Genomic DNA, 54,993 nt, shown 5'->3' with positions numbered 1-54,993 from the left:
GCGGAGGCGTTCGGCGCCGCCGGCGACGTCCAGCCGGAGCCGCCGCCTCTCGCGCTCGTCACCAGCCGCGCGGACCGCTCGGTGACCAGGGAGATCCCGGTCGTGCACGTCCACGGCACAGGCTCGCTGAAGGCGTACACGATGTTCCCCGACCAGGGCCCGTGCTCCTTCTTCGACGAGCTGCCCGCCAGGGTCGGCGCGTTCTTCGAGCGGCACGTGTGGCCGCACAGGAAGACGATCAGGCCCGGGGCCGAACGGGTCGCCTGGCGGGCGAAGAGCGGATACCAGCTCCGTACGGACACCGAGCGCCGCCAGCTCCGCTACTACGGCTGCGCCCGCCTGGGCATCGACGCCGACCGGCCGACGATCGCCGTGTTCGGCCACACCCCGGGACAGGACACCGAGCTGTACGACGCGACGGCGGAGTTCGCCGCGTCCGACGAGTCCGCGAACTGGCTGTTCCTCGACCCCGTCGCGAACGGTCATTCCCGGATGAAATGCGTCACCGGCGCCCTGTCCACCAACATCCTGTGGAGCGTGACGGACGTGGGCGTCACCTTCAGGGACAGCGACCTGCCCGCCTTCGGCATCCCCGTCATCCAGGCCGGCTGGTCGGAGGGCAGCGCCTGCGGCGCCACCTACCTGGCCCGCTCGCCCGCGGACCACCGCGGCCTGCTGGAGGAGGCCATCGGCAGGCACGCCAAGGGCGAGTCGTTCCTCGGCCCCGAGCAGCGCGAGCGCGCCCGCCTGTGGCTCTGGTTGCGCCGCTGCGGCTCCGACGTCCCCACCCAGCTCCTGCCGCACTGGGAGCACGGCGCGGAGGACTACGCCCGCGCCCTCGCCGTCAACCTCCGGTACGTCGAGCGCGACGGCGACCCCCTCTACCGTGCCGTCGCCCGCATGTGGGACCGGCGCGAGCCCGTGCTCACCCGATTCGACTTCCACGACCCGGCAGCGCTGGCCACCACCATCACCCCCGAGAGGAGCATCCGATGACCAGCAGCACAGGATCCGACACCGACACCGACCTCGACCCGGTGATCCTGCCCGCGATACCACCCGTGCACCTGCTCAGCGGGCAGGTCCCCTCGCTTCAGGTGACCGACCGGCTGCACAGGGGCAGCCACATCGTCGGCAGATTCGAGACCTCGGGGCTGGCCGGTTTCAAGGTGGCCGCGCAGGGACGCCCGCTGCGGGTGTTGCTGACGCTGTCGGCCGACGACCGGTCGGTGAGCGGCTGGCACACCGGAAAACCCGTGCCAGGCGGCCCTCTCACGCGGCTCGTGCAGATCCGCTCCCAGGGGCGGCTGCGCCAGTGCGTCCTGCTGAAAGGCCGGCGGTCGCACGCCAAGGTGGCCTTCGACCTCGCGGCCGAGGAGATCCCCGACGACGGCCTCGTCTGCATCGAGGCGCTCGACATCATGGAGGGCGACGGCGTCGGCGAGGAGGTGCGCCGCATCGTGTCCGGGCGCGTCGCCCCCGACGGGGTGGCCGGCGTGCGCCTCGACAAGGTCGTGCTGGACGAGCCGCCGGAGGTGGACTTCGACCCGGACACGCTCGACGGCTCCCGCTGCGAGCTGTCGACGCTGATCAGCGCCGGCGGGCTGGCCAACCTCAACCGGCAGGGCGTACGCGTCCTGCGGTCGGGCATGTTCGTCGTCAACCCCGTGCTGAAGGACACCTTCGGCGCGACCGGCCGCGTCACGCTGCGGCTCGGCACCAAGGCGGAGCCGGCCAGCCTCATCCCCGCGTCGTGGCGGCGGGTGAACAGCGAGCTGCGCTGGCTGCGGCACGCCACCAAGAAGCTGCTCGGCACGGCGGCGCCCAGGGTGGAGCGGGTGCTCAGCGTCAGGGACGGCGAGCCGGTCGAGTTCGAGCAGCGGCCCTGCGGCAACGTGACGGAGCTGGAGCTGGCCAGCCCGACGACCTCACCGCTGCTGGTCTTCGTCGCCTCCGGCCGCGGCGTGCTGGCGACCCTGGAATCAGGCACCTCGCACTGACCGGATCGACGGAAAATTTGCGATCATCCGTGAAAACGCCACGCAGAGGGCAGTCTTTATGGATGACCGAGCGCGGATTGCGAATCGAAGCCACACGATACGTGCACTGCACGGTCATACGCGCCGGCGGTGAGCTCGACCACGAGGGCAGGGTCAGGTTCAGCGCCTGCATCACGTCCGTGTGGGACTGGTCGCAGGGGCCTGTGCTCGTGCTCGACCTGCACGACCTGGACTTCTACGACTCGTCGGTCATCGGGGTGCTCGCGATGGCCATGCAGCGGATGGAGGAGGAGCGCAGCGGTGGCCGGATCATCCTCGTCCAGCCGGACCAGCACCTGCTGTCGGTGCTGCGGCTGACGGACCTGCTGTCGCACGTGGAACTGGCCGACAGCGTCGATGAGGTCGTGGCGGAGCTGATGGTGCAGGCGCAGGACGGGTCGCCGGGGCGGGCTTCGCCGAACGTGATCACCAGAGGCGGCGAGCAGGATGATCGCTGCTGAGCGGCTCCGCGCGGACGGCGGAGCCCGCCTCACCCGCGTCACGTTCAGAGCCCGTACGCCTCCAGGAGCCGCAACCACACCTCGCTGACCGTCGGGAAGGACGGCACCGCGTGCCACAGCCGGTCGAGCGGCACCTCGGCGGTGACGGCGATCGTGGCGGCATGCAGCAACTCGGCCGCCCCCGGACCGACGAACGTGACGCCGAGCAGCACTCTCCTGTCCTCGTCGACGACGGCCCTGGCCCGGCCGCGGTAGCCGTCGCCCAGGAGATAGGCACCGGTGACCGAGCCCATGTCGTAGTCGACGACGCGCACCCGGAAGCCGTCCGCTCGGGCCACGGCCTCGGTGCGGCCGACCGCGCAGACCTGCGGATCGGTGAACACCACCTGCGGCGCTCCGTAGCCGTCCGCCAGGTCGCGCATCGCGGGCAGCTCCTCACCGCGGGCCCGCGCGGCTATCACGTCGCCGCAGACCCTGGCCTGGTACTTGCCCATGTGCGTGAGCAGCGTGCGCCCGTTGACGTCGCCCACGGCGTACAGCCAGCCATCGGAGACCCCGGTCGCCCGCATGCTGTCGTCGACCTCGATCGGGACGTTGTCGGGCAGGCCCACCGTGCCGAGCCCCACATCGCGGACGGCGGGCCGGCGTCCCGTGGCCACCAGCAGCTCGTCCGCCTCCAGCACGGGCCCCTCGGGCAGGTGCACCGTCACCTTCCCGCCCGGCTCAGGCCGCTCGACCCGGCTGACCTGGGTGCCGGTGCGCACGGTGATGCCCGCGTCCGCGAACGACCGGGCGAGCAGCTCACCGGCGAACGGCTCCATCCTGCCCAGCAGTCCGCCGCCGCGTACCAGCAGGGTGGTCTGCCGGGTGCCCAGGCCGTGCATGGCCTGCGCCATCTCGCAGGCCACGACCCCGCCGCCGAGCACCACGAGCCGCTCGGGGATCACGCTGGCCGCGGTCACCTCGTGGCTGGTCCACGCGTTCGCCTCGGCCAGCCCCGGCACGGGAGGCACGGCCGGAGTGCTGCCCGTCGCCACCACGACGGCCTGGTGGGCCGTCAGCAGCCGCTCGCCCCCGTCCGCCAAGGTGACGCGCACCCGCCTCGGACCGTCGAGCCTGCCGCGCCCGCGGACGAACTCGGCCGGCACGCCCTCGATCCACCCCACCTGGCCGGAGTCGTCGAAATGGCCGACGGCCTCGTCACGACGGGCCAGCACCGCCGCCACGTCGATGGGCCCGAGCTCCAGGCCGGGCACCCGCGCCACCTCGCCCGCCAGATCGACCGGCCGCAGCAGCGCCTTGCTCGGCACGCACGCCCAGTAGGAGCACTCCCCGCCCGCCAGCCGCTCCTCGACGATCGCGGCCGTCAGACCGCCGCGCACGGCCCGGTCCACGACGTTCTCACCGGCGGGACCGGCGCCGATCACGATGACGTCGAACTCGTCAGCCATCTTGCCTCCCAAGCATTCGCACGGACGTGAGAAAACTCTTTCACGTCCGTGCGCCTATTACCGGGAACCCCCCGGCCCGTCGCCGGGGTGAGAGGCCAGCGGGTTGGGCAGCGTGGTCCACCGGTCGCCGGGCGGCGCGTCGTCGAGCTGGGCGAGCAGGTGGGCCTTCACCGTGATGTGCGTACCGAACACGGCGTCGCGGTCGGCGCGCGTGTCCGGCGTGCCGGGCAGCTCGTCGAACGCCTCGCGCGCGGCGGCGGCCACGACGTCCCACAACGTCGCCTCCGCAGCGCGGTCACGTCGTCCGAGCAGCGCGACCAGGCTGCCGAACGTGGTGCCGACGAGCGAGCCGAGCAGCTTGCCGTGCAGCACGTCCGGGTCGTCGGTGAGCAGCCTGGGGCTGACGGGCGGGGTCTCGATCCCGTTGCGGGCGAGCCGGGCGGGGCTGATCCTCACGTCGGCCAGGTCCCGGTAGATCAGCCGGTACGGCAGGCCGTCACGGTCGAGCGCGACCAGCAGGTTCTGGCCGTGCGCCTCCAGCGCCACACCCAGGGCGAGCAGGCCGAGCACGTCCTCCAGCGCCAGGCGGGCGAACGCCGCCAGCCACGCGGCGGGGTCGCGGACCATCTCGCGGGTGATCGCCGCCACGGGCAGCACGGTCTCCGCGCCGGCGCGCGGTGTGGGCTCCCGCAGCATGGCCGACACGTCAGCGCTGTGCTCGCCGTCGATCCTCGCGGCGGCCCCCGCCAGGTAGCCGGCGACGGCGGGACGGCCGCCCCGCCGTCCTGACAGGGTGGCGAGCAGGCGCGACAGCGGGACGCAGTCGCGGACGGAACCGGGGGAGATGTCCCTGACGCTGGAGGTCATCCGGGTGCTGAACGCCGTCTTCACGTGCGGGCCGCCGTCCACGGGGGCGAGCGTGCGTACGGACGTCAACGGCCGGGCCGGGATCGCCCCCGTGGCGTACGGGCGCAGGCCCAGGCCGGGCAGGACATGGCGGGTCTGCCAGGGGTGCAGGGGGAGCAGCAGCCGGTCGCCGTCCATGAGCGCGGCCGGCCATGGCCCCGTCACCAGGCACGCGGCGGCGGGCAGCGCGACCAGGTCGAGGGCGACGGTGGCGCGGTGCTCCGGCATGTACGCGAGCTGCTCGGCCACGGAGACGCCGGGGCGGTTGCGGCAACCCGGATGGTAAGGATGCCCGTCGACCACGCTCTGCTCGTAGTCCTCCGGGGTGTTCAGGCCGTCGGGGCCGGCCCGGGCGGTGGCGGCCCGGGACAGGGCCAGCGAGGCGACGCTGTTGTCCAGGTCGTGGACCAGCCGGGTGGTGCCGGGAAGGGCGAGCGCGGCCAGGAGTTCGGCGGGGTGCGTGTACGGCCGGCCGTCCAGCCAGAGGGCCGGCTCGCCTTCGAGGTCGTACGGCAGCCGCGCCCGCCCCCGCAACCGCCGCCCGTCCACCAGTGCCACGCACACCTGCCCGCCCTGGCGCTCGTCCGGTTCCCCAAGGCCCGGTCGTGCGAGGCCGGGCAGGGGTTCGTACAGCAGGCTGCGCCACAGGCGGCCCAGCACGGCGGCTCGGGCGCCCGGCAGGGCGGCGGCGTAGCCCGCGGAGAGCTCCGGACGCACGAGAGCCAGCTCCGCCTCGAACGCGGCCTCCGCCTTCCGCGCGTTTCGCGTCATGTCCTCCTGGCTACCCCGCGCCAGGTTCCGCCCCGGTGGGCACGTCGAGGAGCCCGAGGCTGTCCTGCTCGCCCCTGCGTGTGATGACCTCGTTGATGGCCCGGGCGAGCCCTTGTCTGCTGTAGGCGCCCTCGGGCAGCTCGTTGAGGTGGGTGAGCAGGTCGGCGGGCAGGTTCACGTGCTGGGACACCGCCGAGTACACCTCCCGCATCGCCACCCGGTCCCGGCCGCGGAACGCCTCATCGATGGCCTGCTGCAGTTCGTCGCGCACGGCGTGGTCAGTCATCGGTGTCATCTCCTGTAGGTCCGGCGAGCAGATCCTCCGCCTGTTCCATCACCATCTCGACCGAGACGTCGCACACCCACGACCGGTCGTGGGGGCAGCGCTCCGCGGCCGGGTCCACGCCGCTCGCGCCGCATTGCGGGCAGGCCGTGGTCCAGGAGATCAGCGGGCGGTGCCGGGTCCTGCTCAGCGGCCCGGCGTTGATGAGGTTGCCGCACCAGTAGACGCCGACGGTGGGCGTGCCGACGGCGGCGGCCAGGTGGCGCGGGCCCGTGTCGTTGGACACCAGCAGGTCGCAGCGCTCGTACAGCGCGGCCAGCCCGCCGATGCCGAGCGCGCCGACGACGGCGACGGCGGGCCGCCGCATCGCCTCGACCACGCCCAGCACCAGGTCCTCCTCCTCGCGGGTGCCCGTCACCACGACCGGCCTGCCCAGCCGGTCGGCGACCTCGGCGAAGCGCTCCACGGGCCAGCGCCGCCGCGGGTCGCGCGCGCCCGGATGCACGGCCACCAGCCCGGGCGGCGGCTCGCCGAGCAGCTCCGTCGCCTCGGCGCGGTCGGCCGCGGTGAGCGCCAGCCGCGGCTCCAGCCCGCCTGCGACCCCGCCGACCAGCGCGGCGACCTGCAGGAAGCGCAGCGTCTCGTGGTGGTAGTCGGTGTACGGCACCCAGCGGTCCAGCCGTTCGGCGCCGGGGGCGCGCATCCCCGCGGTCACCCTGGCGTCCAGCCGGCGCACGAACGGGTTGGAGTAGCGGCCGCCGCCGTGGATCTGCACCGCCAGGTCGAACCGGCGCCTGCGCAGCCGCTCGCACAACTTGTCGGGCGCGGCGTGCCCTGGCTCGGCCGTGGACACGCCCGAGATGGGCGGCAGCGCCACCACGTCGTCCACGGGCCCCGGCCGGCCCGCCAGGAACGCGGCGTGCCACGGCATGCCCAGCAGCGTCAGGTGCGCGCCGGGGTAGGCCCGCTTGAGCGCCTCCAGCGCCGGCACGGCCAGCAGGAAGTCGCCGAGGGCGTTGGCCCGCAGCACCGCGATCCGTTCCACCCCGCCGACCAGCGCCGTCATGGCGCCTCCCGTACGGAGGCTGCCGGGCGCGTGGTGCGAAGGGTGTGCATAGCCGCCTGGCTACCCCGAGACGTTAGGCCCGTAACACCCGGCCAAATACTCCATCGCGGGTTTGACCTGGCCTTTTGCTGGTATGCGCCTCTCATGGGCACAGAGCGGGTCATCAGCGCCGCGGTGGTCGGCGACGTCATGCTCGACTCGTGGCTGTACGGCTCGGCCAAGCGCCTGGCGCAGGAGGCGCCGGTGCCCGTGATGAGCCTGGAGACCACCGTGGTCGCGCCGGGCGGCGCCGGCAACACCGCCGCCAACCTGGTCGCGCTGGGCGCCCGCGTCCGGCTCGTCGGCGTCGTGGGCGACGACGAGTGCGGCGAGACCCTGGTGCGCTCGCTCCAGCTGCGCGGCGTCGGGACGGACCTGCAGACGGTGCCGGGGCGGCGTACCGCGCACAAGCGGCGACTGGTCACCGGCGGCCAGCTCACCGCGCGCTACGACGAGGAGGACCTCGACGGCATCTCCGGCCACGCGGAGCGGCGGCTGCTCGGGCGGCTGGCCGGCGCCGTGGCGGGGGCCGACGTGGTCGTCGCGTGCGACTACGGGGGCGGCGTGTTCACCCCGGCCGTGCGCCGGGCGCTCGCCGGAGCACCCTCGCTGGTGGTGGACGCGCACGCGGTGGCGGCGTGGCGGGAGTGCGCGCCGGCCGCGGTGCTCCCGAACTTCGCCGAGGTCGTACGCCTGCTCGACGACGGTGTGGAGCCCCGCGACCGGCCGGCGTACCTGGCGGCCCGGTCGGAGCGGCTGCTGGAGCTGACCGGGGCCGGGGTCGTGGTGACCACGCTGGACGGGGAGGGCACGCTGCTGCACAGGCGCGGCCTGCCGCCGTACCGGACCTACGCCAGGCCCGCGCCGCAGCACATGGCGACGGGCGCGGGCGACACCTACACCGCCGCGTTCGCGCTCTGGCTGGCGGGCGGAGCCTCGCCCGAGGACGCCGCGGAGGCGGGCCAGGCGGCGGCCGGCGTCGTCGTACGGCGCCAGGGGACGGCCGTCTGCACCCGCCACGAGCTGATGCGCGCGCTGCGCCGCCACGAGGGGACGGTCCAGACGGCGGAGAGCCTCGCCCAGCTGCTGGACGAGCACCGGCGCAGGGGCGAGCGGGTGGTGTTCACCAACGGCTGCTTCGACGTGCTGCACCGGGGGCACGTGACCTACCTGGAGGAGGCGGGGCGGCTCGGCGACGTGCTCGTGGTGGCCGTCAACAGCGACGCCGGGGTGGCCCGGCTGAAGGGCCCTGGACGCCCGGTCAACCCGTGCGAGGACCGCATGTCGGTGCTGGCGGCGCTGAACGACGTCGACTACGTGACCGAGTTCGACGAGGACACGCCGGAGCGGCTGCTCAGGATGATCCGGCCCGAGGTCTACGTCAAGGGCGGCGACTACACCCCCGAGATGCTCACGGAGGCCCCGCTGGTGCGTTCGCTGGGCGGCGAGGTGCGCGTGCTCGGGTACGTCCGCGACCGGTCGTCCACCGCGATCATCGGCCGCATGCGGGCGGTGCCCTGAGGTTTGGCGGGCTCGCCGTTCGGTAGACGGCAGCGCATGACACAGACCCTTCCGGCCGGCCCTGACCTGCGTACGGACGCCGAGCCCCGGCGGAGGCCCGAGCCCCGGCGCAGGCCGGTCAGGCGGGCCGCCGCCCGTGGCGCGATCGCGTCCATGGCGATGTCGGGCACCAGGCAGTTCACCACCGCGCTCGGGCTGGTCGCGAAGACGCCGCCGGAGTCGGTGATCGAGCGGACCGCTCCCCGGATGTTCCACGAGATCCCGGTCGAGCGCCGCCCGGCCCTGGTGGAGGCGGTGCACTGGACGTACGGGGCGGTCGGCGGGGCGGTCTTCGGCCTGTTGCCGAGCGCCGTGCGCCGCCGCAAGTGGGCGGGTCCCGTCTACGGGATGCTGGTCTGGGCCGCGTTCGAGACGGCCATCGCGCCCGCTCTCGGCCTGCCCCGCAGGAGGGGCACCGCCGTGGAGCGGATCGCGCTGATGGCCGACCACCTGTTGTACGGGACGGTGGTGGGCGCCTCACCGTGGCCGTACCAGGACACGCCTCAGAGGTGAACCGAGAGCGCCCCGGCCAGCCACGGGCGCAGGATCGGCAGCACGGTCGCCGAGTGCATGGCGGACATGTGGTCGAGCCCGTCGAGCACCTGGACGTCCCAGCCGAGGGCTTCGAGCTCGGCCCGGTGGCGGGCCAGCGTGCCGCCGATGCTGACGTGTGTGCCGCCCCACCGCTCGTCGTAGTGGATCTCGTCGGCCGAGCCGGCGAAGCAGAGCCGCGGGCAGGAGAGCCGGACGGCCCGGTCGTCGAAGGCCTGCAACCCCTCGTAGAGGGTGACGAACTGCCGGGTCTGCTCCTCGGACGTGGACACCTCGGCCGACGACCAGTCGTACGCGTCGGTCGTTTCGGCCTTCTCCGGCTTCTCGGCCTTCTCGGGCTGGGGCGCCTGCCCGGTGGCCATCTCGTACGTCGCGTTCGTCACCCGCAACATCTCCGCGTACGGTGCCCCGTACGCGGGGAAGCCGCCCATGACGAGCGCCGAGAGCCGGTCGGTCCTGATCGCCAGCTGCAACCCGCTCACCGCCAGCCAGGAGTAGCCGTAGTACGCGAAGCGCTCGGCTCCCGCGGCGTCGGCCACGGCCACCAGGTCGGCCGCGACGGCGGCGGGCGTGAGCGTGGCGGGTTTGGGGGTGGCCATGACGTGGCCCTGGTAGTCGAAGGCGATGACCTGGAAGGCGTCGCCGAGGCCGTCGATGAGCGAGCGCCCGAGCGCCGGGTCGGCGCCCCACTTCCGCATCTCGTCGGCCTGCTCGCCCTCGACGGGGCGCGGGTCGACGGGCAGCAGCAGGGCAGGGCCCGAGCCGTGCACCTCCACGTCGATGGTGCTTCCGTCGTGCAACGTCGCCTTGGGCATCGCGGGCTCCTCGCTGATTCGATACGCCGTAAAGTGTTGTCTCGGCGAGAATAGCTTATGACGTAAAGAGTCTCAACGGGTTGGGGACGGGCACGCACCTCATGTCGCCGCCGTCGGCGCCCAGCCAGCGCAGCGTGAGATTGGCCTTGGCCGGCACGTACGAAGCCGACAGCAGGTCGCGCAGCTCCCCGGGGTCGCCGTGGTCCCTGCCCGCGGCGGCGAACACGGCCCTGGCCCGCGCCCACAGCTCGGCGCGCAGCCCCGGATGGCGGGCCGCGACCGAGCCGGCGATCTCCCGCAGGTGGTTGGTCACCAGGCAGTACACCAGCCGCTCCCAGGCGTAGGAACGGCTCACCAGCGGCGCGTCCCGGAGCGCGGGATGCCGGTCCGCGACCAGCTTGACGCCCTCGTGGTCGCGGAAGACGGCCTGCGCGGGCATGCCCTGCCCGTCCACCGCGACCAGCACGTTCTGCAGGTGGCATTCGAGCACCACGCCGTGGCGCAGGTAGGCGTGCAGGAGCGGGGGCACCACGTGGTCGAGGTAGGCGCCCCACCAGGCCAGCGCCTGCTCCTCGCCCAGCCCGTCGAGCGGGTTGCCGGGAAACCCTTCGGCGATCGCCGCCGACAGCAGCGGCGTCAGCCCGGGACGAACGTGCTCGCGCAGCCCGTCGCGGACGATCACGGCCAGCCCTTCGCCGCCGTCCGAGCCCAGCCGGGCGCTGCGGTACCCCCGGTCGCGCAGCACGGCCGGGCGCGGCAGGTGACAGGGCAGGTCGTCGAAGGCCCGGTCCAGCGCGTCGGCCACCACGGGCAGGCGGCGCAGATCGCGCAGCCACAGCCGGCGGACGTCGTTCGTGATCCGCACGTCCAGGCTGAACTTGCAGAACAGGTCCGCCTCCGGCAGGTACACCGTGCGGATCGACGCGGTCGGCACGGCCACGGCCGCCGTGACCCCGAGGCGGCGCAGCCGCCCGCCGCGCAGGCCGCCCAGCAACTCCACCTGCCAGGGGTGAGCGGGCAACGCCACCAGCCTGCCGGGCCCGGGGGGCGTGAACCCGAGGAGGTCGAGGCCAGTGGTGTCGCCCTCCTCCACCAGGTCCTCGGCGGGGACGCCGAGCAGCGTCAGGGCGAAGCTCGCGTGCGCCTCCGGCGAGTACCGCAGCCACGCCTCCGGCCCCGACCCGCCGCGCGCCTTGGGCGCGGGATGGTAGCGGTGGCCCGCCACCAGGGCCTGCTCCGAGCGCAGGTACGGGTCCGCGGGCGGCACGGCGGTCCGCCTGGCGGCCAGCAGCGCGGCCGTGACGTCCCGGCTGTGCAGGATCTCGGCGGGCAGCGTGTCGTTGCCGACCCCCGTGCCGGCGCGCAACTCGGCGGAGGCCAGCGCGACCAGCTCGGCCAGCGTCAGCTCGCGCCAGCCGCCGGGCGTGCGCAGGGCGGGCCTGCCGGGGTGGCGTCCGTTCCGGACCCGCAGGACGCGGCCGGTCGCGGGGAGCAGGTACGCCCCGGGTTCCGGGCCGTCAGGCCTGGCCACCTCGCGCAGCAGGCAGTTGAGCAGCGCCGTCACCGCGAGGTCGTCGGCGTCCGCCCCTGCCTCGCCGTGCCCGGCCGACGGGAGGAGGCCGTCAGTGATTGCCATGGCGAGCTTCTCCTACCGTTCATCCAGCATCCCCCGGTCGGCCCCCGGAACCCGGGGCCTGCCCCAGGCACCTGCCCCGGCGGCGGGGTCTCACGACCGGCTATCAGCCCCGCCTCACCTATTTGGACCAATCGTTCTTGAATGTGCTAGCCTGGCGGCATGGCGAGGAGCAAGGAGTTCAACCCGGACGTCGCGTTGCAGAAGGCGCTGGACCTCTTCTGGGAGCGCGGCTACGAGGCGACGTCGATGGCCGACCTCGTCGAGCACCTGGGCGTCGCGCGGGCGAGCATCTATGCCACGTTCGGCGGCAAGCGGGAGCTCTACCTGCGGGCGCTGGAGCGCTACCTCGCGCAGCGCGACGTCGTCGGGCCGCTGGCCCAGCCGGGGCCCGCGCTGCCCGCCATCCGGGCGTTCCTCGACGCCTACGTCGCCGAATGCCTGGCCGACGAGCTGCGAAGAGGCTGCATGGTGGTGAACACGGCGGTGGAGTTCGCCGCGCGCGACGCGGCCATGTCGGCGAAGGTGGCGGCGAGCTGGGCGGAGCTGGAGACCGCGATCGCCGCGGCCCTCGTCAGGGCGCGGGCCCAGGGCGAGATCCCCGCGGAGAAGGACCCGCACGCGCTGGCCAGGTTCCTGCTCGTGCTGCTGCAGGGCGTCAGGGTGCTCGGCAGGGCCGACCCCGATCCGCACCGGCGGCTTCGTGACGCGGTCGATCAGGCGATGAACGTCATCCACATTTGAGAACGATTGGTATGGAATAATGACAGAACGTTTCGCAGGCAAGGTCGCGCTCGTCACGGGCGCGAGCGGGGTCGTCGGCCGTGCGGCCGCGCTGGCGTACGCGAGGGAGGGTGCGGCGGTGCTGCTCGCGGGCCGCGACCCCGGGCGGCTGGCCGAGGTCGTGCGGCAGATCGAGGCGGATGGGGGGCGGGCCGGGGCGTTCACGCTCGACGTCACCAGGTCCGCAGAGGTCGCCGCCATGGTGGAGGCGGCCGTCACGCGGTTCGGGCGGCTCGACGTGGCGTTCAACGCGGCCGGGATCTTCGGCACGCTGGCGCCGGTGGCCGGCTATGACGAGGACGTCTGGGACGACGTGCTGGCGGTCAATCTCAAGGGCGTGTTCCTGTCGATGAAGCACGAGATCGCGCACATGCGCGCGCACGGCGGTGGCGTCATCGTCAACGTCGCCTCCAACCTCGGCGCCCACTGGCGGTTGCCCGGGGCCGGCGCCTATGTCGCGTCGAAGGCGGCCGTGAGCCACCTGACGCGCACGGCGGCCCTCGAATACATCGCGGAGGGCGTACGCATCAACGCCCTCAGCCCAGGCCCGATCGACTCGCCCATGTCCACGCTGCCCGGCGAGACCCCCGAGGAGCGGGACATCCGCATGAAGGACGCGCTGCCGATCGGCCGGGTCGCGGCCCCCGACGAGATCGCCGCCGCGGCGCTGTGGTTGTCGTCGCCCGAGTCGTCGTTCGTCGTGGGCCACGACCACGTGATCGACGGTGGCGCCACAGCCTGACCTGCTCAGGAGGTCTGGAAGTCCGCCAGGTTCTCCTTCGTCACCACCTTCACCGGCACCGCCACCGTCTTCTGCACCGTCTCGCCCTTGGCGACCTGCACGGCGGCCTCCACCGCCTGCCGGCCGAGCAGCTTGGGCTGCTGCGCGACGGTGGCGGCCATGGTGCCGGCCTGCACGGCCTTCAGCGCGTCCGGCGTGCCGTCGAAGCCGACCACCTTGACCTGCTGCCCGGCCCTGGCCCCCAGCGCCTTGATCGCGCCCAGCGCCATCTCGTCGTTCTCCGCGAACACGCCGGTGATGCCGGGATGCGACTGGATCAGGTTGGTCATGACGTCCAGCCCCTTGGTCCTGTCGAAGTCGGCCGGCTGCTTGGCGACGACCTTGATGTTGGGGTACGCCGCGATGCCCTGCGTGAACCCCTGGCCGCGGTCGCGCGAGGCGGACGTGCCCGGCGTGCCCTGGAGCACGGCCACCTGGCCCTTCTCGCCGAGCTGCTTGGCCAGCTCCTGCGCGGCCATTTTGCCGCCCGCCACGTTGTCGGAGGCCACCGTCTGCGCCACCTCGGCGCCGTTGACGCCGCGGTCGGCCGCGACGACCGGAATGTCGACCCGCTCCGCCGCCTTCACCGCCGGGGCGGCCGCGTCGGAGTCGACCGGGTTGATGATGATCGCCTTCATGTTCTGGCTGGTGAAGTTCTGGACCTGGTTCACCTGCTGGGACGCGTCGTTCTGGGCGTCGGTGACGGTGAGCGTGGCCCCGAGCCTCTTCGCCTCGGCCTGAGCGCCGTCGCGCAGCTGGACGAAGTACGGGTTGTTCAGCGTCGACACCGACATGCCGAGCTTCAGCTCGCCCTCCTGAGTGCCGCCGCCCCCGCCCTCGCCGGCCGAGCCGCACGCGGCCAGCCCGAGCACGGCCGCGGCCACGATGATCGCGGGACTGCGCATGATGTATCCCCTCCTAGGTGGTTCCCCTGCGCCGCAGGGTGTCGACGAGGACCGCGAGCGCGATCACCACGCCGATCACGACCTGCTGCCAGAACGCCGAAACCGACAGCAGGTTCAGCCCGTTGCGCAACACGGCCAGGATGAGCGCCCCGACGAGCGTGCCGAGCGCCCTGCCCTTCCCGCCGGACAGACTCGCGCCGCCGATCACCACGGCCGCGATCGCGTCGAGCTCGTAGCCCGCCGCCGCCTGCGGCTGCGCCGAGGCCAGGCGGCTGGCCAGCACGATCCCGGCCACCGCGGCGAAAGCCCCGGACAGCGCGTATGTGATGAGCAGCTGCCGGCCCACCTTGATCCCCGACAGCCGCGCGGCCTCCTCGTTGCCGCCGATGGCGTACATGGCGCGGCCCGTATAGGTCCTGTTGAGGATCACCGCCGCGATCACGCCCATGACGACCATCACGATCAGGGGGATCGGCAGGTAGGTCCCGATCGTGCCGCCCAGCTCCGACACGGCGTCGGGCATCGCGATCGGGCTGCCCTCCGAGACGACCAGGGCCAGGCCGCGGGCGATGCCGAGCATGGCCAGCGTGGCGATGAACGGCGGAAGCTTGCCGTACGCGATGAGGGCCGCGCTGACCAGCCCGCACGCGACGCCGACCGCGAGCGACACCAGCGTGGCCAGCGGCCACGGCAGCCCGGCCGAGGTGGCGGTCCAGGCGAGGGAGATCGCCGACAGCGCCGCGACGGACCCGACGGACAGGTCGATGCCGCCCGTAACGATCACGAACGTCGACCCGAACGCCAGGATCGCCGTGACGGCGGCCTGGACGCCGACGTTGAGCAGGTTCGTCAGGCTCAGGAAGTCGGCCGACAGCAGCGACAGCGCCACGACCAGCACCACGAGCGCGACCACGGCGCCGTTCTCGGCCAGCCACGCGGCGACCGGTGAGCGGCGGGGGAGCACGTCAGCGGACATGGGAGGCCTCCATGGTCGCGAGCGCCATCACGTCGTCCTGCGTCGCCTCGGTGGCGCGCAGCTCGCCCACGAGCCGCCCCCGCGCCATGACGAGGATCCGGTCGCTCATCCCGAGCACCTCCGGCAGGTCACTGGAGATCATGAGCACCGCGTCGCCGGCGGCGGTGAGCGCGTTGACCAGCTGGTAGATCTCGACCTTGGCCCCGACGTCGACGCCGCGCGTCGGCTCGTCGAGGATGAGCACCTTCGCGTTCGCCGCCAGCCACTTGCCGATGACCACCTTCTGCTGGTTGCCACCGGAGAGCGTGCGCACCTCCTGGCTCAGCCCGGTCATCCGGATGCCGAGCTGCTCGGCCACCCTGGCGGCTGTCCTGCGCAGGCCCGGCCGGTCCACGAACCCGGCCCGCGTGGCGTCGCGCATGGTGACCAGGCCCAGGTTCTCGGCGACGTCCGCGCCCAGCACCAGGCCCTGGGCCTTGCGGTCCTCGGGGACCAGGCCGAGCCCGGCCTCCATGGCGGCGTGCACGTCGCCGGGCGGCAGCCGCCGGCCGCGTACGGACACCTGGCCCGCGTCGTAACGGTCGGCGCCGAACACCGCCCGCGCCACCTCCGTGCGGCCCGCCCCCACGAGCCCCGCCATGCCGACGACTTCGCCGGCCCGCACCTCGAACGACACGTCGTCGAACACGCCCCGCCGGGTCAGCCCGCGCACCTCCAGCAGCGGCTCCCCGCGCTCGGCCGGCCGATCCGGAGCGGAGCGCGGGTACTGCTGGTCGATGGGCCGCCCGACCATCAGGCCGACCAGCTCGTCCCGCCGGGTGTTCGCCGGAACCTCGGCCACGGACCTGCCGTCACGCAGCACGGTCACCCGGTCGCCGATGTCGGCGATCTCCTCCAGGTGGTGGGTGATGAACACGACGGCCACGCCCTCGTCACGCAGTTGCCTGACGATCGCGAACAGCCTGGCCACCTCGCTCGTGGTGAGCACCGCGGTCGGCTCGTCCATGATCAGGATGCGCGCGTCCAGCGCCAGCGCCTTGGCGATCTCCACCATCTGCATGCGCGCGATGCCCAGCCTGGCGGTCGGCGTGCGCGGGTCCACGTCCACGCCGACCCGTTCGAGCAGCGTGCGGGCCTGCTGCTCCATACTCCTGACGTCGACGAACCCGAACCTGCGCGGCGGGCGGCCGAGCGCCAGGTTCTCCGCCACCGTGAGCTGCGGGACGAGGTTGAACTCCTGGTAGATGGTCGCGATGCCGAGCCGCTGCGCGTCGCCCGCCGAGCGGATGTGCACCTGCCTGCCGTCCATGAGCACCCGGCCGCCGTCCGGATGGTAGGCCCCGGACAGGATCTTGATCAGCGTGCTCTTGCCCGCGCCGTTCTCGCCCAGCAGGACGTGCACCTCACCGGTGCGCAGGCTCAGGTCGACGCCGTCGAGCGCGACCACGCCGGGGAACGTTTTCCGCAGCCCCTCGGCCCTGAGAATCTCGTGGCTCACACAGGAGCCCTTTCCGCTCAGGAGAGCGACGAACCAAAAGGTGCACCGCAGAGCCAGGACCGGGCCACTATGTAGACATAATCGATCGCATCTGCATGAACAGGACGTCAGAGATCACCGAGATGGGAGAGTCGATATGCCCTTGCCGCCCAACCCCAGCGAAGACGCCAGCTACATGGAGCAGGTCTTCGAGCAGACTGAGACAGCGCTGAGCCGGCTGCGCCATGCCAAGCACCTGGTCGAAGAGGTCAAGGGAACGGGCGCGGCCGCCCAAGGGCTTGTCTGCGCGATGGCCGACAGCAGCGGCTCCCTGATCAAGGTCGATGTCAACCCGCGGGCACTCCGTTTCAGCGTGGAGGTACTCGGCCGTGAGGTCACCCAGGCCATCCGGCTGGCGCAGCAGGACGCCTCGCAACGCACCGATGAGATCATCGAGGAAGCGGCCGCCTCGGTGGTAATACCCCAGCCGTTGGACGAGAAGTTTGTCCGCGAACGGGTCGAGGTCGCAGCCAGCGACATTTACCGGCAGTCATGATGTTCGGATACGACGTCGATCCAAGTGACATCCGTCAAGGGGATATCGCCAAGGCCGAGGCTCAGCTCGACAGGTTCAGAGAACTGCTCGCGGACCGGGAGGAGGAGTTGGCGGAGATCGTCGGCACAGGCGAAGGCGATCGGGGGCACGTGCGCGCGACCGTGGCGTCCGATGGCCGGGTGATCGAAGTGATCCTCGATCCTCGCGCGGTCAAAGGCGGCAGCGAGGCCTTGTCGGAACAGATCCTCCTGGCGGTGCACCGGGCCCAGCAGAATGCTCAGCGACAGGTCGAAAGCCATCTCCACGAGACGCTGCAAGAGGCACTCCCCGGTACGTCTATCGACCTCACGGCCGTCTACCAGCAAGCGAGGAAAATTCTGGACTGAAGCAAGCACCTGTCCCTTGCGTCACATTAGGTGGCTATCATTTCGTTATGAGTTCGGTTGAAGCGAGCAGGACGATGCTAGAACAGCAGGCGTCGCACGTAGGTAGTTATGCCGCAGAGCACGAAGCGGCAGCACAACGGCTGCGAGAGTGCGGCGTCGAATCGTGGGGGCCTGACCCCATCTTCTCGGCTTTGAACAAGCTGTGGTCCGACTGCTGCCATTCCATGGTCGCAGCCAGAGACGCCGCGTCAGGCGTGATGTACGGCACGGGAGATGGCATCGTCCGGACGTCTCGTAACATTGAGGCTGCGGAGCATGCCAACCGGATGCCGGAGATCGGCTGATGGCCATCATGCTGCCGCCGGCGCTGCAGACGGTCAGCGACCTGTCGGGCGTGTGGTTTCCTGACGTCAACGAGGACATCATTCACGCCCATGGCGATGTCGCCCGTGCCGCCAACGCCGGCGCCGAGATGGGGGCCAGCGGGACCGACAGCACCGTGCGGAGCACGTCCGACTCATACAAGGGCGAGGGGGCCACCCAGCTCCAGAGCTACTGGCAGGGGACCGGCAACGAGACCGGCCACATGGCACAAATCTCCTCTGCGGCCAGGATCGCGCCGGTGGCGTTGGACGGCATCGCGAGCGTGGCGACGGGCACGAAAGTAGCAGTTGGCACGGTCTTGTCCGCGGCTGCAATCCGCCTGGCCTACAACTCATTGCTCGGCCCTTCTGCCGGGCTGGCGAACGTACAGACGCTGCTCGCCACCCGGAACGCTGGCATGAGGATCGTGCGAGAGGTTGCGGAAGGCATCGAGAAGCGTCTCGGTCCCGGGATGATCGAGCGGCTGAAGGGGCCCGTGGACCGCGCGGCGGAGAAGCTGCGCCTCCCCGGAGGGCCAGGTAGTCCGGCGTTCGCGGGTGTTGGCCGTGCTCCGATACCGCCTTCGAGAGTAGGGAACGCCTTCGACGAGAGCCCTGGAATCCTGCAGCGCAAGGGCGGCCGCGGCGGCGGCCGCGGCCGTACGGAGGCCAGTCAGGGACTTAGCCCGGCAGAGCAGGCGGCAGTGGAGGCGAGAAAAGCGGGAAAACCTTTTGACCGCAAGGCCTACAACAGTGCGAAGAGGAAGGGCATTAGGGAAGAAAAGTTCGAAGGCGGACGGAATGCGCAGAAGCGCGGTAGGGGCGACGGTCAAGGCAGCGACGACCAAACACCGCCCAAGAAGGAAAGCCGGAGGGAGAGGAAAAAGCGGGAGGAACAAGAGCGTAGGGAACGGGAGAACGGCGGCAACATCGCCGACCAAGGGTACAACTCCCCCACGCACAATCCTGACGGAACGAGGAGGTGGTAGCGGCAGATGCGGACGCAACCACGCTGCTGTGCTCCGGTCGAGTGCTTCCTCACGCACCTAACCGACGACATCGCTCAGCGGTCGTCGAGAACCTCGTCAGATTTCCCGACAGCGGTGTTGACCTTATCTTGCCGACGGCGGTCACGAGGAAGAGCAGGCTGACTTGGACGCCAAGAACTCAGGGCGACCTTATGCCCGCAGGCTGTTCACTCGCGCGATGCAGAAGGCGAAGAGGGAAAAGAGAATCCAGGGCGACCGGATGCGCAGAAGCGCGGACGGAAGGGAAGAAGGAGTAGATGGCTGACCAGGTCGGGTACCGAACGCAGCACTTCTCGCTGAACAACCCGCAGGGCGAGGGGCAGGAGGACGTGCCCATGTTGCTGCGCAGGCTCGCCGCCACTCTGGAGGAAATGGGCAGCATCGAGATCCGCGATCTGGTCTTTCACACCGATACCGACGACGAGGGTGATCCATGGCCCTTCATGACGGTCTACTTCGACAACGAGTCGGAGGAGCCGCCGGCCGGCTGAGCCTGGCGGCTCATGGTCGTGACGTGGGGAAGGACGCCTCGACGCGGAAGCCGCCGTCGGCGTCCTGGCCGATCTCCATGGTGCCGCCGGCCAGCTCCACGTGCCGGCACAGGTCGAGCAGGCTCATGCCGGGGTCGCTGACGGCGACCCAGGCGTCCGGCCTGCCGGGGGTGTTGCGCACGCTCAGCCGTACCGCTCCGGGCCGGTAGCTCACCTGCACCCGCGCGTCCGCGCCGGGGGCGTGCTTGCGCACGTTCGTCAGGGCCTCCCGCACCAGCAGGTACGCCGCCCGCCCCACCACGCCCGGCACCGGCGCGGGCGTGCCGGTCACCGCCAGCTCGACGGGCACCCCCGCGCAGGCCGACTCGGTGATCAGCGGCCGCAGGTCGGGCAGCGGCAACCCCAGGTCGAAGCCCTCTCCCGATGTGCGCCGCAGCAGCGCCACCATGTGGCGCAGTTCGTCCAGCGCCTCACAGCCCGTCGCCCGCAGTTCCTCGGCCGCCGTCCGCACCCGCTCGTCGGGCGCGCTCATGGCCAGCATCCCGGCCTGCAGCACCATCCGGCTCACGCGATAGGTGACCACGTCGTGCATCTCGCCCGCCAGCCGTTCGCGCTCGATCCGCTCGGCCCGTTCCGCCTGCCCGCGCCGGATCCGGGCCTGGGCGGCGGTGTACATCCCGTACATGACCGCGAGCGCGATCACCGTCTCGGTACGCAGGACGAGGGGCATCCGGTGGGGCAGCGCCAGCACGGCGAGGGCCAGGACGATCACCGGCAGCCACCGCACCACCCCGCGATCCCGGTCGCTGGCGAACGCCATCGCGCCGTACGCGGCGAACGCGGCCGTGGGCGGCCAGAGCGGCGCACCCACGGGCGGGACCGCGGCGGGCGCCGCGAACACGAGAAGCACCGGCGGGGCGAGCGCCGTGCCCGCGCTGATCCACGCGACCGTGAGCGGGGCTCTGCGCATCCAGAGCAGCGACAGCGCCGGCGCCATCAGGAGCGCCAGCGCCAGACCCTGGTAGCCGGTCGCCGCGGTCAGGCCTGCCGCGACGATGACCGCGATCGCGTCGATCGGCCGCGGGCGGACTCCGTCCACCGGCTCATCGTACGGTCGCGGGACTGGCCTGCCCACCCCTCAGCGCGCGACCGGTCACGCCCTGGTGATGCGGACCGCGTCGGCGATCACGTATCCCGTGGCGGACGTCCAGCGGCTCACGCCGACCACGTCGTAGGTGCCGGCCGCCAGCGTGTACGTCCCGAGCGCCCGCCACTGCCCGCCCCCCGAGCGCTGGTCGACGACGACCGTCCGGTTGCCGCCCGAGGCCGCCACGATGTACGGGGCCGCGCTGTTGTAGCCGGGATCGGACGGATACCACACCTCGACCCGGTAGGTCCCCGCGCTGGGGATGGCCGCCCGGAACCAGGCGGGGTCGCTGGCCGCCACCGGGTCGGCGAAGCGGTAGTCGGTGCCGTGCCGCTGCCCGGAGTAGGAGGAGGTGCCCCAGTTCGTGCTGGCGGTGAAGCCGGTGCCGGCGTTGTCGACGACGACGCTGAACGTGCCGCCGCCCGCCTCCACGACCCGGCCCGCGCTCGGCGTGCTCTCCTGGTGGGTGCGGTTGAGCGCGCTCACGTAGTAGGTGTAGGCCGACCCGCCGGCGGTCGTGTCCGTGAACGTGGTCTGCCGGGTCGTCGTGACCAGGTTCTGGGCGTCGGCGAAGAAGCACGGGTCGGCCGCGGACCGCGCCCCGTCCACCCGGTAGACCGCGTACGCGGTGCCCGAGCCCGTCCAGGCCAGCCGGACGCCGTCCGAGGCGCGCGCGGCCGAGGTGATCGACGGCGCGCCCGGCGCGCTGCCCGAGCCGCGTGCGGGCAGCAGCGCGGGCCTGGTGTAGTGAGCGTCGACGACCCGGGTGAACGCGCCGATCCTGTCGGCTTTGACGTCCTTGGCGCTGAAGAACACGTCGCCGACCACTTCGGGATGTTTCCTGTTGTCGTGCAGGTGGTCGCTCAGCTCGGCCGGGTCCTGCCAGGCGGCGGCCTCGCCGGACGCGCCCGCCCGGTAGGCGGCCTGGCCGACGACGAGCTGCACGCCGGTGCCGCGTACGACGTCCGACCACCAGGCGGTGAGCACCTCGTACGCGGCGGTGGAGAAGCCGATGTGCCAGTAGATCTGCGGCGAGATGTAGTCGACCCATCCCTGCTTGACCCATTCGCGGCTGTCGGCGTAGATCGCGTCGTAGGACTGCAGGCCCGAGGTGCGCGAGCCGAGCGGGTCGGTGCCGGCGTTGCGCCAGATGCCGAACGGGCTGATGCCGAACGAGACGTGCGGCTTGGCGGCGTGGATGCGCTGGTCGAGCTCGCGTACGAGGAGGTTGACGTTGTTGCGCCGCCAGTCGCCGATGGTGGCGAACCCGGCGCCGTACCTGTCGTACGTGGCCGCGTCGGGGATGGTCTGGCCGCTCACCGGATAGGGGTAGAAGTAGTCGTCGAGGTGCACGCCGTCCACGTCGTAGCGGGATACGGCGTCCATGATCGCGTTCTCGATGAAGGCGCGGACCTCCGGGATGCCCGGGTTGTAGTAGAGCTTGCCGCCGTAGGCGAAGCGCCAGCCGGGGTTCGTGCGCGCGGGGTGCGTGGAGACCAGCCTGCTCGGGTCGTCGTGGTTGGCGATCCGGTACGGGTTGAACCAGGCGTGGAACTCCAGGTTGCGGGCGTGTGCCTCGTTCACCATGAACGCCAGCGGGTCGTAGCCGGGGTCGCGGCCCTGGGTGCCGGTCAGCCACTGCGACCACGGTTCGTGGGGCGACGGCCAGAAGGCGTCGGCCGTCGGCCTGATCTGCACGATCACGGCGTTCATGCGCTTGCGTACGGCCAGGTCGAGCCAGGCCCGGAACTCCGTCTGCTGCGCCGACACGCTCAGCCCGGTGCGGCTCGGCCAGTCGATGTTCGCGACCGAGGAGATCCACATGGCCCTGAGCTGGCGCTTCGGGGTCGCGGGGTCGGTCGCGCAGGCGGCTGCCTGGGCCTCGGGGGTCGGAGCGGGGGCCACGATGCTGACGAGTGCGGCGGTGAGCGCCGCCAGGACGGTACGCAGGAGCGCGGTCACGAAAGGAAGTTTCAGCGCCACTCGGCGAAAGCGCAATAGTTTTCAGGGGCCCAATCTCACGAGCCTCTCGCCTCCCGGAAAGGTGGGGCGAAAAGTTTCACTTAACCGGGAAGTAATGTCAATTATCGACATTAGTCAGGAAGGTGTCGTACCGTGCCCCCGTTACCACCAACGAGGAGCACCCATGACTCTCGCCCGCACGCGATTAGCCGCCCTCGCCACCTCCCTCCTCGCCGTCCTGCTCATCGTCGCAGGTCAACCCGCCGTCGCCACGGCCGAGGAGAACCCGCTCGCCGCCGCGTTCGACCGCGCCGCCGCCGAACACGACGTGCCCCGCGACCTGCTCGTCGCCCTCGCCTACGCCGAGACCCACCTCGACGGGCACGGCGGCGAGCCCAGCGCCAGCGGCGGCTACGGCGTGATGCACCTGGTCAGCAACCCCACCAACCACTCGCTCGAACAGGCCGCCGAGCTCACCAAGCTCCCGGTCGACAAGCTGCGCGCCGACGACGAGGCCAACATCCTCGGCGGCGCCGCCGTCCTGCGAGCCCACGCCGACAAGCTCGGCCTCGACGAGGCGGCCAGGAAGGACATCGGCCGCTGGTACCAGGCCGTGGCCACGTACGGCAACGCGACCTCACCCGAACTCGCCCGCCTGTATGCCGACGCCGTCTACGAAGGGCTGGGCCTCGGCATCGACATCCGTGGCGTGCAGGTCAAGCCGCAGGAGGTCACCGCCGACCGCGGCGACCTCGCCAACGCCCGCGACCTCAACGCAAGCGCCGTGGCCAGCACCGACTACCCGCCGGCCGCCTGGGTCGCGGCCAACTCCGGCAACTACACCGCCTCCAGCCGCGAATCGAGCTACAACATCGACCGGGTGGTCATCCATGTCACCCAGGGCTCGTACGCCGGCACCATCTCCTGGTTCCAGAACCCCAGCGCCAACGTCTCCGCCCACTACGTGGTCAAGTCGTCCAGCGGCGCCATCACCCAGATGGTGCGCGACAAGGACGTCGCCTGGCACGCGGGCAACTGGACCTACAACACCCGCTCGATCGGCATCGAGCACGAAGGCTGGGTCGACGACGCGTCCTGGTTCACCGACGCCATGTACCGGGCCTCCGCCGCCTTGACGCGCCACCTCTGCGACAAGTACGGCATCCCCAAGACCCGGACCGGCATCATCGGGCACAACGAGGTGCCCGGCGCCACCCACACCGACCCGGGCAGGCACTGGAACTGGACCACGTACATGAACTACGTGACCGGTGGTGACGACCCGCCGTCGTGGACGACGACCGTCGACAACGCCACCTCCGGCCAGTTCACCGCCAGCGCCAACTGGGGCACCTCCACCTACTCCAGCCAGCGCCACGGCGCCGACTACCGCTTCGCCGACCCGGTCTCCTCCAGCGACCCGGCCTGGTACTCGGCCACCATCCCCAGCGCGGGCACATACCACGTGGAGGTCTGGTATCCGTCCGATCCCGGGTACAACAGCTCGGCGCCGTACATCGTGGCGACATCGAGCGGCAACCGGACCGTCTACGTCGACCAGAGATCCGGCGGCGGATCCTGGCGCAGCATCGGATCCTTCTCGCTCAACGCCGGCACCTACAACGTCGTGGGCGTGAGCCGGTGGACCTCGGGCACCGGCTACGTCATCGCCGACGCGGTACGGATCAGCCGGAGCTGAAAGCCGTGCGGCTCGTGCCCACTCTGGCGGGGGCACGAGCCGTACGCGGGGCCGGCCCGCTTCAACGGCGGGCCGGCCCCCACGACCCCCTTCGCCCCGCCACGACCGGTCACCCGCTACGGTCGGGAAGATCGCTGGGCCCGCTACGACCAGCGGGTGAGCGCGGCCCGATGCCCGACCTGCGCCCCGCTGTCCGGATCGACGCGAAAGGCCCCCAACAGCGTCGTGGTCTCCAAAGCGGTGGCGGTGCCCCACAACGTTGCACGCCCGTTACCCCCGGCCAGCATGGCGCAGTGGGTCGCGACGACGGCAGCGGCCACCGCCTGCACGGCCGGATAGTCGGGCACCACCCCGGTCCGCTCCCGGTAGGCGGCCACGAAGTCGCGCTCCGACACCCCGGCCGCCGCCTCGCCACCGCCACCCGGGAACCACTGCCCGACCCCGTAAATCCCGTACGGATCGCCGACCACCTCCCCGAACGCCCGCACCCCGGCCGCCACGGCGCAGATCTTCCGCGCGCCAAAGGCCCTCCCGACCACCGCGACATCCTCCTCGAAGGACCCGCAGCACAGCAGGTTCCACCACCCGCCGACGGGCAGCACGTCACCGGGCCCGGCCACGGTCACCGGGATGCCGCGCTCGTTCGCGGCCCGCTCGGCGCCTGCCGCCACCTGTCGCCCGAAACTCCCCCTGCCCGGCACGACCCACAACCGATCTTGCTCGCCCTCCTCGGCAAGTCGCCGCACGAACGGCTCCGCGTACGCGCCGGCCGGTGCCGGGATCGACACGACATGACCGGGATGCGCGGCCTGCACGTCATCACCCGCCCCGCCGTGATTCCACACCAGTAGGTCCAGCTCCGCCGCGACCCGCCCCGCCCTGCGCATGAGATGCGTGGAGTACGGCCCCAGCAGCAGATCGCACCGGCCCGCCAGCCCGCGCAACACCCGCTCCAGCACGTCGGGATCACTGCGATCGTCCTCGACGACCAGTTCCACACCGCCCGCGGCCGCCTGCCACACCTCCAGCCCCAGCCTGGCCTGCTCCCCGAACCGGGCGAACCGCCCGGTCAGTGCGAGCGGAACCCCGATGACCTGCGACGTCATCTCCCCATCATGTAACCCGAGGGTTCCCGTGAAGTGACGGGTGGCAAGCGGACATGCCTCTCCCTCAATCCATTGCGTGACCATACGATGACAACGAGCATTCGCCACGAGTAAGGGGAGAACATCCGTGGGCCGACACGAGGACCCCAACAGCCCCAAGGACACGCCGCTCGACCCCAAGCAGGGAGGTCAGGGCAGCAACGACGACGAGAACAGGACAGGCTCCGGCCAGCACGGCGACGGTCAGGGCGGCAAGAAGTAATGGACCTCGCCGCGCGGATGGAACTGCTGATCGCCGGCCTTGACCCCCTCGGGGACATCAGGGATGTTGTCAAGCAAGCGGTCCGCGCGGTGCCCCGTCACCTGTTCATCCCTGACGTCGGTCTCATCTCACCCCGCAAAACCGGCACCGCGTTCCTGATCGACCGCGACGCCGATCCCACAACCTGGTGGGACATCGTCTACTCCGACACCAGCATCGTCACCCAACTCGACGACGGCGACACCGACCTGAGCGAGATGGCGGGTGACTACACGTCCTCGGCGTCCGCTCCGAGCACGGTCGCCGACCTGCTGAACCTGCTGGAACCCTGTCCCGGCCACCGAGTGCTCGACATCGGCACCGGCACCGGCTGGACCGCTGCCCTGCTGTCTCATCTGGTCGGTGACCACGGTGAGGTGACCACGGTCGAGGTGGACTCCGCCGTCGCCGGACAGGCCGCCAAGAACCTCGCCGCCGCCGGTGCCAAGCCTCATCTGGTCGTCGGTGACGGCGCCGCCGGGTGCCCGCAGCGGGCGCCGTTCGACCGGATCCACGTCACGTGCGGCGTCCGGACCGTTCCGTACGCCTGGGTCGAACAGTCACGGCCGGGCGCGGTGATGGTGATGCCGTACTGCCCGGGGTTCGGCACCAACCACGCGTTGCGGCTCGTGACCATGCCCGACGGTACGGCGATCGGCCGCTTCCCCGGCTTCGCCTCGTACATGCTGATGCGCTCTCAACGCGGCACCCCTGACCGTCCGCCGCGCGGTCCTGAGGACAAGCACCACCTGACCACTCGCATCGACCCGCGCACGATCGCTCACGCTCCTGTCGGCGCAGATCTGGCCATCTCGGCACTGACCGGCCTGACCTCCAACGGCAGCGGCGAACCGGACGAGGACGGCGACCTGTACCGGTTGTGGGTGTCGGACCCCGCCGACCCGTACTCGTGGGCGGCGGCGGACTGGCGTCCGGACACCGCGCGGTACAAGCTCTACCAGGTAGGTGAGCGGGCTCTGTGGGACGAGGTCGTGGACGCCTATTTCCGGTGGGTGAGCTGGGGCGAGCCGGGGCGCGACCGGTTCGGCATGACGGTCACGCCCGAGGAACAACGCCTCTGGCTCGACTCCCCGGACCACGTGGTGGCACAGCGTCCCGCTTAGAAGTCGAATTCGCCGAGCTTGGCGCCGCTTCGTCGCAGCCGGGACTACACAGAGCGACGAACAACTCACTGAGCTGGGTCTCGACTGGGCCGCCTGCGACTTATGCGTTCGCGAGCTGTCGGTGATGCACTGTTAGAGACTCGACTTCAGTGGTGTCGTTGTCGATGACGAGATCGACGCGGAACCGGACTCCCATTGCCCCACCGAGGCGCAGCAGTGTCGCTATATCCGGGATGCCGCCACCGCCCTCGATGCGAGAGAGGGCGGGTTGGGACATCCCAGAGCGCTCCGCTACGACCTTCTGCGACAGGCCTCGGCGCTTACGGATCTCACGTAGCTGGTCTCCGAGCTCCAGGTCACGGCCCGCCTCCTCGTATTCGGGGTGAGGCTGCGCATCCGCGTGCATCTCGCGCAGACGCTTGGCCTTGTAGGTTTCCCAACGGCTGTGACCCATCATGCGCTCCTCTCGAACACGTGTGTGGTGGTTAGATCGTGCTCTGTCTCATACCGCTTCTTGGCAACGATCGATCGGTCGATGTCGGCGGTCTGCGTCGCGTGTCCTCTGCCCGCGGTTTTTCGCTGGGCTGATGGTCGGTGCCAGGCAGCCCAGGATTCCCTTCGGAGGCTAAAAGTCGAATTCGCCGAGCTTGGCGCCGCCTACGAAGGCGCGGAAGACGTCGCCGCGCAGGATCATGGGCGGGACGTCGGGTTGCTCGGAGTCGCGGATCGCGTATCGGTCGCCGCTCAGCTTGGCCGCGTAGAGGCAGTCGCCGCCGCTTGAGCCGGAGAGAGTAGATTTGGTCCACCGCGCGGTGTTCAGTTCGGCGTGTAGCTCGCCACTGATCTTCATGCCTTACCCACCTCACGTCCTTATCTCGCGGGCTGCTGACCGTGGGAGTTGGGGAGGGATGTGGGCCGTGCGAGGCGGCCCGCATCCTGTTCATCTCCGGTTCGGCTCGGAGCCTGGATACCCTTCGGGGTCAGAAGTCGAATTCGCCGAGCTTGGCGCCGCCGATGAAGGCGCGGAAGACGTCGCCGCGCAGGATCATGGGCGGGATGTCGGGTTGCTCGGAGTCGCGGATCGCGTATCGGTCGCCGCTCAGCTTGGCCGCGTGGACGCAATTGCCGCCCTGGGAGCTGGAGAGCGTGGATTTGGTCCATTGCACACTGGCAAGTTCGGCACGCAGTTGGTCACTGACCTTCATATTCTTGCAGCCACCTCACGTATCAGTCGTCGGCTCACGTGTACGGGATGCGCCCATTTGTGAATCACGTCATATCTTAGACCAACTCGTCGCACCGCCTCCGTGTGAGCGGTTATAGAGCCAAGTGCGGCATCTTCGAGGTGGACATGATCCGGCATGGCATCACCCTGGGCTAGAGCGAAGCCTCCGACCAAGCCCGCCGTGGCGCCTACGTCAAGCGGAACGACCTGGAGAGAAATATTGGGCCGCTCGTCCATTGCGAGCAAGTGCTCCAGCTGCTCACGCATCACATCCGTCCCACCGATAGGGCGGAGAAGCACGCATTCGTCGATCAAAGCCCAATACATCAGCGGATCCTTGCGTTCCCACACCGACTGCCGTCGTAGCCGTGTTGCGAGGGCTTCCTCCCTCCACTGATCAGTCATGCCCGGTTCGGCGGCAAAAAGAGCTTGTGCGTAGCGAGACGTCTGGAGAAGCCCCGGGATGACGAGAGGTTCCCATGAACGTATGGTGTGGGCGTTTTCCTCCACCTTAGGCCATTCCTTGAACCACTTCGGTGTGGACATGACCCTTGCGTTTGGTAGCAGGCGAAAAAGCTCCCCGTTGAGTCCCAAAGCTGCTTCAGCCGCGAGGGTGAAGCCCTTGGTCGGCCGTCTCTTGCCGCGCTCGATCAGCCCGACCAGACTTTCGCTGCATGAGAGAAGCTCCCCCAAGGCGGCTTGGGAGAGGCCGGCGGCGTTCCGTGCATTTTTCAGTACGGCACTGTACGCGGGTGTTTCCGCAGCTGAGGGCTCAGAGGGCTGGTCCACAGTCATGCCACGCCTTTCTCTGCTGATGCATCCGCACGGACAGCCGATGGTCAGGTCTGTCTGGACACGGACGGTTGCCGACTGATTACAAAATAGCGCTGCTGTGCCACCCTGGAAAGCCATGGGCCGAAGAAGTGAGCGGACCCAGACAGGTCCTCACTTTTTTGTGCGGCCCTGGAAATGGCATATCAGGTAAAGGTGGTGGATGTGTGTCCACAGGAACCGCGCCCACGAAGCGGCCAGGCATAGTCCTATGGAGAAGTGCGACGTTGCGTCGCGGGGACCGTACCTCGTGGCAGGCGCGCCAGGCGGTCGGACTGTGGCTCGCCGACGCTTCCGCCGCCGTGCGGGTCGATGCGCTCCAGATCGTCGCCGAGTTGGTGGCCAACGTCATCCAGCACGTGCCAGGAGGGCCGGGGCGCGACTGGGTGAGGCTGCGACTGGGGTTCGGCGCCGGTTCCGTACGCCTGGAGGTGATCGACCCGGGCACCCTGGCGTCGGCACCGTGCTTCGTGCCCCTCCAAGCGGGGTCCATGGAGGAGGCAGGTCGTGGGCTCGGCATCGTGGCCGGGCTCAGCTCCCGATACGGCACGTACGTCATCAGGGGTGGTCACCGCGTCGTCTGGGCCGACCTGGCGAGTGCCGGCGCCGTGCCCGAGACGTGATGGGCAGGAGATTCCAGGGCTGGACGATCATGGAAGGGGCCGGCGGCGGCTATATCGCCTTCCGCGCTGTCCTGGTGCCCCCTGGCCATGGGCTTTCCAACGTGCGGTGCGGTGCGACGCTGGCCGAACTGTACGAGCATCTGGAGCAGGAATCCCGCTCGCAGGCGATGCGCGCGAGTCGGCCGCCGGAAACCTCGCCGGTCCGTCGCGGTCGGGCAGGGATTGCCGCATCCAGTGGACGGCAATGACCTTGCGGGGGAAAGTGTTGCGTAATGTCCGGGAAATGTCCTGGCGCTGACCTGTGCCCGCAATTCTGCATTCGGTAGCTTTATAACCGCCTGAAAGGTGTAACAGCAGGGGCAACACTCGGCAAGGGGGCAATATTCACATGTCTGTGAAAAGATCTGTCACCGCGACCCTCGCGGCGGCCGTCATGGCGTTGACGATGGCGCCGGCGTCGGCGAACGCGGCGGCGGCGCGGCAGAGGTGTAATGACATCTCCGGCTCGCCTCTCTGCATCGTGGTCGGCGGGGTGAATAAGACGACATTCATCAGGACCTACTATCACAAGCGAAGCGGCCCGAAGCGTTACGTCGGGCTCTATGTCGCGCTATGCGACACGGCGGGGCGACGGGTCTTCAACGGATATGTCAGCGCCGGCCAGGTCGTGACCGGCGGAGTGACGCGCTGGGTCAGCAGCGGCGGCTGCTACATCGGCTTCATGCGGATCGGCAACGCGCAATACACCACGGGGCGGCTGATCGTGAGATAGGCAGGGCTCCTACCAGCGGATCAGCACAGCGGCGCGGTGCCCGTTACGGGCGCCGCGCCTTCGCGGCCCTACGAGCCGTAGATGACCGACAGGAAGCGCACCAGCACCGCCTCCCTGGCCGGAGCGGGCAGCGCGTCCAGGACGGCGTTGACCGTGGCCATCTCCGGCTGCCCCGCCCCCGGCCGCAGGTCCACGCCCACCGACGCGGCCAGCTCCGCGAACTCGGCGTCGTCCAGCGCCTCCAGGTCGAGCCCCGCCACCAGCTCCACCAGCCCGCCGGGCAGCACGACCGGGCCGCGCAGCCGGGCGGCCTCGGCCGACTCGGCGATGACCTTCAGCATGGCCTCCACCCCCGCCATCGTCACCCCGGTGACCGTGATGTGCAGGTTGGCCGGGATGCCGGCGTAGGAGAGCTGCGGTTGCAGGAACCAGCCCCGCGCCCGCGCCTCGTCCGCCAGCACGAACACGTCGATCCCGTCCCCGGCGAACGCCACCAGCGACGACTCGGGCTCGCCCAGCACGCGGAGCCCGGGGAGCGCGGAGATCCCCTCGCGCAGCCTGGCCGTCGCCTCCAGCGTGGCCCGGCCGAGCTCGACGTACCCCTGCATGCCGAGCGCCTGCAGTGTGGCCCACGCGCCGCCGAGCGGGCCCGCCGACCTGGAGCTCTGCACGGTCGCGTTGATGATCGTGTAGCCGGGCCAGGCGGCCGAGGCGAAGTACGCCCTGCGCCGCATCGCCGGGTCGGCGAACAGCACCACGGAGGCGCCCTTGGGGGCGTACCCGAACTTGTGCAGGTCGCAGGAGAGGGACGTGACCCCGGGCACGGACAGGTCGAACGGCGGGACCGCCGCGCCCGCCTCCCGTAACCACGGCAGCAGCCACCCGCCGACGCACGCGTCCACGTGGCACGGAACGCCCGCGCGGGCGGCCACGGCGGCGACCTCCTCGATCGGGTCGATCACTCCTTGGGGGTAGGAGGGCGCGGACGCGACCACCAGGATCGTGTCCGCGCCGATCGCGGCCTCGACGTCGCGGGCCCGCACCTTGTACGTCGCGAGGTCCACGGGCACCGGCACCACCTCGATCCCGAGGTAGTGCGCCGCCTTGTGGAAGGCCGGGTGGGCGGTGACCGGCAGCACGAGGTTGGGGCGGGAGCTCCGGGCGGCGTCGCGGGCGGCCTTGACCGCCAGCATGATCGACTCGGTGCCGCCGCTGGTGAAGATGCCGTGGCCGCCGCCGAGCAGGTCCGCGACCGCGCCGACGACCTGCCGCTCCATCTCGACCACGCTGGGGAACGCGGTCGGGTCGAGGCAGTTGACCTCCAGCATCTCGGCGTACGCCCGCGCCGCGGCCTCGCCGATCTCGGCCCGCCCGGTGTCGTAGACGTACGTGGTCACCTGGCCGCCGCGCACCGGTAAGTCGTTGACCTTGAGTTTGGCGATCTCGCTCAGCAGGTCCTCGGCCGTCCGTCCGGTCAGGGGGAGGTTCACGCGGGCTCCTTCGGGGCGAAGCTCACCGGGGGTCGCCAGGCAGGCCGAGCATGCGGTGCAGGGTCAGATGCAGGTGGGCGCGGAATCGGCGCAGCGCGGCCCGGTCGCCGGCTCCTCTGCGTCGGCCCTGGTCGTCGAGCACCCCGCCCTTGACGAAGCCGTGCACGGACCAGACGACCGTCCACATCGCGTATTCGAGGTCCACTCTCGCGTCGATCAGCCCCGACTCGGCGATGGGCCGCATGGTGGCGGCGACCGCGGCGAAGAGCGGCTGCACGTAGCGGCGCTCCAACTCGGTGATGTCGCCCGCGTCGGAGAGCCATCGGTGCATCCACAGGGCGGGCACCTCGGGGTTGTCCACGCAGAAGTCGAGGTAGTCGTCGACCAGCCGGTGGATCCCGGCGGCGGGGTCGTCGCCGGGCAGGCGGTCGAGCGCCTGCTCCAGGGCCGCCTTCTCCGCCAGGTGCGCGCGTTCCATGACGGCGAGGTAGAGCTCGCGCTTGCCGCCGACGTGGTAGTTGACGGTGGCGATGTTGAGCCCGGCCGCGTCGGCGATCTGGCGCGTCGAGGTGCCGTCGTAGCCCAGCGCGGCGAACAGCTGCGTCGCGACCTTGAGGATCAGCGCGACCTGTGCGGTCTCGGCAGGTGGCATGCTACCGAACGTAGTTCGGCTGGCACACCTCAGTCAATCACTTGATGGAGAATCTACCTGGGCCGCCGCCCCTCCACACCTTCACAGGGACATGTGCGGCACGGATCGGCTGCGCTTGCTGTCAAAACGCCAGCATATCCTGGCGTTTTGACAGACTGCCTGGTCAGGGGCCTATGGAGTGCGCGCTTCACCTGGGTGCCGGGTACGACTCCAAGGCGCGTATGACCAAAAGGTGCTCTAGGTTGCTCGCAGTGCGCCGGAGACGGACCGACCGGCAGACTCACCACAACATCGCGGCTGGCGCGGCATGCGCAGGCTTCTCTTCATGGCACGAACGGCGATAGGTGAGGAAGCGCCCTTCCCGCCGCTTCAACAACAGCGGTCGCAGCAGAAAGGTCGTCGCGAACAGTGTCCTCGTCTATCCAAGTGGACGGCGTTGGATATTCGCTTTCGTGGCGGGTCGTGCGAATACGGTCGATCGGCCGGAGGATCGCGCCCATGGACGCGCCGAACTGCGCCCGAGCGGCATGTTGGACCGCAAGATGGCCGCCGGTCGTCGTCGCACGTAGGCCCTGCATCTGCAGAAGCGCCGCCAAAGACTTACGTACCGCGTCGTGCAGGGCCGCATAGGCAAGATGTGGATCCGTGCTGGCCAGCGTCTCGGCGCTGACCAGGTGCTGGCGGGCGGTAGTGATCATCCGTTCGGCGAGTTCGGTGTCCGCGATGACCTGGGTGAGTTCGCGTCGTTGTAGCATGCCGACAATTTCTTCCCGCCCCCGTTCCCAACTCGTCATTCGTTGTCTCCACCGGGAATCGCTACGTTCGCCAGCGGGCGCTTGTGAAGCTCACGGATGAATCCGTCTTCGTTCGCTTCCCACCGGGTGGGGGTGATGACCACGGGGTTGACCTCGCGGGCAAGCCTTGAACCCGCGCGTCTCGTGGCGTCGTGGAGATCGTCACGATCCGGGCGGCCGACGACTAGGAGGTCGATGTCCACTGGCGCGGGACCGGCCTCTCCGTGTATGCGTGCCGCCCATGAGCCGAAGATGGCAGCCTCTTCAATGCCTTCGATGTCGGCCAGTTCCTCGGCGAGGACTTGTACTGGGCCCAAGGTGATCGTGACCAGATCGCGCAACGGCTTGTAGAAAGGGGCCGTCTCATTGGCGTGCACCAGTTTGGTACGGCCGACATACCGGCTACCGAGTACCGCGGCTTGTTCCAGCCTGGATACCTCGCGCGCCATTGTGCCACTGTCGGTTTGAGCAATCGTGGCCAACTCGCTGACTGAGGTCTCCCCGCCGCCCAAGTACGTGTGGGTGAGCACCGTGCACGTGATCTTGGAGCGGAAGATGGGAAAGACAGGAGGCGGAGGATGTTGCATGCCTGCGTCCTTGGTCGAGGGCATGCGTGACATGTGGATCACGCTCTGTAGTTTACTGTCAAAACGCCAGCATATCCTGGCTTTTTGCCAGAATACCTGGTCGGGTCCGCCAGCAGGCCCCACGCCTCCCTCGGCACCGGCGCGGTCCTGCCGGGGCCGGCCGACTCCAGTAACACGTCGAGCAGCTCGTCACCGTGCTCCGCGCGGTAGGCGCGCGGATAGGCCCGCAACAACCTGCGGTAGCGGCGCTCCAGAGCGCTCATGGCGGGCGCGGGCGGGGCGGCGGTCATGTGCTGGACGGCCGCAGCACGAGCGAGGCGGCCTCCTGCATCCGCCTCGCCTCCGCCTCCACGAGCGCCTGGCCCTCGTCGGTGATCCTGAAGTAGCGGCGGTTGCGGCCGTTGACCGTCTCCTCGCGGTCGACGGTGATCACTCCACGCTCGTTCAGCCGCTCCAGGATGCCGTAGAGGGTGCCGACCGACGGCTGCACCCTGCCCGCGGACAGCTCCTTGATCGACTTGCTGATCGCGTGTCCGTGCAGCGGGCCCGCGCGCAGGGCGGTGAGCACGAAGTACATCGGCTCGCTGACTTCAGATGTTCCCCTCGGCATGGGGCGACAGTATTCCGTTCAACGGAGCGTGTGCAACGCCCCCGCCCATGTCACGAGCAGCGCTCGCCGTTCAGGTGGAAGACCTCCGGGGCCGGATTCGGGCCCGTGGCGCCGGTGCCGGCGAACCCGAACGTCACCGACCTGCCCGGCTTGATCCGGTCGTTCCAGCCCAGCCCCGTGGCCGTCACCACCGAACCCGACTGCGCCAGCTTCGCGCCCCAGCCCTCCTTGACGCGCTGGCCGCCGAGCCACGACCAGCGCAGGCTCCAGCCGTCCACGCTCTGCCTGCCGGTGTTCTCGATCACCACCTGGGCGATGAACCCGCCCGGCCACGAGCCGTGCCCCGAGTAGCGCACCCGGCACTCGGAACGCCCGCCGTCGTCCGCCAGGAACGCCGACACCCAGGCCAGCGGGGCGTTCCAGTTGATGGTCAGCTCGTTCGTGGCCCACGACTCGATGTCGTCGATGTAGCAGAACTGCGGCTCGCAGCCCTGCAGCAGGCGTTGCGCGATCGGGTCCTGGATGGCGGAGTTGGGGCCGCCGGCCAGCGTGCCGCGCGGCGGGTTGGGCAGGGCGGGGTCGAGCTGGCGGGCGTACCAGCGGCTGTGCTGGTTCTTCGAGGCCACCTCGCCGTAGCCGGTCACGTACGACTGGTTGAGCGCGTTACGGCCCAGGAGGTAGTCCATGCCCTCGCGTACGGCCGCCCGGTACTTCTCCCGCCCCGTCAGGTCGTAGGCCGTGGCCACGACGACCAGGTTGTTCAGCACCAGGTTGTTGGAGCCCCAGTCGAAGTCCGGCGGGTTGTACGGCAGCCCGTACGGGTGCGCCTTCTGCACGGCGAGATACTTCTCCGCCCCCTCGACAACCGACCTGCGCACCCGGCCACGGTCGGGGATCGTGTTCGGCACGGTCGCCAGCTCCAGCCGGCCCAGCTGCGCGGTGTTGCCCCAGTCGAACCCGCGATCGCGCCAGACGTCGCCGGTGTGGTGCGGCGACCCCAGCACGAACTCCTGGAACTCCTCCTCGCCCGTCGTGATGAACAGCTCCGCCGCCGCCCAGTAGAACTCGTCGCTCACGTCGGCGTCGTTGTAGGCGCCGCCGCCGACGCCGTCCGCCGGGTCGGCGTACCGCTCCGGGTTCGCCTTGGCCGCCGCCCACGCCTTGCGGGCCGCCTCCAGGTTCCTGGCGGCGAACGCGGCGTCGTACGGTGCGAACAGCCGCGCCGCCTGCGCCGCCGTCGCGGCCAGGTTGAGAGTGGCGGCGGTGGACGGCGGGTGCAGCTCGCGCGGCTGCGGGTCCAGGTGCGGCAGCAGCGGCAGCCCCGTCCAGTTCTGGTCGTGGATCTTGTGGTGGGCCATCCCCGCGTACGGCTCGCCGTCCGGCACCTGCATGCTCAGCAGGAACTCCTGCTCCCAGCGGGCCTCGTCCAGCACGTCGGGGACGCCGTTGCCGCTCTCCGGGAGGTCGAGCTGCCCGTCCTCGAACGCCGCCTTGTTCCGTTCGTACGCCGACATGAGCTGGTGGACCGAGATGCCGCCGTTGACGACGTACTTGCCGTGGTCGCCGGCGTCGTACCAGCCGCCCTTGACGTTCAGCGTGTAGTCGCAGACGCCCGGCTGGCACGGCACCTCGACGTCGCCCTGGTTCGGCGCGACTCCGGCGTGGCCGGCCGGCCTGCCGTAGCCGGGCCGGAGGGCGTCGAGGATTTCGATGCCGCTGCGCTGCGTGTAGTAGAACTTCAGCGCGTCGACCGGCAGCTCGTCGTAGAGGCCGGCATCGATGTCGAACGGCCGGCTCGTCTCGCCGTCCGCCGTCACCGTGTAGCCCTTGCCCGGCTTGCGGTAGGAGCTGAAGTCGAGGGTGTGCACGTTCTCGCCGGAGCTGGCGTCCACGCCTCTCGGCGTGGTCCTGCCTCTGGCGACGGTCTCCTTCTCGGCGTTCCTGAGCTCCCACTCCAGTGCCGTGGTCCCGGTGGTGACCACGGTGGCCCTCTTGGGGCCCGCCGGGAGGTAGCCGACCATGTTCACGCGCACGCGCGGTCCGGTGTCCGGCTCGTACTCCTCCGGCTCGGCCCCGCCCTTCAGCGAGACGTCGTCCATGCAGAACCTCCATGGCTCGGCGCTGCCGCCCAGCTGGAAGACGACCTGGGCGTCAGGCAGCGACACGGGTGCGGTGAACGTGTAGGAGTAGTCGTTCCCCGAGACGCTCAGCTCGAGGGCGGCTGACAGGTACTGCGTCCACGGGTCCACCGGGAGCTGGATCAGCGCGCGGCCGACCTTGGCGGGGGTCGCCGAGGCGGCGAAGCGGTACGCGTACGTCTCGCCCTCCACCAGCGGGATGCCGTCCTGGCCGATGATCACGTCCCACGGGTTGGCGGTGCCGCCGGGGATGTCGGCGCACAGCCGGCCCTCGTCCACGGCGAGGGTGAGGTTGGCGGTGCCCCACCAGGGAGCGGTGCCGGCGTCGAAGGCGCCGTTCACGATCTGCTCGGGTCCCTCGTCGGCGTGCGCCGCCGTGCCCGGGTACGCGGCCGGGGACAGGGCGACCATGGTGAGGAGGGCCAGTAAGGCGGCCCGGCATCGGGTCATGGAGGTCCTCCGATGGAGTGGGAGCGCTCCCAAAAAGGGCGCGCCCCGATAGTGCTTGCCCGAAGCCGCCACGTCAACGCCCCGGCGCGCCCTGGCACCATCAGCCACGCAAGGCCCTGAAACTTTCATCCGTCCCGCGCCGTTCGCACGAGGGCACGGCCGCCCCGAGCCGGCCTGCCAGTTCCCCGGCGCGGCGGCGGTCGTAGGGCACCGCCAGGCGCTCGGCGGCCGACCTGGCCTCGGTCGCCGCCTTCCTGGCCGCGCGCTCCCTGCCGGCGGCGGCCAGCACGAGCGCTCGGGCCCAGCCGATCCTGGCCGCCGCGCCGGGCGTGCGTGACAGGTAGCCGGCCAGGTGGGCGTGGAGCCGGCGCACGGCCGCACGATCCGGCCACGGCGCGAGCTCCCACACCACCTCGGCGAGCCCCGCCCAGCACTCGAACATGCCGGGCTGCGCGGCCGGCAACCCCTCCGCCAGCCGCAACGCCTCTTCCAGCGCGGCCCGTGCCACTGCCGGAGGGTTCTGCGGCCGCGCTTCCACGGATGGCGGGGGTCCTTCCGCCGTGGGGGCGCGGAGGGCGAGGCGGGCCGCGACGGTCAGGAGGCGCATCTCCTGGACCGCCTGCCTGACCGGCCCGTCACGGAGACCCAGCTCGCTCTCATGCGTACGGCGCCGGTCGGCCGACGCGCGGGCGCCCGCCAGCACCTCGCCGATCCGCTCCGCCGCCACCCCGTCCATCCGCAGCAGCGCCTCCGCCCGTCCCGTCAGGCACCAGTGGCGGCCGATGTCGTCCCCGCCCACGCGCCTGACGGCCAGCTCCTCCGTCGTGGCGAACAACTCCGCCGCCTCCGCGAAGTCCCCCCGCCACAGGGCGGTCTCCGCGAGCATGCCCGCGCAGTGCTCCGCGATCCTGGGGTCGAGCGTCCTGGCCCGGCCCTCGGCGAACGATCTCCTCGCCTCCACGAACGCGCCCGCATGGAGCTGGTCGAGCCCTCTGGCCAGCCGGGCGCGGTTCGCGGCGTCCGTCGGGCGCCGGATGACGGCGAGCGCGCGGTCGGCGAGCACGCCGTAGCGGGCGGCCAGCCGGTGGCGTCCGGCGATCCGGACGATCGTGGTGAAGTTCGCGTAGGCCTCGGCTCTCAGCGCGGGGTCGGTGGCACGTTCCGCGGCGTTGAGCTGGCGGAGCGAGGTGGCCAGCATGGTGGGGAGGTCCTGCTGGAAGTACGCGAGCCTGGCGAGCAACGTCAGCGCCTGCGCGGCCTCTGGACCGGCGGCGTCCGCCCGCTCCCACGGCAGCAGGCGGTGCACTGCCTGCCGGACGGCGGCGGCCAGCGCGGCGGCCGCGAGACCGGCAGGCGAGGCGGGCAGCGGCTCGCCCAAGGTCTCCAGCGCCTCCCTGGCCAGGCGGGTGGCCTCGGCCTCCCTGGCGAGCTGGTGCGCGCTCACCGCCGCCATCCAGAGCCGGCGGGCACGCAGGTGCGGGGCCTCACACGTACGGGAGAGGTGGCGCAGGACGATGGCGCCCGACTCCTCGTACAGGCGTAATCGCAGGCAGAGCGTCCAATAGTGGTCCAGGAAGCGGGGTTCGCCGGACGCGGCCCAGGCCAGCCGGATGTTGTCCAGCTCGGGGCCGAGCACGCGGGTGACCTCCGTGTCCGAGGCGTCCTGGAGCGCGGCGGCGTGCTGGTCGAGCAGGCGGGCGAAGTGGGCGGCGTGCCGCCTCCGTACGGTCATGCACGTCCCGGGGTCCTCCTCCAGGTGGGAGGCGGCGAACTGCTGGATGAGCGGGTGGAGGGCGTACCTGCCTGAGGGGGTGAGGGTGATCATGCTGTGGTCCACGAGGTGGACCAGCACCTGAGGGGTGGTCCCGGCGACCTCCAGCGCCGCGCCCAGCGTGCACCCGCCGCGGAACGTCGACAGCGCCGCCAGCGCCCGCTGCCCCGCCGCGTCCAGCAGGCGCCAGGACGTCTCGAAGACCGTGCGCATGCAGGCGTGCCGCGGGCGGGCGGCGGGCCCGGCGGCGGTCAGCAGGCCGGTGTCCACGCCCAGGCGCTGGGCCAGGTCCGCGATCGGCACGGCCCGCAGCAGGCCGGCGGCCAGCTCGATGGCCAGCGGCAGCCCGCCGGTGGTGGCGCAGATCGCGGCCACGAGTGGCGCCTCGCGATCGGGGTCGAACGCCGGCCGGGCCGCCAGCGCCCGCGCCGCGAACAGGGTTTCCGCTGCCGGCGGCGCCAGCCCCGCCACGTGTACGGCCACCTGTCCGGGCACGTCGAGCCGCCGCCGGCTCGTCGCCAGGACCCGCACCCCGGGAGCCACGCGAAGGACCTCGCCGATGACCGCGTCGAAGGAGGGAAGGTGTTCGAGGTTGTCCAGCACGAGGAGGAACGAGCGCCGGGCAAGGGCCGACAGCAGGAGCTCCAGGGCGGGACGCGGAGGCGAGAGGTCGACGCCGAGGCGGCGGGCCAGCATGGTGACGGCCGCCTCCTCCCGCACGCCGGCGAACGACACGAACGCCGTCTCCGCCCCGGCGTCCGAGGCGGCGACCGGGGCGGAGTCCGGCCCGGCGTTCTGGACAGCGTGCGGCCCGGCGTGTGGGGCGGCGTCCGAGGCGGCGGCGATGGCCAGGCGGGTCTTGCCCACGCCGCCCGGCCCGAGCAGGGTGACCAGGCGCTCGCGGGCCAGCAGCCGCCGCAACCGCCGCACGTCGGCGTCCCGGCCGATCAGCTCCGCGCCGGGCACAGGCGGCGCCGCGCGGCGGGGCTGCCGGGGCCGTGGCACGAGCTCCCGCCGGACGGCCAGGGTCTCGGGGGCGGGTTCGACGCCCAGCTCGGTGGCCAGCCGCCGGCGCAGCTCCTCGTAACAGGCCAGCGCGCCGGCCCGGTTGCCCGCCCTGGCCAGCGACGTGATGAGCAGCCTGTGCGCCTCCTCGTCGTACGGATCCAGCGCGGCCACGACCCGCGCCAGCCGGAGCACCTCCGCGGAACCCCCGGGCGCGGAACGTACGAGCAGGTCCCGCAGGAGCGTGCGCACCCGTACCCGCTCCGACTCCAGCCATCCGGAGAAGGCGGGGGCGTCGCAGAAGGAGACGCCGTCGAGGAACTCGCCGCGCCACAACGGCAGCGCCTCGGCCACCGCCTGGGCCTGGACGAGCCGGCGGTGGTCCACGAAGCAGCCGTCGTTCTCGCGCAGGCACACGTGGTCCCGGGAGATGTCGAGCCAGCGGCCCACCTCCCTGCGCAGCTCGGTGAGCGCGAGGCGCAGGCTGCCCCTGGCGTTGGCGTCGGGGCGCTCGCCCCACAGCAGCCCGGCCAGCTCGGCCCGCGAGCGCGGCCCGGGCGTGGCGGCGAGGTAGCAGAGCAGGGCTCTGGACTTGGCGGAGCGGATGCCCACGGGCTCCCCTCCGATGGCCAATTCCGGCGTGCCGAGCAGCAGGAGCGTCAGCGAGTCCCCCATAGCGGGCAGGCTAGGCGCGATCCGTTCCTCTGACTGTGCCAAACGCTACGGATGGAGTGTGCTCTGCACTACTGACCTGGGCGCTCACGATGCGCTCACGCCGCCTTCCGCACTCTGACGGCGCGTTCCGCGAAGGTCGCGAAACGTCAGCACATCGAGGAGAAGGCAGCATGCGCTCTCACAAACTGATCGCCGCGTTCGCCCTGGCCCTGGGCATGGCTGCGCCCGCGGTGCTGGTGGCCGGCCCGGCCACCGCCATGGCCACGTCGTGCCTGGTGGAGCTCTACGACATCGACGCCGGCAACGTGGCAGAGCAGGACGGGCGGGACGAGCTCCGTTTCCTGGTGCAGGGCAACCTGTTCCCCAACAACGGCGCCCACAACATGAGAAGCGGGGACGACGCGAACCCGAGCGACTTCGGCCACCCGACCGGGGCGATCAACAACGGCCTGAACGTGGCCTTCAACCTGCGCGAGGTCACGCGGCCGGCCCTCGGGCAGGGCGACAGTCTCGGTTCGGCGGTCGCCGAGGCCGCCACCTGCACCGGGCTCAGCGTCGGTCAGACCCACATCGACACGGACATCATCTCCGGGACGGACGAGACGGCGTACTCGTACACCGTCAAGCTCAAGCTGACCGGGCTGTAGCCGTACCTGACGCGGGCCCCGCCGGACCTCCGGCGGGGCCCGCGATGGGCGACGGGTCAGGGCGCGGCGGGCCGCCACATCGGCCAGAACACCGCGCCGTCCGGCAGCGCGAACGTGCCGCGCCCCTGATAGCCGTTCCTGGCGTACAGGTCGCGCTTGCGCGGGTCGTTGGCCTCCAGTTCGCCCGCATGGGAAGACGACACGAAATCCCAGGTCATAGCCGGTATTGGGCTTGATGTCCGACACCGGGTACGGTCGGTCCCATGGGCGCCTTCCTTACGGGATCCGCGGTGCTGGCCACGCTGGTCGCAGTGTCGGTCGCGTGCGCCGGGGCCGTGCCCGCCGTACGCGAGGCGAAGGCGCCGGTCGCCGCGTCGGCGGAATCGTCGCCCACCGGGCGCGGAGGCCCGCTGGCGGGGAAGACCGTGGTGATCGACCCCGGCCACAACGGCCTCAACGCCGCGCACCGCGAGGAGATCGACCGCCTGGTCGACGTCATCACCGGCCGCAAACCCTGCAACACGATCGGCACCCGGACCCGCTCCGGCTACCCCGAGCACGCCTTCACCTGGGACGTCGCCGCCCGGCTCAAGCCGCTGCTGGAGGAGATGGGGGCCGAGGTCGTGCTCACCCGGCCCGACGACAAGGGCGTCGGCCCCTGCATCACCGAACGGGCCGCCATCGGCAACGAGGCCAGGGCGGACGCGGTCGTGTCCATCCACGGTGACGGCGCCGCCGAGAGCGGGCGCGGCTTCCATGTGATCATGCCGGGGCTGATCGCCGGGCACAACGACGCGATCATCAGGCCGTCCCGGCGGCTGGGGCTGGCGATCCGCAAGGCGTACCGGGTGGGCACGCGCATGCCGTACGCCACCTATGCCGGGCGCGACGGCCTGCAGACCCGCACCGACCTGGGCGGGCTCAACCTGTCGAAGCGGCCGGCGGTGTTCATCGAGTGCGGCAACATGCGCAACAGCCGCGACGCCGCCAGGATGTCCAAGCCCGCCTTCCGCGAGCGCATCGCCACCTCGCTGGCGGCCGGGCTCAGGCAGTATCTGCGCTAGCGGGGCCGTAGCCGCGCAGGAACGCCGTGACGGCCGCCTCTGACAGCTGCCGGAGATCGGCCTCCGTGTAGTGGTCGTGGCCGCCCCAGAACATCACCTTGTTCAGCGGTATCCACAACAGCAGGCCGACGAAGTGCTCGGCGGCCTGCTGCGGGTCGTCGAGGCGGAGCAGGCCGCGCTGCGCCAGCCGCTCGAAGGAGCCGGCCAGGGTGTCGAGCGAGCGCTGGAAGCCCTGCTCGTACCAGGTGCGGCCGAGGTCGGGGAAACGTTCGGCCTCGGCGATCACGAGCCGCCGCAGCCGCAGCACCTCGGGACGCAGGATGGCCCCCAGGAACCGCCTGGCCAGCTCGCCCAGGCCCGCGCGCAGGTCGGCGGTGTCGTCGAGGGCCGTCGTGACCATCTTGGCCAGCTCTTCGATCTGGCCGGTGGTGTCAAGGACGATGCTCGCGAACAGTTGCTCCTTGTCGGTGAAGTGTTTGTAGACCGTCTGCTTCGACACCGCGGCCAGTGCGGCCACCTCGTCCATGCTCGTGCCCACGTAGCCGTTGCGCAGGAACACCGGCCGCGCCGCCTCCAGGATCTGCCTGCGCTTGCGTGCCGTACGGCTGTCCACTTCCGCTGCCATGACCGCCCTCTCTGATCGACGAGAAGAGAGTACTAGACAGTTCCGTACTGATGTCAGTACTGTACCGTCTAGTTCCAACCAGGGGAGTTGACGATGAGCGACCTTCAGAAGCAGGTGCAGGAGGCGGCCGACAGGCTCGTCGAGTCAGGCGAGGAGCGCGGGCTCCAGGTGGCCGTCTACCGGGACGGCGTGCAGATCGTGGACGTGGTCGCGGGCGTGGCCGACCCGCAGACCGGGCGGCCCGTCACCCCGGACACGCCCTTCTACAACTACTCGATCGGCAAGGGTGCCACCGCCACCATCGCGCACCTGCTGGTCGAGCGGGGCCTGTTCGGCTATGACACGCCTGTGGCCGAGCTGTGGCCGGAGTTCGCACGGCACGGCAAGCACGGCGTGACCGTGCGCCACGTGCTCTCGCACACCGCCGGAGTGCCCGGCGTGCCGCTCGACACCACGCCCGAGGACGCCTGCGACTGGGGCACGATGGTGGCCGCGCTGGAGGACGCCGAGTTGTGGTGGGAGCCGGGCACCAAGGTCGGCTACCACGCCTACACGTTCGGCTACCTGGTGGGGGAGATCGTCCGGCGGACCACCGGCAAGCCCATCTCGCAGGTGTTGCTGGAGGACGTGGCGGAGCCGCTGGGCGTGGCCGGCGAGCTCTATTTCGGGGTGCCGGAGAAGGAGCACGCCCGGCTGGCCCGGCTGGAGGACGCGCCGATGGACATGTCGGCGTTCGGGGAGATGCCGGCGGACCTGCCGATGTTCAGGGCCGGGCCGATGGAGCTGATGCCGGGGGCCGAGCTGGGCAACCGGTCCGACTATCTGTCGGCCGACATCCCGGCGGGCGGCAAGACCTCGGCCAGGGCCATCGCCCGCATGTACGCGGCGCTGCTCGGAGAGGTGGACGGGGTCCGGCTGATCACGGAGGAGCGGCTGCGGGAGGCGACGGCGGTCGTGTCGAGCGGCGTCGACGAGGTGTTCGGCATGCCGTCGACCTGGGGTCTGGGTTACGGCATCGGCGGGCCCACCTCGACGGCGGAGGAGCAGCCGACGGTTTTCGGGGTGCCTGGGGCGGGCGGCAGCGCGGCGTACGCCGACACGGCGACCGGCACCGCCTTCGCGCTGACGAAGAACCGGCTCACCGGCGACTTCGCGGCGGTCGGGCTGATCGGCGACATCGTCGCCAAGGGCTGACCCGGGTCAGCCGTCCCGGCAGAGCGGCTTGCCGCCGACGACGCAGGCGATGTCGTCGAGCTGGCAGCTGAGCAGGGTGCCGTCCATGCCCAGCACGACCACCAGGTCGCGCCGTGACCGGTGAGCCAGCATGACCCTGCCGACCACGCCATTGTCCAAGATCACGGTCGGGCGGCCTGCCGCGTTCTCCATACCCTTGTGACTCCTCTTCAGGTGCGGAACAGGCCTCACGCCGGATCCGTCACCACCAGCATGCACAGGCTTGTGCCGTAAGCGCATCGGTCATGCGGTTGTATTTCCGGATCCACCAGGGAAGGACGGTGTCTCAGCGGTTCGCGAAGAAGCCTCGCGGACCCGGTCGGAACAGGCCGGGAGCCCGCGTCGCGGGACCTGACGGGGCGCGGGCGAGAACATGTTCTGCCCGCGCTTTCCTGCCGGTCTGGTACGACGCTCTCTGCTAGGACGGTATGTCCGCGTAGTATGACGACCAAGTGCTACGAGGCAGGGAGGAAGGCCCCGAGTGACCGAGCTAGAACGTGTTCCGCCCGGTGTGGACCCGAATGTCCCGAGTTCTGCGCGGGTGTACGACTATCTGCTCGGTGGCAAGGACCACCTCGCCATCGACCGGGCCGTGGCGGAGAAGCTCCTCGCGGTCGCGCCCGACTCCCGTCTCGTGGCCAGGGCCAACCGCCGCTTCCAGGTGGCGGCGGTGCGCCACCTGGCAAGGCAGGGCATCCGGCAGTTCATCGACCTCGGCACCGGCATCCCCACCTCGCCCAGCATCCACGAGGCCGTCCGCGAGGTGCACCCCGCCTGCCGGGTGATCTACGTCGACTACGACCCCGTGGTGCGGATGCACGCCCAGGTGCTGCTCGCCGACTCGCCCGGCGTCGAGGGCATCCAGGCCGACCTGCGCCGCCCCGAAGAGGTCCTGGCCGACCCCTACATCATCGGGCTGATCGACTTCGACCAGCCGGTGTGCGTGCTGATGGTCGGCGTGCTGCACTTCGTCATGGACGAGGAAGACCCGGCCGGCATCGTGGCCGCCTTCAGGAAACGTATGGCGCCGGGCAGCCATCTCGTGCTCTCCCACGCCATGGCGGAGAGCGACCCCGAGGCGATCGCCCAGCTCACGATGGCGACGGCCGGCTCGCCCGCGCAAGGCAGGTTCCGCGGCCGCGACGAGGTGCTCGCGTTGTTCGACGGGTTCGACCTGATCGGGCCCGGCCTCGTGCCGGTGCAGGACTGGCACATCGACGCCGACGACGCCGCGATCCCGCTCCTCGACCGCACGCCGCAACTACGCATCGACGGCGGGGTCGGCCGGCTCAGCGCGGGCCCGCCCCCGCATAGTCCTTGAGGTCGATGTTCGTGGCGAACATGTCGGTCAGCTTCAGCATCATCCCCAGCAGGAAGCCCGACCTGAAGGTCAGGTTGCGCAGCCGGATGCGCGTGCGGGTGGCCGGGGCCAGGAAAGGGCCCGCGTTGCCGTTCCTGGCCACCCTGGCATATCCGCGCAGCTGCTCCTCATACCGGGCGAAGGCCACGCGGTGGTCGCCCCCGGCCGCGGCCAGCTCGCCCGCGAGCACATACGCGCCCACCATGGCCAGGCCGCTGCCGAAGCCGCCCAGGGTGTTGCCGTACGCCGCGTCGCCGAGCAGCGCCACCCGGCCCGCACGGTAACGGTCGATCCTGACCTGGGCGATCGCGTCGAGATAGACGTCGTCCGACGTGCGCACCTGCTCCATGACGGCCGCGGTCCGCCAGCCCATGCCGGCGTAGACGCGGGCCAGGATGTCCTTCTGCTGCTGGAGGTCGTAGCGGTCGTAGTCGAGCGGCTCGGAGGCGAAGACGAAGAACGCGGGCGCCGACGACCCGCCCACCGCGACCATCCTGCCCGGCTCGTTGTACATCATCCCCTGATCGCCGAACCCGCCGCCGACGCCGACCAGGGCGTAGTAGTGGCCGAGGTGCCTGACGTGGCGCGACTCGGGGCCGAACGCGAGGCGGCGCACGTTGGAATGGATCCCGTCCGCGCCCACCACCAGGCCGAACGTGCGAGGCGCGGCCCGCTCGAAGGTGACGTGCACGCCAGTGGGGGTCTCGGTGAGCGACGTGATCGAGTCGCCGAAGACGTACTCGCAGTCGGCGGACGTCCTGTCGTACAGGAGCTTGGACAGGTCGCCGCGGGTGATCTCGACGTCGCCGCCGCTGAACGTGCCGGGTATGACCGCGAGCGTCCTGCCGTTCGCGTCGACGATCAGCTGGTCGGCGCCGCCCGTCTGGAGCCGGCGCACGTCGTCCAGGATGCCCATGCGGGCCAGCACGGTGAGGTGGGCCTCGCCCTTGAAGTCGACGGCCTGGCCGCCGAGGCGCAGCGCGGGCGCCTTCTCGACGATGGTGACGGCGAAGCCGTAGCGAGCGAGCCAGTGGGCGAGCGCGGGGCCGCCGACGCTCGCGCCGGAGATGAGGACGCTGGTGTTCTGCATGCCCGGCAGCCTCACGCCCGCCGCTGACAACCCGGCGACCACCCGCTGACAGAGCGGCGAGAACCCGTCAGGAGGTGGCCGCGCGCAGCGCCTCCCGCGCCTTCTCCCCGCTCATGGACGCGCCCCTGGAGAACGCCGCCGCGAACGCCTCAGGCCCCAGGAGTTCCGTGGCGGCCGCGGCGATCCTGGCCACATCGGGCTCGCCGGCGACGGACGTCCCCCGCAGTGCCACCGCCACCCCCAGCAACTCCGCCGCCCGCTCCGCACCGGGCGTCCGCTCGTCCGGGCCGGGGCGACGCCCGACGAGCGCGAGGCCGGCGAGGCCCTCGGCGACGTCGGCGAGGTCGGCGGACAGCGGAGACTCCAGCACGGCGGCCAGCGCCTGCTCGTGCCTGCGGGCCGCCTCGGAGACGTCGCCGGTGGCCTCGGCGAGACGGCCGAGAGCGGTGAGTACGTGCGCCCGGGTGGCGACGGCCGTGAAGCCGCGGAACTCCACGCCGGCCAGCGCGGCGCCGAGCCGCCGGGAGGCCTCGTCGAGATCCCCTTCGAGCCGGGCCAGGTTGCCCAGCCGCAGGTGGACCCACGCCATCAGCTCCGGCCTGCCCAACCGCCGATCGAGGTCGCCCACGCGTGCGTAGTCGGCGCGCGCGCCCGCCGCGTCGCCGGCCCGCAGGCGCGCGTCCGCCCGCCTGCCCAGCACGTCCACCAGCTCGTCCAGCGCGCCGAGCTCTTCGAGCCGGTCGAGCGCCTGCTTCCACAGCTCCATGGCGCGTGCCCAGTCGCCGCGCCAGCCCGCGATCACGGCGAGCCAGTCGAGCGCCTGCGCCGTCCCCCACCGCTCGCCCAGCGCGCGGAAGTCGGCAAGCACCGACTCGAGTTCCCGTTCGGCCTCGACGACGGAGCCGTTGAGCAGCGCCAGCAACGTCGCCCCGAGCCGGCTGAGCGCCCTGCTCCACGGGTCGGCGTCCAGCACCCGCCGCCCCGTCGCCCCGTTCTCCGGCGGGCCGGTGAGCATGCCCCAGAGCGCCACGCCGAAGCGGTGACGCATCGGCCCGTCCAGCGAGCCGACGATCGCGCGTGCACGTTCCCAGTGCGGCGATCCTGCGTCGGGTACGGCGTGCAGGACGGCCAGCACGTACTCCTCCGCCAGCCCGTCGGGCGGCTCCCCGGCGGCGGAGTCGAGGAGCCCGACCGCGTGCCCGGTGGCCTGCCCGCGCCGCCCGCTCAGCCACCAGTACATGGCCAGCGCCGCCACCAGCCGCCAGGCCGTCGGCTTGTCGTGGGTCACGCTCCAGCGCAGAGCCGCCTGCAGATTGGCGTTGTCGGCCGACAACAGGGCCAGCCAGTGGAGCTGCTCGGACCGGCAGAGGTGCTCGTCCGCGCGGCGGGCCAGCTCCAGGAACCAGGCGGCGTGGGCCTGCCGCAGCCGGTCCTCCTCGCCCGCCTCCGCCAGCCGCTCCAGGCAGAACAGGCGGATGGTCTCCAGCATGTGGTAGCGCTCGCCGTCGGTCTCGACCAGCGACTTGTCCACCAGATCGGCCAGCCGGCCGGCGCCGGGCTCGCCGCAGACCCGCTCGACCGCCTCCAGACCGGCGCCTCCTGTGAACACCGCGAACCGCCTGGCCAGCGTCTGCTCCTCCGCGTCGAGCAGGCTCCAGCTCCACTCGACGGCCGCGTACAGCGTCTGGTGGCGGGCCGCGGCCGTCCGGTCGCCGCGCGAGAGCAGCCGGAACCTGCCGTGCTCGGCCAGCCGGGAGGCGATCTCCGCCACGGAGAACGTACGCACCCTGGCCGCCGCCAGCTCGATGGCGAGGGGCAGGCCGTCGAGCGCCGCGCAGATCCGCAGGACCGCGTCCATGGTGCCCGGGGTGAGCACGAGCCCGGGCCGCACGGCCGCCGCCCTGTCGGCGAACAACCTGACCGCCGGGTAGCCGAGCGGATCGCCGGTCCCGGCCGCGGCGGCGGCGTCACGCGGCGGGTCGCCGGCAGCGGCCTCAGGTGGCGGGTGGGGGGTCGTCCCCTGGTCGAGCGGTGGGGTGGGCAGGGGCGCGAGAGGGACCAGGTGCTCGCCGGTGATGCCCAGCGGCTCCCTGCTGGTGGCCAGGACGGTCAGGCGCGGGCAGGCGGACAGGAGACGGCGGGCCAGCGTGGCGGCCTCGCCGATCACGTGCTCGCAGTTGTCCAGGACGAGGAGCAGATCCTGCTCGGCCAGCGCCGCCACGAGGCGTTCCGCGGGATCGGGTGGTGTGGTGGACAGTGCCGCGGCGGGCGGCCGGAGCGCGGGCTCCCGCAGTCCGAGGGCCCCGAGCACCACCTGCGCCACCTGCCCACCCCGCCCACAGCCCTCCGCCCCTTCGTGATGGGGCCCTGTCCCCGCGCGCCGGACGCCCGCGGGTTCGTCGTGGGCGGCGGACGGGACGTCCGCGAGGGAGAGGTCGGCGAAGCAGATGTCGCCGGTGCGGCGGGCGGCCGCCTCGATGGCCAGGCGGGTCTTGCCGGTGCCGCCGGGGCCGACGATGGTGACCAGGCGGGTGGTGCGCAGGGCCGCCAGCCGTGCCAGTTCGTCCTCGCGCCCGACGAAGCTGGTCAGCTGCGCGGGCGGGCCGGTGCGTGCCGTGCGCTCCCGGTGCCGCTCTCCGCGCAGGATCTCCAGGTGAAGAGCCGCCAGCTCGGGTGACGGGTCAGCGCCCAGCTCGCGGGCCAGCAGCCGCCGTACGTCGTCGAACACCGCCAGCGCCTCCGCCTGCCGGCCGGCCGCGTGCAGCGCCCGCATCAGCAGCCCGCGCGGCCGTTCGCGCAGCGGGTGTGCGGTGACGAGCTCGCGCAGCGCGGCCACCGGGTTGCCCTCGGGCAGGGCCAGCTCCGCCTCCAGCAGGTCCTCCGTGGCGGCGAGCCGCAGCTCCTCCAGCCGCAGCGCCTGAGGGGCGGCGAACGGCGCGCCGGCCACGTCGGCGAGAGCCGGTCCCCGCCACAGGTCCAGCGCCTCCCTGAGCACGCCGGCGGCCGGGGAGGGCCTGCCCGCGGCCAGCAGCCGCCGTCCTTCCCTGGAGAGCCGTTCGAAGCGGTGGGCGTCCACGTCGTCGGGCGAGATCGCCAGCCGGTATCCGGACCCGTGGAACTCGATCAGGCCGGCGGGCAGGCGTCGCCTGAGGCGGGAGACCTGCGCCTGGACGGCGTTGGCGGCGCCGGCGGGCGGCCGGTCGCCGTACTGGCCGTCGATGAGGCGCTCGACGCTGACCAGCCGGCCCGCGTCGAGCAGCAGCAGCGCGAGCAGGGCACGGGGGCGGGGACCGCCGGCGGCGACCTCGACGCCGTCCGGCGAACGCACCACGAGCGGGCCCAGGATGCCGAACTGCACGAGTCCGATTCTCCCCCCTCGCCTGGCCGGGCGGGCCGCCGCTACTGGGCGACGGGTTCCTTCGGCTGTTCGGGGGCGGGCAGGTCGAGGCTGTCGCGGAGCTTGGCCGGCTTGAGGAAGAGGGCGGCGATCACGCCGACCACGGCGATGGCCGCCGAGAACAGGAAGATGTGGCCGGTGGCGTCGCCGTAGGCGGTGCTCACGACGGTCCTGAACGGCTCGGGCAGCGCCTGGACGTCGAGCGTGCCGGTCCCCCCGGCCGCCTTGGCCGGGTCGATGCCCGCCTTGACCAGCCCTTCGTTGATGCCGACCATGACCCGGTTGGCCAGGACGGCGCCGAGCACGGACACGCCGATGGTGCCGCCGAGCGAGCGGAAGAACGTGATCGCGCCGCTGGCCGCCCCCAGCTCGCTGAGGGGGACGGTGTTCTGGATCGCCAGCACGAGGTTCTGCATCGACATGCCGACCCCGGCGCCGACCAACACCATCGCGGCGGCGATGAGGAGCAGCGGGGTCTGGTGGTCGATCGTGGACAACACGAGGAATCCGCCGGTGAGCACGATCGAGCCGACCACGATGTACGGCTTGACGTTGCCGCTTCTCGACACCATGCGCCCGCTGATCGTCGAGGAGACCAGCACGCCGAGCATCATCGGGATCGTGAGCAGGCCCGCCTCGGTCGGGCTGTATCCGCGGCCGGTCTGGAAATACTGGCCGAGGAAGACCGAGCCGCCGAACATGGCCATGCCGACCGCGAGGCTGGCGATGATGGCCAGCGCGGGGGTGCGCCGGCGTACGACGTGCAGGGGCACGACCGGCTCCTTGACGACCGACTCGACCCAGGTGGCGGCGACCAGCAGGAGCGCGCCGCCGCCGGCCATCGCGGCGGTCTGCCAGGAGAGCCACGCGAACGAGTTGTCCACGAAGGTGACCCAGATGAGCAGGACGCTGACGCCGGCGGCGATCAGGGTGGCGCCCACGTAGTCGATCTTGACGTCGGGGCGGCGTACGGAGACGACGTGCAGCGTCTTGTGCAGCATGAAGAAGGCGATCACGGTGAACGGCACCGCGATGAAGAAGCACCACCGCCAGCCCAGCCAGGAGGTGTCGGCGATCAGGCCGCCGAGCAGCGGCCCGGCCACGGTGGCGACGGCCATGACGCCGCCGAGGTAGCCGTTGTACCTGCCGCGGTCCTTCGGGCTGATCATCGCCGCGATCACGACCTGCACCAGGACCTGGAGGGCGCCCATGCCGAGGCCCTGGAGCGCGCGGAAGGCGATCAGCTGGGCGGTGTCCTGGGCGAATCCGCAGGCCAGCGAGCTGACCATGAAGATCACGATGGAGGCTTGGAGCAACAACTTCTTGCTGAACAGGTCGGCGAGCTTGCCCCAGATCGGCGTGGACGCCGTGGAGGCGAGCAGCGACGCGGTCACGACCCACGTGTACTGCGACTGGGTGCCCTTGAGCGCGCCGACGATCTGCGGCAGCGCCACTGACACGATCGTTGCGCTGATCATGGCGACGAACAGCACGAGCAGCAGCCCGCTCAGGGCCTCCATGATCTGCCGGTGCGTCATCGGTTCCGATGCCGGAGCCGTGGGTGCGCTCACGCGCGACCTCCCCTAAGGTCTCGGGTAAATAGATGCCGAGTGAGCAACTTTTCTCATTGAGCATATATTCCCCGACGGTAGAGTGAGCGCATCATGGAGACCACGGTGGGGCTGCGCGAGCGCAAGAAGGCCGCGACGCGGCAGGCCGTGCACGAGGCCGCGCTGCGGCTCGTGGTCGAGCACGGGCTCGACCACGTCACCGTCGAGTCGATCGCCGACGCCGCCAACATCTCGCGCCGCACCTTCTCCAACTACTTCGCGGGCAAGGAGGACGCGGTGCTCTACGGGGAGGAGCAGCGTTTCCGCACCCTCGTACGGAAGGTCCGCGCCCAGCCGCCCGCCCTCCGGGCCTGGCCGGCGCTGCGCGACGCGACCGAGGAGCTCTACCAGGAGATGGGCGAGCCCGAGCGGGAGTGGGCGCAGCGCACCCGGCTGGCCCGGCAACACCCGTCGCTGCTGGCCCGCCAGCTCGCCAACCACGCCGCCCTCGAACGCGACCTGTCGGATGCGCTCGCCGAGCGGGAGAGCGGCATGCCGCCCCGCGTGATGGCGGCGGCCTTCCTGGTGGGGCTGCGCGTCGCCGCGAACCTGTGGAGCGACGAGCAGGAGTCCCGCATGCTCATCGACGTGATGAACGAGACCCTCGACCAGATCGCCCGGCCCTTCACCTGAACGCCGGGGAGAGCACCGTGTCGCGTCGCCGACCGAAGGACCAGTGCGGGCTCCACCACCGGTTCTCGCCCGGGCGCCCGTGTGCGCGGGCCGGAGCCCCGATGGCAGGCCGTCACGCTGGTGCCGGGCGCGTACGTCCCCGGGATGTACGGCTGAGCGCCCGTCAGGGTCAGCGCGGGGCGGAGCCGGTGCTGCCGCGCGTCACGAGCTGGGCCGCCGGCGCCGGCACGTGGCGCGGCTCGCCGCCGTCGAGCAGCTCGAACAGCAGGCGTACGGCCTGCCCGCCGAGCGCGTCCACGTCGCGGCTCAGCACGGTCAGTGCCGGGCGTACGGCCTGGCAGAGCGGGAAGTCGTCGCCCGCCACGAGGGACAGCTCGCCCGGCACGGCCAGGCCCATCTCGCCGGCCACGCTCAACCCGGCGACCGCCATCACGTCGTTGTCGTAGACGATGGCCGTCGGCCGCGGCGTCGAGCTGAGCACGCGCCTGGTCACCTGCGCGCCCGCCTCGCCGGTGCGGTCGGTGGGGATGAGCGTGCAGGCCATGCCCGCCCGCTCGCAGGCGGCGGCGAAGAGCCCGGCCCGGCGCGCGGCGGGCAGCAGGCCGGCGGGCCCGCACACCCGCGCCACCCGCCGGTGGCCGAGCGCGGCGAGGTGGCCGGCGACCAGGTCGGCGCCGGCGGCCGGATCGGACCAGAGGTGCGTCAGCCCGTCGGGCCCGCTCGGCTCGCCGAGGATCACCGCGGGCAGGCCCATGGACGCCAGGGCGCGCGGGCGCGGGTCGTCGAGGGTGAGGTCGGAGACGATGACGCCGTCGACGCGGCGCTCACCGTGCCAGCGGCGGTGGACGTCCAGCTCGTCGTCGTGGCCGGTGACGAACTGCAGCACGAGCCCGAACCCGCGGCCCGCCAGCTCGGCCTGGATGCCGCTGATGAGCCGGCGGTGGAACGTCTCGACGGACAGGCCGGGCGACGGGCGTGACACCGCCAGCCCGATGGCGTGCGCCGCCGCGCCGTGCAGGGCCTGCGCGGGGACGCTGGGGAGGAAGCCGAGGTCGGCGGCGATGCGCAGGATGCGCTCGCGCACGGCGTCGGACACCCCGGGACGGCCGTTGATGGCGTAGGAGACGGCCACGCGGGAGACTCCGGCGCGGCGGGCGATGTCGCTCATGGTCGCCTGCCGCCCCATCGCACCTCCACCCGCCGGTCTACGGACATGCTAGGGGCGGCCCGCCGCCCGTGGGACGGCGTCGCGGCGCCGCCCCGGGAGGCCCGCCGTCAGCGGGACGGTGGCGCGGTGCTGCCCCGGGGCGTGAGGTGGGCCGGCTCGTCGTGCACGTCACCGGGCCTGTCGTCGGCCCTGTCGCCGGCCCTGTCGTCGGCGCCGCTGTCCATGGCGGCCAGCAGCAGCCGGGCCGCGTGCACGCCGTAGGCGCCGATGTCGCGGGTGAGCGCGGTCAGCGGCGGGTGCAGCAGGCGGCAGATGGGCGAGTCGTCCCAGGCCACGATGGACAGGTCGGCGGGCACCGACAGGCCCAGCTCCTGGGCGACGGTCAGGCCCGCGATGGCCATGATGTCGTTGTCGTAGATCAGCGCGGTGGGCCGGTCGTCCGCGCCGAGGAGCCGCCTCGTGGCGTCGGCGCCGTGCTCGGCGCTGTAGTCGGTCGGCACGGTCACCGCACCCACCCCGAGCCGCGCGCAGACGCCGGTGAACGCCTCGGTGCGGATCGCGGTGTGCGCCAGCTCGGACATGCCGCTGATCCGCGCGATCCTGCGGTGGCCGAGCGCCGCCAGATATTCCACGGCCTCCACCATGGACACCCCGTCGTCGGACCAGATGCTGGCCAGCCCGCCCGCGGCCGACGGCGGGCCGATGACCACGGCGGGCAGGCCCAGCTCGCGTAGCGCGCCCACCCGCTCGTCGTGCACCCGCAGGTCGCAGACGAGCACGCCGCCGACCCGGCTCTCGCTCCACCAGCGGCGGTAGAAGCCGATCTCCTCGTCCTGGTGCGCCACCATCTGGAGCAGCAGCGCGTAGGAGCGGGTGGACAGCTCCGCCTCCAGGCCGCTGATCAGCTCCATGAAGAACGGCTCGACCCCGAGCGTGGCCGGCGGGCGCGGCAGGGCCAGGCCGACGACCTTCGCGGGGGCGCCGGCGAGGGCGCGGGCGGCGCTGTTGGCACGGAACCCGAGCCGGTCCGCGACGGCCAGGATGCGCTGCCGGGTCTGCGGCGAGACGCCCGGCTGCCCGTTCAGCGCGTAGGAGACGGCCCCCTTGGACACGCCCGCCTCCTTGGCGATGTCCGCGATGGTCGGTCGCTTCACGGCTGGCCTCCCAGGGGTGACTTTCACGGTTCACCGATCGTACGGGCCGGGCGGGCCGCTGTCGCGGGTGACGAATCAGCCGCGGCTGATGGACGTTGACGGTCATCGGGGGCCCACGTAGAGTCTGGCTCGCTTACTCGGTTTAGTTCCCAGTGTCAGGAGACCACGTGTACCGTCCGCTGCACGACGGCTGGACCCTCCGCCCGGACGGCGACACCCCGGTGGGCCCTGCCGCCATACCTGCCGCCATACCGGCCGCCGTTCCGGGCAGCGTGCACACCGACCTGCTCGCCGCCGGCCTGATCGACGACCCCTACCTCGACGACAACGAGACGCGGCTGGGCTGGATCGGGCGTACGGACTGGGTCTACGAGACGTCCTTCGCGTGGAGCGACGACGGTCACGAGCGGGCCGACCTGGTGTGCGAGGGGCTCGACACGATCGCCACCGTACGCCTCAACGGCCACGAGGTCGGCGCCACCGCCAACATGCACCGGTCCTACCGGTTCGCCGTGCGCGACCTGCTGCGCGACGGAGCCAACACGCTCCAGGTGTCCTTCCGCGCCCCCTACGCCTACGCCGAGGAGCAGCGCGCGCGGCACGGCGAGCGTCCCGGGGCCTACGACGAGCCGTACGCGTTCATCAGGAAGATGGCCTGCAACTTCGGCTGGGACTGGGGGCCCACGCTGGTGACCAGCGGCATCTGGCGGCCCATCGGCCTGCACTCAT

55 protein-coding genes (2 of these 55 only partly in view) are annotated in these 54,993 nt (G+C 71.4%); 23 read left to right on the top strand and 32 right to left on the bottom strand.

Annotated elements, in window-relative coordinates; translation table 11 throughout:
- The 3 genes from ABGA98_RS20295 to ABGA98_RS20285 form a co-directional block, all read left to right on the top strand.
- On the top strand, nt 1-996 hold the 3' portion of the coding sequence (locus ABGA98_RS20295; protein WP_347619901.1) for a hypothetical protein. Its footprint begins 216 nt before the window's first position; 996 of the gene's 1,212 nt are visible here — the last part of the coding sequence; its start codon lies off the left edge, out of view; it ends in the stop codon at nt 994-996.
- The gene (locus ABGA98_RS20290; protein ID WP_347619900.1) at nt 993-2,000 is read left to right on the top strand and encodes a hypothetical protein; all 1,008 of its coding nucleotides are present in this window, start codon (nt 993-995) and stop codon (nt 1,998-2,000) included. The genes ABGA98_RS20295 and ABGA98_RS20290 overlap by 4 nt, the downstream gene beginning before the upstream one ends.
- 62 nt (nt 2,001-2,062) lie before the next feature.
- Entirely contained in the window at nt 2,063-2,500 is a 438-nt protein-coding gene (locus ABGA98_RS20285; RefSeq protein WP_347619899.1) for an STAS domain-containing protein, read from the top strand.
- A 44-nt stretch (nt 2,501-2,544) separates the two neighbouring features.
- On the opposite strand, the gene ABGA98_RS20280 is transcribed toward ABGA98_RS20285, so the two are convergent.
- Genes ABGA98_RS20280 through ABGA98_RS20265 form a run of 4 tightly spaced genes read right to left on the bottom strand, consistent with a single transcriptional unit; the run spans nt 2,545 to nt 6,977 of the window.
- Complete coding sequence (locus ABGA98_RS20280) at nt 2,545-3,951, bottom strand: NAD(P)/FAD-dependent oxidoreductase (protein ID WP_347619898.1); 1,407 nt, start codon at nt 3,949-3,951, stop codon at nt 2,545-2,547.
- A gap of 57 nt (nt 3,952-4,008) precedes the next feature.
- The gene (locus ABGA98_RS20275) at nt 4,009-5,628 is read right to left on the bottom strand and encodes an IucA/IucC family protein (protein WP_347619897.1); all 1,620 of its coding nucleotides are present in this window, start codon (nt 5,626-5,628) and stop codon (nt 4,009-4,011) included.
- 10 nt (nt 5,629-5,638) lie between these two features.
- A complete protein-coding gene (locus ABGA98_RS20270) occupies nt 5,639-5,914 on the bottom strand; it encodes a hypothetical protein (RefSeq protein ID WP_347619896.1) in 276 nt (91 codons plus the stop codon).
- Nucleotides 5,907-6,977 carry a glycosyltransferase family 9 protein gene (locus ABGA98_RS20265; protein ID WP_347619895.1) on the bottom strand — a complete coding sequence of 357 codons (1,071 nt, stop codon included), beginning with the start codon at nt 6,975-6,977 and terminating at the stop codon, nt 5,907-5,909. Before ABGA98_RS20265 ends, ABGA98_RS20270 begins: the two co-directional genes overlap by 8 nt.
- 144 nt (nt 6,978-7,121) lie before the next feature.
- Here ABGA98_RS20265 and rfaE2 point away from each other — a divergent pair, with 144 nt between their 5' ends.
- Both rfaE2 and ABGA98_RS20255 read left to right on the top strand, forming a co-directional pair.
- Complete coding sequence (rfaE2, locus tag ABGA98_RS20260) at nt 7,122-8,537, top strand: D-glycero-beta-D-manno-heptose 1-phosphate adenylyltransferase (protein ID WP_347619894.1); 1,416 nt, start codon at nt 7,122-7,124, stop codon at nt 8,535-8,537.
- 36 nt (nt 8,538-8,573) lie between these two features.
- A complete protein-coding gene (locus ABGA98_RS20255; RefSeq protein ID WP_347619893.1) occupies nt 8,574-9,089 on the top strand; it encodes a hypothetical protein in 516 nt (171 codons plus the stop codon).
- Here the strand turns inward: ABGA98_RS20255 and ABGA98_RS20250 are convergent.
- Complete coding sequence (locus tag ABGA98_RS20250) at nt 9,080-9,943, bottom strand: alpha/beta hydrolase (RefSeq protein ID WP_347619892.1); 864 nt, start codon at nt 9,941-9,943, stop codon at nt 9,080-9,082. The two genes, ABGA98_RS20255 and ABGA98_RS20250, sit on opposite strands and share 10 nt — an antisense overlap.
- A 55-nt stretch (nt 9,944-9,998) precedes the next feature.
- Nucleotides 9,999-11,579 carry an IucA/IucC family protein gene (locus ABGA98_RS20245; RefSeq protein WP_347619891.1) on the bottom strand — a complete coding sequence of 527 codons (1,581 nt, stop codon included), beginning with the start codon at nt 11,577-11,579 and terminating at the stop codon, nt 9,999-10,001.
- Between the two features lie 159 nt (nt 11,580-11,738).
- On the opposite strand from ABGA98_RS20245, the gene ABGA98_RS20240 reads away from it, so the two are divergent.
- Together ABGA98_RS20240 and ABGA98_RS20235 are read left to right on the top strand one after the other, a co-directional pair.
- On the top strand, nt 11,739-12,320 hold the full coding sequence (locus ABGA98_RS20240; protein WP_347619890.1) for a TetR family transcriptional regulator: 582 nt from the start codon (nt 11,739-11,741) through the stop codon (nt 12,318-12,320).
- A gap of 19 nt (nt 12,321-12,339) precedes the next feature.
- Nucleotides 12,340-13,101, top strand: a complete 762-nt coding sequence (locus ABGA98_RS20235; protein ID WP_347619889.1) for an SDR family oxidoreductase — start codon at nt 12,340-12,342, stop codon at nt 13,099-13,101.
- Between the two features lie 5 nt (nt 13,102-13,106).
- On the opposite strand, the gene ABGA98_RS20230 is transcribed toward ABGA98_RS20235, so the two are convergent.
- The 3 genes from ABGA98_RS20230 to ABGA98_RS20220 are packed head-to-tail and all read right to left on the bottom strand — an operon-like array spanning nt 13,107 to nt 16,519.
- Nucleotides 13,107-14,045: a D-ribose ABC transporter substrate-binding protein gene (locus ABGA98_RS20230; RefSeq protein ID WP_347619888.1), complete on the bottom strand. Its 939-nt coding sequence runs from the start codon at nt 14,043-14,045 to the stop codon at nt 13,107-13,109.
- Nucleotides 14,046-14,058: 13 nt separating this feature from the next.
- Nucleotides 14,059-15,021 carry an ABC transporter permease gene (locus ABGA98_RS20225; protein ID WP_347619887.1) on the bottom strand — a complete coding sequence of 321 codons (963 nt, stop codon included), beginning with the start codon at nt 15,019-15,021 and terminating at the stop codon, nt 14,059-14,061.
- Nucleotides 15,011-16,519: a sugar ABC transporter ATP-binding protein gene (locus ABGA98_RS20220; RefSeq protein WP_347619886.1), complete on the bottom strand. Its 1,509-nt coding sequence runs from the start codon at nt 16,517-16,519 to the stop codon at nt 15,011-15,013. Before ABGA98_RS20220 ends, ABGA98_RS20225 begins: the two co-directional genes overlap by 11 nt.
- Nucleotides 16,520-16,655: 136 nt before the next feature.
- Between ABGA98_RS20220 and ABGA98_RS20215 the strand changes: the two genes are divergently transcribed.
- The 5 genes from ABGA98_RS20215 (at nt 16,656) to ABGA98_RS20195 (ending at nt 19,321) form a co-directional block, all read left to right on the top strand.
- Nucleotides 16,656-17,054, top strand: coding sequence for a YbaB/EbfC family nucleoid-associated protein (locus tag ABGA98_RS20215; RefSeq protein ID WP_347619885.1), 399 nt, complete (start codon nt 16,656-16,658; stop codon nt 17,052-17,054).
- Nucleotides 17,051-17,440: a YbaB/EbfC family nucleoid-associated protein gene (locus ABGA98_RS20210; protein WP_347619884.1), complete on the top strand. Its 390-nt coding sequence runs from the start codon at nt 17,051-17,053 to the stop codon at nt 17,438-17,440. Before ABGA98_RS20215 ends, ABGA98_RS20210 begins: the two co-directional genes overlap by 4 nt.
- A gap of 47 nt (nt 17,441-17,487) precedes the next feature.
- Nucleotides 17,488-17,784 carry a hypothetical protein gene (locus tag ABGA98_RS20205; protein WP_347619883.1) on the top strand — a complete coding sequence of 99 codons (297 nt, stop codon included), beginning with the start codon at nt 17,488-17,490 and terminating at the stop codon, nt 17,782-17,784.
- A complete protein-coding gene (locus ABGA98_RS20200) occupies nt 17,784-18,791 on the top strand; it encodes a hypothetical protein (protein WP_347619882.1) in 1,008 nt (335 codons plus the stop codon). The genes ABGA98_RS20205 and ABGA98_RS20200 overlap by 1 nt, the downstream gene beginning before the upstream one ends.
- Before the next feature lie 296 nt (nt 18,792-19,087).
- The gene (locus ABGA98_RS20195) at nt 19,088-19,321 is read left to right on the top strand and encodes a hypothetical protein (protein ID WP_347619881.1); all 234 of its coding nucleotides are present in this window, start codon (nt 19,088-19,090) and stop codon (nt 19,319-19,321) included.
- Nucleotides 19,322-19,331: 10 nt separating this feature from the next.
- Here ABGA98_RS20195 and ABGA98_RS20190 read toward each other — a convergent pair whose 3' ends face one another.
- Together ABGA98_RS20190 and ABGA98_RS20185 are read right to left on the bottom strand one after the other, a co-directional pair.
- Nucleotides 19,332-20,420, bottom strand: coding sequence for a histidine kinase (locus ABGA98_RS20190; protein ID WP_347619880.1), 1,089 nt, complete (start codon nt 20,418-20,420; stop codon nt 19,332-19,334).
- Nucleotides 20,421-20,474: 54 nt separating this feature from the next.
- Nucleotides 20,475-22,430, bottom strand: coding sequence for a family 10 glycosylhydrolase (locus ABGA98_RS20185; RefSeq protein WP_347619879.1), 1,956 nt, complete (start codon nt 22,428-22,430; stop codon nt 20,475-20,477).
- 184 nt (nt 22,431-22,614) lie between these two features.
- Between ABGA98_RS20185 and ABGA98_RS20180 the strand changes: the two genes are divergently transcribed.
- Complete coding sequence (locus tag ABGA98_RS20180; RefSeq protein WP_347619878.1) at nt 22,615-24,129, top strand: N-acetylmuramoyl-L-alanine amidase; 1,515 nt, start codon at nt 22,615-22,617, stop codon at nt 24,127-24,129.
- Between the two features lie 143 nt (nt 24,130-24,272).
- Here the strand turns inward: ABGA98_RS20180 and ABGA98_RS20175 are convergent, their stop codons facing one another.
- The gene (locus ABGA98_RS20175; protein WP_347619877.1) at nt 24,273-25,235 is read right to left on the bottom strand and encodes an ABC transporter substrate-binding protein; all 963 of its coding nucleotides are present in this window, start codon (nt 25,233-25,235) and stop codon (nt 24,273-24,275) included.
- Nucleotides 25,236-25,362: 127 nt separating this feature from the next.
- Between ABGA98_RS20175 and ABGA98_RS20170 the strand changes: the two genes are divergently transcribed.
- A complete protein-coding gene (locus ABGA98_RS20170) occupies nt 25,363-25,497 on the top strand; it encodes a hypothetical protein (protein WP_347619876.1) in 135 nt (44 codons plus the stop codon).
- Nucleotides 25,497-26,660, top strand: coding sequence for a methyltransferase domain-containing protein (locus tag ABGA98_RS20165; protein ID WP_347619875.1), 1,164 nt, complete (start codon nt 25,497-25,499; stop codon nt 26,658-26,660). Before ABGA98_RS20170 ends, ABGA98_RS20165 begins: the two co-directional genes overlap by 1 nt.
- A gap of 100 nt (nt 26,661-26,760) precedes the next feature.
- On the opposite strand, the gene ABGA98_RS20160 is transcribed toward ABGA98_RS20165, so the two are convergent.
- The 4 genes from ABGA98_RS20160 to ABGA98_RS20145 form a co-directional block, all read right to left on the bottom strand.
- On the bottom strand, nt 26,761-27,114 hold the full coding sequence (locus tag ABGA98_RS20160; protein ID WP_347619874.1) for a helix-turn-helix transcriptional regulator: 354 nt from the start codon (nt 27,112-27,114) through the stop codon (nt 26,761-26,763).
- Between the two features lie 171 nt (nt 27,115-27,285).
- The gene (locus ABGA98_RS20155; protein WP_347619873.1) at nt 27,286-27,510 is read right to left on the bottom strand and encodes a DUF397 domain-containing protein; all 225 of its coding nucleotides are present in this window, start codon (nt 27,508-27,510) and stop codon (nt 27,286-27,288) included.
- 130 nt (nt 27,511-27,640) lie between these two features.
- On the bottom strand, nt 27,641-27,865 hold the full coding sequence (locus ABGA98_RS20150) for a DUF397 domain-containing protein (RefSeq protein ID WP_347619872.1): 225 nt from the start codon (nt 27,863-27,865) through the stop codon (nt 27,641-27,643).
- On the bottom strand, nt 27,862-28,680 hold the full coding sequence (locus ABGA98_RS20145; RefSeq protein ID WP_347619871.1) for a helix-turn-helix transcriptional regulator: 819 nt from the start codon (nt 28,678-28,680) through the stop codon (nt 27,862-27,864). Before ABGA98_RS20145 ends, ABGA98_RS20150 begins: the two co-directional genes overlap by 4 nt.
- Before the next feature lie 263 nt (nt 28,681-28,943).
- On the opposite strand from ABGA98_RS20145, the gene ABGA98_RS20140 reads away from it, so the two are divergent.
- On the top strand, nt 28,944-29,339 hold the full coding sequence (locus tag ABGA98_RS20140; RefSeq protein ID WP_347619870.1) for an ATP-binding protein: 396 nt from the start codon (nt 28,944-28,946) through the stop codon (nt 29,337-29,339).
- A gap of 388 nt (nt 29,340-29,727) precedes the next feature.
- Nucleotides 29,728-30,111, top strand: a complete 384-nt coding sequence (locus tag ABGA98_RS20135) for a hypothetical protein (RefSeq protein WP_347619869.1) — start codon at nt 29,728-29,730, stop codon at nt 30,109-30,111.
- Between the two features lie 68 nt (nt 30,112-30,179).
- Here ABGA98_RS20135 and ABGA98_RS20130 read toward each other — a convergent pair whose 3' ends face one another.
- The 8 genes from ABGA98_RS20130 to ABGA98_RS20095 form a co-directional block, all read right to left on the bottom strand.
- Nucleotides 30,180-31,601: an aspartate aminotransferase family protein gene (locus tag ABGA98_RS20130; protein ID WP_347619868.1), complete on the bottom strand. Its 1,422-nt coding sequence runs from the start codon at nt 31,599-31,601 to the stop codon at nt 30,180-30,182.
- Between the two features lie 22 nt (nt 31,602-31,623).
- Entirely contained in the window at nt 31,624-32,253 is a 630-nt protein-coding gene (locus ABGA98_RS20125; RefSeq protein WP_347619867.1) for a TetR/AcrR family transcriptional regulator, read from the bottom strand.
- 323 nt (nt 32,254-32,576) lie between these two features.
- Nucleotides 32,577-33,047 carry a hypothetical protein gene (locus ABGA98_RS20120; RefSeq protein ID WP_347619866.1) on the bottom strand — a complete coding sequence of 157 codons (471 nt, stop codon included), beginning with the start codon at nt 33,045-33,047 and terminating at the stop codon, nt 32,577-32,579.
- Complete coding sequence (locus ABGA98_RS20115) at nt 33,044-33,676, bottom strand: nucleotidyltransferase domain-containing protein (protein WP_347619865.1); 633 nt, start codon at nt 33,674-33,676, stop codon at nt 33,044-33,046. Before ABGA98_RS20115 ends, ABGA98_RS20120 begins: the two co-directional genes overlap by 4 nt.
- Nucleotides 33,673-33,924, bottom strand: coding sequence for a hypothetical protein (locus ABGA98_RS20110; protein WP_347619864.1), 252 nt, complete (start codon nt 33,922-33,924; stop codon nt 33,673-33,675). The genes ABGA98_RS20115 and ABGA98_RS20110 overlap by 4 nt, the downstream gene beginning before the upstream one ends.
- Nucleotides 33,921-34,244: a PadR family transcriptional regulator gene (locus tag ABGA98_RS20105; RefSeq protein ID WP_132511346.1), complete on the bottom strand. Its 324-nt coding sequence runs from the start codon at nt 34,242-34,244 to the stop codon at nt 33,921-33,923. Before ABGA98_RS20105 ends, ABGA98_RS20110 begins: the two co-directional genes overlap by 4 nt.
- A 50-nt stretch (nt 34,245-34,294) precedes the next feature.
- Nucleotides 34,295-36,793: a glycoside hydrolase family 9 protein gene (locus ABGA98_RS20100; RefSeq protein ID WP_347619988.1), complete on the bottom strand. Its 2,499-nt coding sequence runs from the start codon at nt 36,791-36,793 to the stop codon at nt 34,295-34,297.
- Nucleotides 36,794-36,932: 139 nt separating this feature from the next.
- Nucleotides 36,933-40,283, bottom strand: a complete 3,351-nt coding sequence (locus ABGA98_RS20095) for a BTAD domain-containing putative transcriptional regulator (RefSeq protein ID WP_347619863.1) — start codon at nt 40,281-40,283, stop codon at nt 36,933-36,935.
- 170 nt (nt 40,284-40,453) lie between these two features.
- Here ABGA98_RS20095 and ABGA98_RS20090 point away from each other — a divergent pair, with 170 nt between their 5' ends.
- Nucleotides 40,454-40,930, top strand: a complete 477-nt coding sequence (locus tag ABGA98_RS20090; protein ID WP_347619862.1) for a hypothetical protein — start codon at nt 40,454-40,456, stop codon at nt 40,928-40,930.
- 56 nt (nt 40,931-40,986) lie between these two features.
- Here ABGA98_RS20090 and ABGA98_RS20085 read toward each other — a convergent pair whose 3' ends face one another.
- Nucleotides 40,987-41,148, bottom strand: a complete 162-nt coding sequence (locus ABGA98_RS20085) for a hypothetical protein (RefSeq protein ID WP_347619861.1) — start codon at nt 41,146-41,148, stop codon at nt 40,987-40,989.
- Between the two features lie 45 nt (nt 41,149-41,193).
- Between ABGA98_RS20085 and ABGA98_RS20080 the strand changes: the two genes are divergently transcribed.
- On the top strand, nt 41,194-41,994 hold the full coding sequence (locus ABGA98_RS20080) for an N-acetylmuramoyl-L-alanine amidase (protein ID WP_347619860.1): 801 nt from the start codon (nt 41,194-41,196) through the stop codon (nt 41,992-41,994).
- On the opposite strand, the gene ABGA98_RS20075 is transcribed toward ABGA98_RS20080, so the two are convergent.
- The gene (locus tag ABGA98_RS20075; protein ID WP_347619859.1) at nt 41,975-42,619 is read right to left on the bottom strand and encodes a TetR/AcrR family transcriptional regulator; all 645 of its coding nucleotides are present in this window, start codon (nt 42,617-42,619) and stop codon (nt 41,975-41,977) included. The two genes, ABGA98_RS20080 and ABGA98_RS20075, sit on opposite strands and share 20 nt — an antisense overlap.
- Nucleotides 42,620-42,712: 93 nt before the next feature.
- Here ABGA98_RS20075 and ABGA98_RS20070 point away from each other — a divergent pair, with 93 nt between their 5' ends.
- Nucleotides 42,713-43,813 carry a serine hydrolase domain-containing protein gene (locus ABGA98_RS20070; RefSeq protein WP_347619858.1) on the top strand — a complete coding sequence of 367 codons (1,101 nt, stop codon included), beginning with the start codon at nt 42,713-42,715 and terminating at the stop codon, nt 43,811-43,813.
- A 6-nt stretch (nt 43,814-43,819) separates the two neighbouring features.
- Here the strand turns inward: ABGA98_RS20070 and ABGA98_RS20065 are convergent, their stop codons facing one another.
- Entirely contained in the window at nt 43,820-44,005 is a 186-nt protein-coding gene (locus ABGA98_RS20065; RefSeq protein ID WP_347619857.1) for a hypothetical protein, read from the bottom strand.
- A gap of 328 nt (nt 44,006-44,333) precedes the next feature.
- Between ABGA98_RS20065 and ABGA98_RS20060 the strand changes: the two genes are divergently transcribed.
- Nucleotides 44,334-45,173, top strand: a complete 840-nt coding sequence (locus ABGA98_RS20060) for an SAM-dependent methyltransferase (RefSeq protein ID WP_347619856.1) — start codon at nt 44,334-44,336, stop codon at nt 45,171-45,173.
- Here ABGA98_RS20060 and ABGA98_RS20055 read toward each other — a convergent pair.
- The 3 genes from ABGA98_RS20055 to ABGA98_RS20045 form a co-directional block, all read right to left on the bottom strand.
- Complete coding sequence (locus ABGA98_RS20055) at nt 45,142-46,302, bottom strand: FAD-dependent monooxygenase (protein ID WP_347619855.1); 1,161 nt, start codon at nt 46,300-46,302, stop codon at nt 45,142-45,144. The genes ABGA98_RS20060 and ABGA98_RS20055 overlap by 32 nt on opposite strands.
- Nucleotides 46,303-46,369: 67 nt before the next feature.
- Entirely contained in the window at nt 46,370-49,660 is a 3,291-nt protein-coding gene (locus tag ABGA98_RS20050) for a BTAD domain-containing putative transcriptional regulator (protein WP_347619854.1), read from the bottom strand.
- Nucleotides 49,661-49,701: 41 nt separating this feature from the next.
- Nucleotides 49,702-51,219, bottom strand: coding sequence for an MDR family MFS transporter (locus ABGA98_RS20045; RefSeq protein WP_347619987.1), 1,518 nt, complete (start codon nt 51,217-51,219; stop codon nt 49,702-49,704).
- Between the two features lie 144 nt (nt 51,220-51,363).
- Between ABGA98_RS20045 and ABGA98_RS20040 the strand changes: the two genes are divergently transcribed.
- Complete coding sequence (locus ABGA98_RS20040; RefSeq protein ID WP_347619853.1) at nt 51,364-51,942, top strand: TetR family transcriptional regulator; 579 nt, start codon at nt 51,364-51,366, stop codon at nt 51,940-51,942.
- Nucleotides 51,943-52,111: 169 nt separating this feature from the next.
- Here ABGA98_RS20040 and ABGA98_RS20035 read toward each other — a convergent pair whose 3' ends face one another.
- Both ABGA98_RS20035 and ABGA98_RS20030 read right to left on the bottom strand, forming a co-directional pair.
- The gene (locus tag ABGA98_RS20035; RefSeq protein WP_347619852.1) at nt 52,112-53,128 is read right to left on the bottom strand and encodes a LacI family DNA-binding transcriptional regulator; all 1,017 of its coding nucleotides are present in this window, start codon (nt 53,126-53,128) and stop codon (nt 52,112-52,114) included.
- Between the two features lie 89 nt (nt 53,129-53,217).
- Nucleotides 53,218-54,264 (bottom strand): LacI family DNA-binding transcriptional regulator, encoded by a 1,047-nt coding sequence (locus tag ABGA98_RS20030; protein ID WP_347619851.1) that lies wholly within the window; start codon nt 54,262-54,264, stop codon nt 53,218-53,220.
- A gap of 221 nt (nt 54,265-54,485) precedes the next feature.
- Between ABGA98_RS20030 and ABGA98_RS20025 the strand changes: the two genes are divergently transcribed.
- Nucleotides 54,486-54,993, top strand: the start of a protein-coding gene (locus ABGA98_RS20025) for a glycoside hydrolase family 2 TIM barrel-domain containing protein (protein ID WP_347619986.1). The gene runs 1,811 nt beyond the window's last position; the window shows 508 of its 2,319 coding nt (coding positions 1-508); its start codon is at nt 54,486-54,488; the stop codon falls past the right edge of the window.

It is taken from the genome of Nonomuraea sp. B1E8 (genome assembly GCF_039871515.1).
Classification (GTDB): Bacteria; Actinomycetota; Actinomycetes; order Streptosporangiales; family Streptosporangiaceae; genus Nonomuraea.
The sequence above is the reverse complement of the archived record's forward strand: the minus strand, read 5'-3'. Positions and strand labels throughout refer to the sequence as shown.

Bases quoted from the DNA above. Each gene is read 5' to 3' on its own strand.
- ABGA98_RS20200 (WP_347619882.1), top strand. From the start codon at position 17,784: ATGGCCATCATGCTGCCGCCGGCGCTGCAGACGGTCAGCGACCTGTCG.
- ABGA98_RS20075 (WP_347619859.1), bottom strand. From the start codon at position 42,619: ATGGCAGCGGAAGTGGACAGCCGTACGGCACGCAAGCGCAGGCAGATC.
- ABGA98_RS20080 (WP_347619860.1), top strand. From the start codon at position 41,194: ATGGGCGCCTTCCTTACGGGATCCGCGGTGCTGGCCACGCTGGTCGCA.
- ABGA98_RS20210 (WP_347619884.1), top strand. From the start codon at position 17,051: ATGATGTTCGGATACGACGTCGATCCAAGTGACATCCGTCAAGGGGAT.
- ABGA98_RS20065 (WP_347619857.1), bottom strand. From the start codon at position 44,005: ATGGAGAACGCGGCAGGCCGCCCGACCGTGATCTTGGACAATGGCGTG.
- ABGA98_RS20270 (WP_347619896.1), bottom strand. From the start codon at position 5,914: ATGACTGACCACGCCGTGCGCGACGAACTGCAGCAGGCCATCGATGAG.
- ABGA98_RS20055 (WP_347619855.1), bottom strand. From the start codon at position 46,302: ATGCAGAACACCAGCGTCCTCATCTCCGGCGCGAGCGTCGGCGGCCCC.
- rfaE2 (WP_347619894.1), top strand. From the start codon at position 7,122: ATGGGCACAGAGCGGGTCATCAGCGCCGCGGTGGTCGGCGACGTCATG.
- ABGA98_RS20290 (WP_347619900.1), top strand. From the start codon at position 993: ATGACCAGCAGCACAGGATCCGACACCGACACCGACCTCGACCCGGTG.
- ABGA98_RS20245 (WP_347619891.1), bottom strand. From the start codon at position 11,579: ATGGCAATCACTGACGGCCTCCTCCCGTCGGCCGGGCACGGCGAGGCA.
- ABGA98_RS20195 (WP_347619881.1), top strand. From the start codon at position 19,088: ATGGCTGACCAGGTCGGGTACCGAACGCAGCACTTCTCGCTGAACAAC.
- ABGA98_RS20090 (WP_347619862.1), top strand. From the start codon at position 40,454: ATGCGCTCTCACAAACTGATCGCCGCGTTCGCCCTGGCCCTGGGCATG.
- ABGA98_RS20225 (WP_347619887.1), bottom strand. From the start codon at position 15,021: ATGTCCGCTGACGTGCTCCCCCGCCGCTCACCGGTCGCCGCGTGGCTG.
- ABGA98_RS20150 (WP_347619872.1), bottom strand. From the start codon at position 27,865: ATGAAGGTCAGTGACCAACTGCGTGCCGAACTTGCCAGTGTGCAATGG.
- ABGA98_RS20280 (WP_347619898.1), bottom strand. From the start codon at position 3,951: ATGGCTGACGAGTTCGACGTCATCGTGATCGGCGCCGGTCCCGCCGGT.
- ABGA98_RS20120 (WP_347619866.1), bottom strand. From the start codon at position 33,047: ATGACGAGTTGGGAACGGGGGCGGGAAGAAATTGTCGGCATGCTACAA.
- ABGA98_RS20105 (WP_132511346.1), bottom strand. From the start codon at position 34,244: ATGCCGAGGGGAACATCTGAAGTCAGCGAGCCGATGTACTTCGTGCTC.
- ABGA98_RS20250 (WP_347619892.1), bottom strand. From the start codon at position 9,943: ATGCCCAAGGCGACGTTGCACGACGGAAGCACCATCGACGTGGAGGTG.
- ABGA98_RS20215 (WP_347619885.1), top strand. From the start codon at position 16,656: ATGCCCTTGCCGCCCAACCCCAGCGAAGACGCCAGCTACATGGAGCAG.
- ABGA98_RS20240 (WP_347619890.1), top strand. From the start codon at position 11,739: ATGGCGAGGAGCAAGGAGTTCAACCCGGACGTCGCGTTGCAGAAGGCG.
- ABGA98_RS20255 (WP_347619893.1), top strand. From the start codon at position 8,574: ATGACACAGACCCTTCCGGCCGGCCCTGACCTGCGTACGGACGCCGAG.
- ABGA98_RS20095 (WP_347619863.1), bottom strand. From the start codon at position 40,283: ATGGGGGACTCGCTGACGCTCCTGCTGCTCGGCACGCCGGAATTGGCC.
- ABGA98_RS20235 (WP_347619889.1), top strand. From the start codon at position 12,340: ATGACAGAACGTTTCGCAGGCAAGGTCGCGCTCGTCACGGGCGCGAGC.
- ABGA98_RS20155 (WP_347619873.1), bottom strand. From the start codon at position 27,510: ATGAAGATCAGTGGCGAGCTACACGCCGAACTGAACACCGCGCGGTGG.
- ABGA98_RS20145 (WP_347619871.1), bottom strand. From the start codon at position 28,680: ATGACTGTGGACCAGCCCTCTGAGCCCTCAGCTGCGGAAACACCCGCG.
- ABGA98_RS20135 (WP_347619869.1), top strand. From the start codon at position 29,728: ATGTCTGTGAAAAGATCTGTCACCGCGACCCTCGCGGCGGCCGTCATG.
- ABGA98_RS20230 (WP_347619888.1), bottom strand. From the start codon at position 14,045: ATGCGCAGTCCCGCGATCATCGTGGCCGCGGCCGTGCTCGGGCTGGCC.
- ABGA98_RS20160 (WP_347619874.1), bottom strand. From the start codon at position 27,114: ATGGGTCACAGCCGTTGGGAAACCTACAAGGCCAAGCGTCTGCGCGAG.
- ABGA98_RS20180 (WP_347619878.1), top strand. From the start codon at position 22,615: ATGACTCTCGCCCGCACGCGATTAGCCGCCCTCGCCACCTCCCTCCTC.
- ABGA98_RS20125 (WP_347619867.1), bottom strand. From the start codon at position 32,253: ATGCCACCTGCCGAGACCGCACAGGTCGCGCTGATCCTCAAGGTCGCG.
- ABGA98_RS20035 (WP_347619852.1), bottom strand. From the start codon at position 53,128: ATGGGGCGGCAGGCGACCATGAGCGACATCGCCCGCCGCGCCGGAGTC.
- ABGA98_RS20165 (WP_347619875.1), top strand. From the start codon at position 25,497: ATGGACCTCGCCGCGCGGATGGAACTGCTGATCGCCGGCCTTGACCCC.
- ABGA98_RS20070 (WP_347619858.1), top strand. From the start codon at position 42,713: ATGAGCGACCTTCAGAAGCAGGTGCAGGAGGCGGCCGACAGGCTCGTC.
- ABGA98_RS20100 (WP_347619988.1), bottom strand. From the start codon at position 36,793: ATGGTCGCCCTGTCCCCGGCCGCGTACCCGGGCACGGCGGCGCACGCC.
- ABGA98_RS20045 (WP_347619987.1), bottom strand. From the start codon at position 51,219: ATGGAGGCCCTGAGCGGGCTGCTGCTCGTGCTGTTCGTCGCCATGATC.
- ABGA98_RS20040 (WP_347619853.1), top strand. From the start codon at position 51,364: ATGGAGACCACGGTGGGGCTGCGCGAGCGCAAGAAGGCCGCGACGCGG.
- ABGA98_RS20175 (WP_347619877.1), bottom strand. From the start codon at position 25,235: ATGACGTCGCAGGTCATCGGGGTTCCGCTCGCACTGACCGGGCGGTTC.
- ABGA98_RS20085 (WP_347619861.1), bottom strand. From the start codon at position 41,148: ATGACCTGGGATTTCGTGTCGTCTTCCCATGCGGGCGAACTGGAGGCC.
- ABGA98_RS20275 (WP_347619897.1), bottom strand. From the start codon at position 5,628: ATGACGCGAAACGCGCGGAAGGCGGAGGCCGCGTTCGAGGCGGAGCTG.
- ABGA98_RS20205 (WP_347619883.1), top strand. From the start codon at position 17,488: ATGAGTTCGGTTGAAGCGAGCAGGACGATGCTAGAACAGCAGGCGTCG.
- ABGA98_RS20285 (WP_347619899.1), top strand. From the start codon at position 2,063: ATGACCGAGCGCGGATTGCGAATCGAAGCCACACGATACGTGCACTGC.
- ABGA98_RS20265 (WP_347619895.1), bottom strand. From the start codon at position 6,977: ATGACGGCGCTGGTCGGCGGGGTGGAACGGATCGCGGTGCTGCGGGCC.
- ABGA98_RS20110 (WP_347619864.1), bottom strand. From the start codon at position 33,924: ATGACCGCCGCCCCGCCCGCGCCCGCCATGAGCGCTCTGGAGCGCCGC.